This is a genomic window from Ruminococcus intestinalis, assembly GCF_014288065.1.
Taxonomy (GTDB): Bacteria; Bacillota; Clostridia; order Oscillospirales; family Acutalibacteraceae; genus Ruminococcoides; species Ruminococcoides intestinale_A.
Genome location: NZ_JACOPS010000002.1, coordinates 461,371 through 517,482, shown reverse-complemented (window position 1 = coordinate 517,482; position 56,112 = coordinate 461,371). Strand labels below are relative to the sequence as shown.

Here is a 56,112-nt window from a genome sequence, read left to right as displayed (position 1 = left end):
AATATTTTAAGGTAAGTTTTGAACATTTTGTTCAAGGCTTGCTTTTCTGTGCACTTGTGTTTGCTTTTTATCCCATATGCTATATATTTCGTTTTAAACTCCTGCGTTTTGCTCATCACTAAAATTTTAACAAAAAATAATCATTTTTTCAATACAATAACATATTTATCTATGCAGAATTAAGAAATTATTAAAATTTCTTCTGTAAACTATAACTGGCTGAATATTAAATTCAAATAATTTTTATCTCAAAAAACAAAATATCTAATTGAGCTAATACACTAGGTAAGTATCAGAAACGCCATATCTATTAAAAGTATGTATTTGAATTGATATTATAATTTCTTGACTAATTACGCAATTTTGAGTACAATAAATTTAAGAGAAGGAGGTATTTCAATGCTTGATAAAGATAAAGAAAAACGCCTTAGAGCCGTTAAAATAGCAAAGGCTATTAACAGCATTGAAAGCGTTCCTATTCCTGAACAAACTGAAGATGTTTTTTAATGTGCATTGAAGGCAAAATCACTGATGAGCAGTTGACTTCTGCTATGCTTTCTATATGCGCAAATGTTTGATATGAGTAACTACGATATTTATCTTCAAGATAGCAGCAAGGTTTTGAAAAACAAACTTCGAATTACTGACGAAAGTGCTCTTGATAAGGCTAAATCAGTTATGGCAAGCACAAAAATGGCCCTGCTCTACAACAGCGAATTTTCAGATTTCTCGCCTGAAGGAGTTTGTAAGTTACACAAAGCACTATTCGGTGATGTGTATGATTGGGCAGGACAGTACAGAATTATTAATATTCAAAAAAAGGAAGAAATTCTTGCCGGTAAAAGTGTTTGGTACTCCTACCGGGAAAAAATAGATAAAGATTTGCGTACAGTCTGGAAGAAAATAGCCGCAGTTAATTGGAGTAATCTGACACGGGAAGAGTTTGCACATAGTGTAGCACATCTTTTTTCTGCTATATGGCAGACTCACCCATTCAGAGAAGGCAACACAAGAATAACCGTATTCCCTATTGCAATGTTTGTTGAAAGCTATGGCTATTACTTTGATTATGAGCTTATGGCTAAAAGTGCTGGATATGTACGCAACGCCTTTGTCCTCTGCTGTTTTGGCGAGCATTCAGAATTTGAACATCTCGAAAAAATACTGCTCGATGCAATTTGTGCTGAGCTGATTAAAGAATCCAATGATGCAAATATCATTACAGAAGAAAAATCATCAAAATACGAAAAATATTATACCGGAGATTACAAACCTACACCGCATGAATATATTGAGGATAATAAAATCGTTTTTCTTTGTTTAATGGCAGAAAATTTTTAATAGCATCAAAAAAGCATCAAAACCACAAAAATGTAATTTTGATGTTATGAATTTGGCTTAAAAAGTGGCTTATCTATGCGGTTTTGAGCTTTCAACAGTCGCTCCAAAACCGCGTGCCGAGGGTTCAAGTCCTTCTGCCCCTGCCATCAAAAAACGGCTTAAACACTGCATTTAAGCCGTTTTTTGATATGTTTTTATGTACGGAGCACGGTCTGAATTTCCGCTTTTGACACTCATTTCAGGCATCAAAATGTTCAACCGGCGCTAATAATTCCAACGTTTCCGTCTGCTACATCATCAAAATAGCATCAATAATCTTTTATATTGTATTTTCAAATTTATCAATATTAACACTTTAATGGAGGCTTTTTATTTGAATAGATATGTATATTTAAGCGATTTGGATTCTGTTTGCAATAGTCAAGAAGAAATTAAATATGCTTTAGATAAAACATTATATGAAAACATAGTTTTAAATGGAGATATTGTTGTACTATCCTTTAACCAACTGGCTGACTCAAATTTCATTATATCATTTTTGAATGATAATGTAATGAAAGAGGTTTTGATAAATCTTTTTGAATGTGGAAGAATTGTAGTATCAAAATATAAATCTAAAGACATAATTATTTCATCTGCTGTCAGATATATAATGCAACAAATAGACAAACAAATCAAATCCTTAGAATTATCTGAAAATAACGATTTTATTTTTTCTGCTATTAACTGCCTAAACATAGAAAATAATAAACAAAAGATAATCATATTAACGATATTAAAAGAAACACTTATCTATAACGACTTAAATTATCTTTGTAAAGAACTGGGTTCTAAAAGTTTATCGAATGAAATAGATATTTCCGAAAACGATATCCTACTGCTAAAAAACTATGCTGAATTTTTAGTTAGGATAAGTTTAGGTAATATTAGTTACATAGATGAAAAAACTGAAAAAATTACTAAATTTACTGAATGTGTTGATATAGCTTGTTCGGCTTTGAAAAGTACAGATTTAGATGTATATAAAGAATTATCTGCGTTAAAGGAAAAAATCTCATACCAAGAACAATCACGCTCTAAATGGATAAAAGAACACAATAAGAATATTAAGGGGCTACAAGAGGTTGAAGCAGTAATAAATACTTGTTATAACTTGGCTGTTGAAAGCAGTATTTCTACTATTATTTCAATTGATGATACAGAAGATAAAGAGAAGTATTTTTTAAAAAGATATAACCAAATACTAAATAACTATCAGTTAAACAATCATCAATATTTTTTATCTAAACAAAAAGATGAATTGTATGAATTTACTGATACTCAGAGAGAATACTGGGAAAGTGCAATTCGTATTATCAAAAATGAGAATTTCAATAACAACAGTAATAGTTCTTGGCAAGAAAACATTAAAGAATATAGAACAGCACGGAAAACCCGTTACTTTGTTGTATGGCTGCTGACATTGTCAATACTTTATTTTTCAGGACAAGTAATTGATGCAACACTTGATACATTTAATGGTTATGTGAGTATTTCGGGAATCATACTTGATATTATTGCGATAATTTTTAGCGATGCTGTTGGATATTTCTTGAAGGTTTCAAACTTAATTGAGTTATTTTTTGATAAAAAACAAAGGTTTGACATGAGAAATTGCAACAATATTGTAAAACACAAATACTATGATAAGGAGGTCCCAAAAGTATATGTCGCTAACAACAATAGATAAATATCTTAATTTAGTACATACTCGACCACAGTCTTTTACTCAAGGAAAATTGAAAATAATCACAAACAAAAGCATTCTTATTAAATATGAAAATCAGAACAAATGTGACCTTGGATTATTATATGAGAGTACATATCATTTATTGGTTAAAGATTTAGTAAGTGATGGCAATAGTTATTTTGCTTACGAAAGAATAATTAAACAAAATTCTGACAATGCTGTTGTAACAATTCCTATATATCAGGGTAAATTTGTATTACTAAACCAATTTAGACATTCTATGAGAGATTATCAGCTTTGTTTCCCGCGAGGTTTTGGAGAACCCAATCTCTCTATTAACGAAAATGCCATTAAGGAGTTGCGTGAGGAATTGGGAGTTAATGTATTATCATGCTCCGTGATAGGTAAGGTAATTGCAGATAGCGGATTGTGCGGTGAAAAAGTAAATATTTGTCTTTGCAAAATCACAAAACCAAAATTAATGTATAACTATGAGGGTATCAACAATATTAAAATTACAAATACTGAAGAATTAGTTTCATTAATTAATTCTGAAAAAATTAATGATGGCTATACTCTTTCTGCCTTTAGCTTATATATTGCACAAAAGAATTTTAAATATAATCATTTATAATTCAAACCCATCCGTTATGCCATTCAGCTTTGTTAAATCTCTTTTTACATAATACATTTCTGTAATCTCTGATGTGGTGTGACCGAGCAAATCTGCAACCTGTCTTGGAGTCAGAGATTTAATTGAACCGTCAGGTTGCTTTATGCCGTTTACAAGGTTTGTAGCAAAGGTGTGGCGGAGTGAGTGCAAGCCTTTGGTTTCTATGCCTGCGGCTTTAAGGATTCTGTAATAGCGTTTGCGGAAATTTACAGGCCGGGTGAAATTGCCGTTTTCATCGGGTATCAGGGGTGAGTTATCTCCTAAATAGAATTCTTTTCTAAGGTCGAGTATCATTTCGATTGCCGTATCGTTCAGCGGAACATCTCGCTTGCTCGTGGCACTTTTCAGCTTGCCGACTTTTACTTCTCGCCCTTTTTCTGCTGTAACTCCATCACGTTTTGATATTTCCTTGACACCTCTGTTAAGGTGCATAACCCTGTTTTCAAGGTCAATGTCGCTGTTAAGGAGTCCGAGCACCTCTCCTGTTATCAAGCCGGTATTTAGCATAAGTATATATGCGGCGGCTTGCTGATATTTTCTCTTGCCGTTTGAAAATGTGCTGAACGCTTCATCTTTGAATATTTTAATTTCTTCCGGCGTGAATACCGTTATGGTTTCGCTCGTCGGAAGATTTTCTTTGTCCTGCGCCGCCATAAAGTTGCTCTTTTTTATCATCGGAGCACTTATCATTGGATTTCTGTCAATATATTCCTGTTGGGTAAGATAGCGGAAATATTCATTCAGGACATTATGAACTTTCTTAACCGTAGTGTAGGCATATCCCTCGTTCATCTTATCGTTGAGTAGCTTTTTGATATTTGCCGATTTAATGTCCCCAACTACTTTATCGCCGATATACGGATAGATTTGATTTTTCGCCGTACATTCGTATCTGTCGTAGGTGGTGCGTTCAACAGACGGAAACTTAAACACCTCAAGCCAGTTCTGCATACTGTCTTTCAGCCTTTTCTTTGTTTCCTGCGACTCAATTATTGAGTCGTTGAACACCGCAATATATTCCGTCATTTTCTTGTTGACTTCGGCTTTTGTCGTACCTGAAAAGCTCTTCCTTTTCCGTTCGCCTTGCTCATCCATATACCAAACAACACCGCCCCAACGGTTATCCGTCCTTTTGAAAGCATTGCCGTTAGTAAGTAATTTCCTTGTTGACATAATATCAGCTCCTTTTCAAGTACAATAACATACCATAAATGAGTCTGAATAGGATGATGTGTTGTATTATGAAATGCTCCGTACCATTGCAAGTCGCTTGGCTCTATTTTATGAGCTTTGGCAATCTCAAGAGCATTTCTTCTGATTAAACTTTTCCAAGCATTTGCGTTATTGTAGCCAAGTCTTTCGGCATCTTCTCTTTTAAGACTTATCACATGAGTCCACACAATTCCGTTGTGACTTGAAACTTCATCCGCTACCTCATCAAGATTTATTTTCTCATCAGTTTGAGAAAACAATCCGTGTTTACCTAACTTCTCAACACCCGGTCTTTCGGCATAATATGAAACTAACTTTTTAACACCGCCTATCCTGTCTGCGTTGCGTTCAAGAAATTCGTTGAGGAATTCTGTTGCGTTAGACTTTGTCTTATTTTCAAGATAAGACTTCATCTCGGGATAATCCCAAGCTTCAGGAACGGTTTTAAGTGCAGTACATATTAAATCATTTTGTCTCTTGGTAGCAGGAGAGTTATTAATACCATTCGGTAGTTTCTCGACACTCTCACGAGTGCCCATATATTTTATCAGCTTACCTGCATTTGATGATGCAGGATTTTTAATGTACCGACTTGTAAAAATTATTTTAGGCATTTATTAACCTCGTTGGAATTTGTACGCATCTTCAAAAGTTATAATGCCATTGTTCCTTGCGACTTCTTCTGCACAGAGATTATTCAGTGCCGACAATGAAACTTTATCAATCTGATTTGTTGCTGATATAACATTACTTAGTTTTGCTTGTTCTACAGCCACCTTGAACAGCATCTCAGAAATATTTTTCTCAACACTTTCAATTTCACTTTTAATGGTCTGAGCAAGGATTGGCGAAAGATAATCAATACATTTTTTCTGATGAAGATAACCGATGTAAAACTGAACAGCCTGACAGACAAAATCACTTTTTGAAGTTGCATTTGCTGTATCAAGCATTTCTGTAATCTCTTCAACCATTGAAGGTTTCATCCAATAGGCATATTTTTTCTTGTTTTCGCTCATTTTTGATAGACTCCTCAATTTCTGATTTTTGACATACTGTAAAACCCCATAACAGTCGGCTCTGCCGTCTAATGTGACGCCGTGGGGAGACGCCCCACTTTAACCTGCTTTTCATAGTTTTTTCTAAAAGGAGGTTGTTTGATTGTTGGGTAAGCATAAGAAAATGACCATTTCCGAATTTGAGAAATGGTCACGGTTTGCGTCAAGTTTGAGGGATAAGGCGGTTGCAGGCGAGGTCGAATTTGCACAGTATTATGCCAATATACGGAAGTAACTTTTCTTTGTTTACTGCTATGCAGATTTTGGATATGTATAATCAGGTATTATATAATTATAAAAATATTACAAACGTTTGAAACAAGAATTTGATAACACAAAAACAAATATACTACTTATCAATATAAAAATATATGGACATATTATGTCCATGGTGCTGCTTGGAATATCAGATGAAAGCATATTAATAAACTTAAGAAAGTCAATATTGGCAGTCATGCAAAATATTTCGTAACACACACTGATAATAAAAGGAATTGCTATATTTTTTAAAATTATAGATATTGAAAAACTAATACTAAAAAAAGCAAATGCCTGAACAAAAAATATAAAAATATAATTGAAATAATTAAAATTTAGTATTATACAATATAAGCCAAGCAATACACATATATGCAGGAAATAAAAAACAAACACAAGAAAAAGTTCAACTATAAGACTTTTTTTATAAACAAGCAATAGTTCTCTGATCCTGCCCTCTACATACTCTCTGAAACCAAATAAAGTCCACCATACAGCAAAAAATGGGCAAAAAATTTGTAACATTATGTATGTTGAAAAATAACATTGTTCGGGTGAATATCCTTTAGCAAAATCCAAATATGTTAAAAAAGGAAGTACAAGAAATAAAAAAACAACAGGTACAATATAGAGAATTCCCATTCCTTTAAGTGTTAATTGTATTAATGAAAGGCGGTTTATATATCTTTTAAGGCACATAAATATCCATCCTCTATATCAGCGTTAATACTCACTCCCTGCTCAATAAAATTACTTGAGAGAACGATTATATAATTTTTATTATCCTTACTGATTCTGTCTTTAACATAATAATTTCCCTCTAAATTATTTTCATATTCTTCGTCTAAAAGAAAAACTTTTTCATTTCCGATAGAAGTAATATCGCTGCAAGTTCCCTGAACAACATTTCTTCCCTCATTAATTATAACAATCTCATCACATATTGATTTTACGTCCGAAACAATGTGAGTAGAAATAATAATAGTTTTATCATTTTTTATTTTCCTTAAAAGAGATTTAAATCTTACTCTCTCCTCAGGATCAAGACCTGCAGTCGGTTCATCAAACAAAACAATTTCAGGATTTCCCATTATAGCTTGGGCTATTCCCAATCGTCGAACCATACCTCCTGACAGCGAACCCACTTTGTTTTTAATTTTATCACTTAGGTTGACCAAATCAATGCAATATCTGATTTCATTGTCTTGATTTGACTTAGGTATTTTCTTTAATGTGGCAAAATATCTCATAGTTTCATATACAGTCAATGACTTCATAGCACCAAACTGCTGAGGCAAATATCCTATATTTTCACAATCGCACTCAATGCTTCCCTTTTCGGGAGAAAGCAAACCGCATATACATCTCATCATAGTAGTTTTGCCGGAACCGTTTGGCCCAAGCAAGCCATAAATACCGTGCTTAAATTCGCAGGAAAAATCATTTAAAGCTTTTGTTTTCTTAAAAGACTTGGTGCAGTTCTTCAAAATCAGCACAATTATACCTTCTTCCTTGTTAATTATCATTTATACTTTCGGAGTCAACCACGGCTTTTTCTACATATTTAGAATAGCCCATATCTCTTTGAGCAAGAAGTATTTCAGCAACTTGCTTCTTTGTTTCCTCATCAGTTGCTTTATTAATAAAAACTGTATCATCTCCTAAAAATATTCCATCATAAATACAATTAGAAGAAAGCATTTCATTTATCTGAATAATAGTATATTCTTTGAGATTTAATTTATTGCTGCTATTGTTATCCAACTCATTAATGTATTTCTGAATTTCGTCTATATATTCTTCATCTATTTCGCTCAATCCCCACCCCTTTACAGTAATTGCATAAATCTTATAAATATCAGACGAATTTGATTTATAAAATCCACTAAAAAGCGTAGGATAGCTTGTAACCCCGACAAAACAATTTTTCTCATTCTTTACCTCATCAAGATTTGAATAAAACTGCCTTGCTGAATCAACTCGAATATTAAATTCTGTTCCGGATTTTATCTCAATCGGATTATATGTGGTATAATCACCCGTAATTTTGTGAAATCCGGGAATAGGGTAATATGCAAAAAAGCCGGGCAGAGAACACGCCTGATAATTACTGTATAATATAGGTGAATAACCGCTGTACTTTATGCTTATAAGTTGCAGGTTTCCGTTCCCTATTACAGTAACATAATCTCCTTCACGATTATATTTTAAAGCATTTCCTTCAATATCAGTTATCTTTAAAACATTGTATCCATGGTACAATGTAAAATTGTAATACTCTAAACCTGTATCAGATAAAGTCATTGATACTTCGGCATCTAATTGTCTGTAAATGCTTAAATCCATATCGTATGATGTAACTTCAAAATCCGGATCTTGGTTCTTTTGCTCATTTTCAGTATAAAACAAATAATCTGACATTGAAATACTGTCAAGCTGAGCTCCCTTTTCAATATGGCTTCCGCCATAAAAGTAGCCAACCAGATTAAATGTTGAAATTAATAGTGTTAATGACAGTAAAACAGCTTTTAATGCGGTTTTCTTTATTTGACAAAGTTTGAAAAACAAAAATGACAGTAGAGAAATCCAGAAAATAATTAAATTCCATCTATAAATTTCAGCATACATACCGTAATCATGGTTTATGTACCACTCTAAATCATTTGGCAGAATATATGCAAGAAAATATTTTGCTTCCCAAAAATTAATTTTGGTAACCTGGCTTAAACCCCCCGGAATAAAGTCAGATGTACTTGACACAAGGAAAATTATAAGCGCCATAAGAGCATATGAAACAATCCTTTTCGTCTTTTGAGCAAAAAAAACGCCAAGTAAAATCGGGATTATTCCACCCAGAAAAACATATAAAAATAAAACTGAAAATATATGATACAAATAACTGTAGTCATTCATTCCGGATGACAAAAATATAACAAAATTAAATACAAATGCGCTAAAGAACTCTAAAGCCGGAATAAACAACAAAACTGTTACAGTACTTGTTAAAATCCTAGTCTTACCATTTTTGTGTGAATACAATGCTTCATCTATATAACAACGCTTATATAGGTAAAAGAATTCATATGATGTAAAACATAATATTACAAATGATAGTAAGCATAATTTTATAGAATTCTTTAAATATATTAATACATCATTATTGAGTGAAAAGCTATAACAACTATATACAAGATTCCCCAAAAAACATACTAACAGTATGATAACCGGAATAAATATTATTTTAGTTTTAAAAAACAATTTTAAATTTTGTTTTATCATTTTTACTCACCCTATTTCTTGTAAGTACGGGTCTTACAAGGAAATAATAAATCCTTTAGTATATTTTTTTAGTAGTCCATCAACAATTATTTCTTCACGCATGCGAGTGCGTTCTCCTGCTGTTATTATACCATCTCTGTATTTTTTATTCAAGCTGTTAATTTCATCAGGGAATAACTTATCCCAAAAAGAAACATTTTTTAGTGTTTCAGTTTTTTCGGTAACATAACATACTCCATCAATTCTTATAGCCACAAACATAGTAATATTATCGGTGGTTAATGAATAATATTTATATTTGAAGTCAAAACCGCCAAATCAATTCAATTACCGATCCTTTATCAGACACATCAATATCAACAGCATATTCTTGATTTTCAGACCCTTTTGAAGCTTCTAACAAATGCTTTCCTTCTATAGGTTTCCAAGCTACTGTGCCATTTTTGTCAGACGTTCCAACAACTTCTGCAATATCTGTATGTGCGCTGCCTTCATTGGCATGCGGTTGAATAACCACATCAATCCCTTCTATAACATTCCCGGAATTATCCTTAAAGATAAAAGTGACTTTATCTTTTGAATAAGTGGCATTCTGTTTTGATGATTCACTTCCGCTTGTATTTTCCGATGATTGAGTTTTTTCTTCGTTTGAAGTTTTAGATTTGGTAGTACTCTCCGGTTTCGTAGTTTCTGCAGTAGATGAATCAGGTTGTGTTGTACTTTCCTGACTTGCTGTTGTTTCATTAGTAACTTTTTCAGAAGCAGTAATTTTAATATTATCTTCTGTTTCTGTCAAATTCGCATTTCCGGAGCAAGCTGTACTTATTAAACAAGCACAAATTAAAACACAACTGAATACAATTGTTTTTATAATTTTTCGCATATGTGCAACCATAAATCATCATCCTTTTTACTTTGTTGAAATTAATTATGCAAAATTAAGCGATTGATTAATACAAATTAGTTCCCATTGGCTTCATCTCCTTATTATGATAGTGATAGTATTCAATAAATATATAAGGCAACCGATATTAACTTATATATTATAAGCACACACTTTTTCATCAAAAAACACTAAGCCTATTAATTATTGCTTAATTGTGCATTTGCTTAAATGTTACAAATTAATCTCATTTTTTATTTTACCCAACAATGTTGTAATTTTAACACGTATTTAAAATAAAAACATAATTTTTGCAAAAATGATGTCAAATTCGTTAAATGTGATGTATTTTTCATATTGACTGATAAAATAATAAAAAACAAAAGATTTATAATGACTATTTTTTCATTGTATGTTATACTTATGATGTGATTTATGGGAGGTTTTTCGGTTGAAAATTATGATTTGTGACGACGACAAATATATTGCCGATGAAATACAAAGCAAGCTGACTGAATTTACGGATAAGCATAAAATATATTTTGATATTGATGTGTTTTACAACGGCGTCGCTCCTATGAAAAGCGATGCCAGTTATGATATGGCGTTTATCGACATTGAAATGCCGCAGGTAAACGGGCTTACTTTGGCGGCTCATTTAAAAGCTTTTAATCCCAATATAATTATTTTCATAATTACTTCCCACGAGTCTTATCTTGACGACGCAATGGATTTGGATGTGTTTCGCTATCTGTCAAAGCCTATTGACAATGACCGTTTTTTCAGAGCATTAAATACGGCTATTAACTATTATCATTCCAATACTCAAATAATAACTCTTGAATACTATGACGAGTATTATTCTGTTTTCACAAGCGATATAGTATATATAACTATTGAAGAAAGAAAGGCTGTTATTATAACACGGCAGAAGAAGTATTATACAAATAAAAAATTAAGTTATTGGAAAGAAAAACTAAAGGATTACGATTATTTTGCACAACCGCATTACAGCTATCTTGTTAATCTGAGGTATGTCTCGGATTTTAATAAGACTCAGCTTAATATTAAAGTAGATTTAAAAACTGAAACTCTACCTATATCTCGAAGGAACTATTCAAACTTTAAAAAGGCATATTTTGCATACATAGGGGTATAAAAATGGTATATACAATTTGCTATGCATTTATTTTTCTTGCAGAAATTCTGATATCACTATTTTATTTTGAAAATAAATTTGAAAGAAAGGCAAGTAAAAAGTTTCTGATAATCTCATTACTGGCAACTTATGCAATTCTGTACTTTGCAAGGCTGTTTAATATAACCGTTATAAATATGCTCACATTTTTTGTCTGCAATTTCTTTTTGCTTCGTCTTTGCTACAAGACAAAAATAAAGTCCGCAATATTCCATTGCAGTATACTTTTAGTATTTAATGTTACTACAGAATCTGTTGTTATGTTATTCTCAGCTGCCATACTCGGGACTGAACTACTCGCCTGTCTTGATAATTCGGTAAACCTTATTTTTCAATCAACCATCAGCAAACTGCTTTATTTTTCTTCAATGTATATACTGTCTAAGGTATCATCAAATGAGCGTCGTAAGGAAAGTCCTGCTACATCGCTTATACTGTTTCTTCTGCCAATATCAAGTACTCTGATTATATATGCAATATTATATTCACTTGCAGAATATGAATTAGGACAAGTCTTTTTAACCTTGCTTTTAATCGGCATAGTGGTGTTGCTTTTTTCAAACATAGCGGTGTTCTGGGTTTATGAATTCACTCTAAAAACTCAGAGCCGCAATATGGAATTGGAATATGAAAGGCAAAAGGAAAAATCTACGGCTGAGTATTATGATTTACTTAATGAGCAAAATGAAAACTCAAAAATTGTTATGCACGACATAAAACGGCATTTAAACGCAATTAAAAGTATATCCGGGGACGATGCTGTTACCGAGTACATAGATAATTTTATCGAAGACTTCAGCGTAAACAAATCCGTTGATTACTGCAACAATCCTATGGTCAATTCAATCGTCAACAGGTACAAATCCTTCTGTGACAAGTTCGGGGTGAAGATGAATATTGACATCAGAAACGCCGATTTTGGTTTCATGAGCCAACCCGACATAACTGCTCTGCTTGACAATCTGCTTGAAAACGCAGTTGAAGCGGCACAAAATACAGAGAACGGATTTATAGATTTTTCGGCTTTCGTCCGCAAAAATAAGTATCTGTCAATACAGCTTACAAACTCGGTCAAGAATATTGTAGCCGTCAAGAACAACCGAATAGCATCGTCCAAAAAATCAGGCTCAATACACGGAACAGGACTGAAAAGCATTAAAAGAGTAGTTAAAAAATATGACGGTGAAATAAATATGAACTTCAATGAGGATGATATGACCTTCACATCAAATGTTGTGTTTGAAATTCCTCGACTAAACTATGAATATTGATTACAAAAACATTAATAAGAGGAGTTTCAACGCCTGATAAAGACAAAGAAAACACTTTAGAAATGACTTCGCTCTACAATAGCGGATTTTCCGATTTCTCTCCTAATGGGGTATTCAAGGTTAACTGAATTATATTTGGTGATGTATATGAATGGGTGGGTAAACACAGAAGTAATAATATTAAGAAGCGTTAACCGTTGCTTTTAGTAAAGAGTGTATGGTATTCTAATTGGGATTGTATTGATAAAGATTTGAATACTGTGCGGTAATATCTGCAATGCTTTTGTTATCTGTTGTTTTGGCGAGCGTTCTGAATATGAATACTTCTTACCGCTATTTATTCTAAGCCGATTTAAGAGTCTGCTACTACAAATATCATCACAGAGATTACAATCCTTCACCTCATGAGTATATTGAGGATAAACAAAAATCTCTATTCTTTGTTTATTGCGGTGCAAATTTTGAATGCTATATTTGCTTTACAATGAATTTTTATTATGTTATTATATGAATAATAATGAGAGAGTTAAGTTGGCAAGAATTTTCTAATAGCATCAATAAAGCATCAAAATTACAAAAATGCAATTCTGATGCTCTAACTTTGGCTTAAAAAGTGGCTTGTCTATGCGGTTTTGAACTTTCAACAGCCGCTCCAAAACCGCGTGCCGAGGGTTCAAGTCCTTCTGCCACTGCCAAAGGAAACGGTCTAAGTAAAGGCCGTTTTTTATTTAAAAGAATTTTCAAAAATCCCTTGCAATCTCATATTAATGGTGTTATAATTAAATACAATAAGTATTGTAAAGTAAGGAGTGGGAAGTAAGCCCACTCCTTTCTGTTTGCAACTGCGGTGTTATTGAGTGGTGTATGTTTATTGTATTGTATCGGCTTATACACTTGTAATCGGTCGGTTATAGCTTGCAACATTAAATTAACCTGCGCTTGATTGCTTTACGGTTGCTTACGGCGAAAATAATTTGCAACTGCGTTATGCTTTGTTGCAAACGCTCATAAGGAGGTATTTATGGCAAAGAAAAAAGGCGGTCTTACCGTGACTAAGGTTTGGGAGCTTTGCGAGCCTATTGTTAAGGATTTCGGACTTTCACTTTGGGATGTGCGCTATGTTAAAGAGGGCGCCGACTGGTTTTTAAGAGTTTATATCGACAAGCCTGACGGCATTGATATTACCGATTGCGAGAATGTATCCCGTGCTATTGACAAGCCGCTTGACGAGCTTGACCCTATTGAGAGTGCATATTGCCTTGAGGTATGCTCTCCGGGGCTTGAGCGTGAGCTTGTGCGTGACGAGCATTTTATGCAGTTTATCGGCGCTGACATCAAAGTCAAAATGCTCCGTCCTATCGAGGGCATAGGCAGAGAATTCGGCGGTGTGCTTGACGCTTATGATAACGGCGAGGTAACAATCTCCGACCACGACGGAGAGAACCATATAACTATCAATAAAAAAGATGCGTCTTGGATTAAACTTGACGACTTTGATATGTAACTTCAGTTTATTAAAACAATTTTAAGATAAGAGAAAAGGATGATCAGAAAAATGAATACTAAGGAACTTTTTGCTGCTCTTGAAATGCTTGAAAAAGAAAAAGGCATTCCAATGGACTATATGATTGAAAACATCGAAAAAGGTATTGAAGTTGCCTGCAAAAATTACTACGGCGGTAATGACGAAGTGGTTTTCAAAATTCTTCCGGACAGAAATGTCTTTGATGTAAGACTTATGAAAACTGTTGTTGAAGAAGTTTTTGACCCTGATTATGAGATTTCGCTTGAGGACGCACAGAAGGTCCTTAAGAGAAAAGCAATCAATATTGACGATAAGGTTGCTATTCCGCTCGACCCTAAGGACTTAGGCAGAATTGCAATCGGCGCAGCGAGAAATACTATTCGTCAGGGTATCCGTACAGGCGAAAAGGGTCAGACGCTTTCAGAGTTCAAGAGCAAGCTCGGCGAACTCGTTACAGCTACTGTTGAAAGAATTGACCCTAAGAGCGGTGCGGCAGTTATCAGAATAGGCAAGAGCGAGGCTATGCTCCCTAAGAGCGAGCAAATCGGTCACGATAACCTCAAGGAGGGCGACCACATCAAGGTTTATATCGCTGATGTAAAGACAAGCGAAAAAGGTCCTCGTGCTATAATTTCAAGATCACATCAAGACCTTGTTAAAAGACTTTTTGAGCAGGAAGTACCTGAAATTTTCGACGGTGTTGTTGAAATCAAATCGGTTTCCCGTGAGGCAGGTTCAAGAACCAAAATGGCTGTTGTCAGCAAAAATCCCGACATTGACGCCGTAGGTGCTTGTATCGGTACAAAGGGCGCTCGTGTAAACAGCATTGTTGACGAGCTTGGCGGTGAGAAGATTGATATTATCGAATACAGCGATGACCCGCAGAAATACATTTCAGCCGCACTTTCTCCTGCAAAGGTATTGAGCGTTGAAATTACAGACCTTGAGAACAAGAACTGCAGAGTAACTGTTCCGGACGGTCAGCTTTCTCTTGCTATCGGCAACAAGGGTCAGAATGCCCGCCTTGCCGCAAGACTTACAGGCTGGAAGATTGACATTCGTCCCGAAAGCGGTTTCTTCGGAGAAGATGAAGAGGACGAAAAACTCGAAGTTGCCGAAGATACAACAGCAGAAGATACACTTGAGCTTGACGATACGGCAGAAGAGAATACAGAGGCACTCGACCTTGACGGCGAGAAAACTGCCGAGGCTGATGTTGAGGCTGACGAGAATACAGACGAAGAATAATTTTATATAAAATATAAATATATAAATGCAGGGAGGGATTTTATGACACAGAAAAAACAGCCGCTTAGAAAATGCACAGGTTGTGGCGAAATGAAAGAAAAGCGTGAGCTTATCAGAGTAGTAAAAGCTCCCGATACCAAGGACGAGAACGGCAATTTAACCGCAAAGGGCGAGATAAGTCTTGACCTTACGGGTAAAAAGTCGGGAAGAGGAGCGTATATTTGCCACGACATAAAATGTTTTGAAAAAGCGAGAAAGGCAAGACGGTTTGAAAGAGCGTTTTCCTGCAAAATCCCTGACGAAGTTTATGAACAGCTTGAAAACAGCTTGAAAGCGGACAGCTAAGGGAGGCAGTCGGATATGAATGACAGAATATTGTCGTTGCTCGGATTGTGCCGCCGTGCAGGAAAGCTTGTAATCGGAGCTGACCCCTGCATTGACTCAATGGCAAAGAGCAAGGCAAAACTGATTTTGTATGCAAATGATTTTTCACAAAACAGCTTAAAGCCTGTTTTATTGCAGGCGCATAAGCAAAATGTTCGTGTACTTGAAGTAAACAGAACCAAAGATGAAATAAGTTTTTCACTCGGCAAACTTTGCGGAGTTTTATCGGTGGAGGACAAAGGTTTTGCAGATAAGCTTGCTATGCTTATTGAAGGTGAACAGAGAGGAGAATAATATGATAAAATACAAAGTAAGAGATGTTGCCAAGGATTTGGGCGTTAGTGTAAAAGAAATTTCAGATATTCTTGAGAAAAATTGCGGTGTTACAAAAAAGGCTATGGCTACTCTCGAGGAGAGCGAACTTAATATCGTTTTTGACGCCGTAACACAGAAAAACAATGTAGCAAATTTTGATAAATTTTTTGCGTCAAGAAATAAAACCGCAGAACCTGCAAAGGCAGAGGGTAAAGCCGAGAAAAAGGCTAATAATAAAGACAGCAAAGACAACAAGCCGAACGGCAGAAAGAATGACCGCAAGTCTGACAATAAGGACAACAAGGCAGAGGGCAAAAAGCAGAATAAAGTTCAGGATAAGCCTGCAAAGCAGACAAAGGCTGAACCAAAGGCAGAGTCAAAGCCTGTTGAAATTACAAGCGAGGAAGAAACTTCAACCCGTAAGCGCAGAGTAATTGATACCCGTGCCGTAAATGTTGATGTTGAGCGTTACAATCAGAAGTACGATGACCTTGCAAACGCATCTTCAAAGATGAGAAGTACAGACAACACTGTTAAAAAGCAGAAGTTTACCAACCGTTCTCAAAAGCAGAAGGGCAGAAGACAGGGCAAGAGAGAAACAGAGCAGGAGCGTTTGAAGCGTATTGCGCTTGAGCGTAAGCAAAAGCAGATGACAATTCAAATTCCTGATGAAATCGTTGTTCAGGAGCTTGCTTTAAGACTTAAGGCTACAGTTGCCGAGGTTGTTAAAAAGGCATTCCTTATGGGCACAATGGTAACCGCTACCGATACAATCGACTTTGATACAGCGTCACTCATTGCAATGGAGTTCCATGCAAAGGTTGAAAAAGAAGTTGTGGTTACAATCGAAGAAAGAATTATTGACGACAGTGAAGATGACGATACAAATCTCGTAGAGAGAGCGCCGGTTGTAGTTGTAATGGGTCATGTTGACCACGGTAAAACTTCAATCCTTGACGCTATCCGTCATGCAAATGTTACAGCAGGCGAGGCAGGCGGTATCACTCAGCACATTGGTGCTTACAGAGTAGAAATTAATGGCAAGCCCATCACCTTCCTTGACACACCGGGTCACGAGGCTTTCACAACTATGAGAGCAAGAGGCGCACAGGTTACTGATATTGCTATCCTCGTTGTAGCTGCCGATGACGGTATTATGCCGCAGACAGTAGAGGCTATCAACCATGCTAAAGCCGCAGGCGTATCTGTAATTGTTGCTATCAACAAAATGGATAAGGTCGGCGCAAATCCGGAGAATGTTAAGCAGCAGCTTACAGAGTATGAGCTTGTTCCGGAGGAATGGGGCGGCGACACACCTTGTATTCCTGTATCTGCAAAAACCAAAGAGGGTCTTGACGACCTCCTCGAAATGGTAACACTTATTGCAGAAATGAAAGAGCTTAAGGCTAACCCTGACAGAGCCGCAAAAGGTACTGTTATTGAGGCTCGTCTTGATAAGGGCAGAGGCCCTATTGCCACTGTACTTGTACAGAACGGTACACTTCATCAGGGTGACATCGTAATTGCAGGTACTTGCGTAGGCAGAGTAAGAGTAATGGTAAACGATAAGGGCGAGAGAGTAAAAGAGGCAGGCCCTTCGGTTCCTGTTGAAATTACAGGTCTTGCAGAAGTTCCGCAGGGCGGCGATATATTTAACGCTGTTTCTGATGAAAAACTTGCAAGAGAGCTTGTTGAGCAGAGAAAGGCATCTCAGAAAGAGGAGCAGTTCAAGGCACAGACAAAGGTTACACTTGACAACCTTTTTGACCAGATGAAGTTGGGCGAAGTTAAGGAATTACAGATTATCGTAAAAGCCGATGTTCAGGGTTCTGTTGAGGCTGTAAAGCAGTCGCTCGAAAAACTCTCTAATGACGAGGTAAGAGTAAATGTAATTCACGGCGGTGTAGGTGCTATCAATGAATCCGATGTAATGCTTGCCGAGGCTTCAAATGCAATTATAGTAGGCTTTAATGTTCGTCCTGACAGCGTTGCTGCCGCAAATGCGGAAAGTGCAGGCGTTGATATGCGTCTTTACAGAATTATCTACGATTGTATTGAGGAGATTGAGGCTGCTATGAAGGGTATGCTCGCTCCTAAGACAAGAGAGGTAGTTCTCGGAACTGCAGAGTGCAGAAATGTAATTAAGATTAAGTCCGTAGGTACAATTTCGGGTTCTTATGTAAAGAGCGGTAAGATTGTAAGAAACGCAGGCGTAAGAGTTATTCGTGACGGTATCGTAATTGCCGAGGATACAATCGCATCATTACAGCGTTTTAAAGATGCGGTTAAGGAAGTAAACGAGGGCTACGAGTGCGGTATCGGTCTTGAGCGTTTTAACGATATTAAAGAGGGTGACCTTTTCGAGGCTTACACAATCGAGGAGTATCGTGATTAATCAGTGATTAGCGGTTAGCGGACAAAGTGATGAAAATTGCTTTGCCGCTAATCGTATTATTACGACATAGCTGATTAAGAATATTAAATTATGGTTTAGCGGAGTGTCGGTCGGGCATTGAAATTTAGCTAACGCCGTTGTGTTCAAGCCGCCAAACAGCGAGCTGTTTGGCTATCGTTAGATTGCATAAACGGAAAGTATTTGTGGGCTTTGCCCACACCCACGACCTTTGAAAAGGTCGACCAAACTTTTATAATTAATTGGCAAATCAATTTGCTAAACAATAATTTATTTTATTATTTTACTTTGAGTTACAGTGCTCCGAATTACGAATCACAACTATGGAGGATATTATGGCAGGACATAGATTAGAACGCACTACCGAGGATATAAAGCGTGAACTTACGGCTATTTTTCGTGAGCTTAAAGACCCTCGTGTGCAGCAGGCTTTTTTATCAATCATTCGTGTTGATGTTACTAATGACCTTTCTTATTGTACGGTTTATGTAAGCGCTATGGAGGGACTTGACCGTGCCAACGAGGCAGTTAAGGGACTTAAGTCCGCAGCAGGCTTTATTCGCCGTGAGCTTTTTCACCGTCTTACACTCAGATATGTTCCACAGCTTATTTTTAAGGCTACCGACAGCATTGAGTACAGTGCAAACATCAGCAGAATTTTAAATGACTTGGACATTCCCGAGGACGAGGTGGACGAAGATGAATCTTTATGATATTTCCGTTTTCCTCAGAGAACACAATAATTATGAAATATTAACTCATAACTACCCCGACGGCGATACTCTCGGCAGCGGATATGCGCTTTGCATTGCTCTTCAGCAGCTTGGCAAAAACGCAAGAGTAATTACCGCAAAGTTACCGCCAAAATTCGAGTATCTTACAGAGGGTGTGGAGGAGCAGAATTTTACCGCCGATTACATCATAAGTACAGATGTTGCGGCAGACAGTCTTTTAGCCCCCAATATGGAAAAATATCTCGGTAAAATTGACATTTGTATTGACCACCACGGTTCAAACTCCGTTACCGCAAAAGAAAAGTTTGTCGATAAGTATGCGGCGGCAAACTGTGAGATTATCTACAAACTTCTTATGCGTATGGGCGTAAACTTTACAAAGCAAATCGTAGACTGCCTTTATACGGGTATTTCTACCGATACGGGTTGTTTCCGTTATACAAACACCACCGCCGATACATTCAGAATTGCCGCAAGCCTTGTTGAGCTCGGCTGTAATTCGGCGTACATCAATAAGGTGATGTTTGAAACCAAATCAAAAGAGAAAATTATGCTTGAGCGTGAAGTTTATGATACCATTACCTATTGCGCAAATGAAAAGTGCGCCATTGTGTGGGTTACTCTCGATATGCTCAAAAGCCTTAACATCGGCGAGGATGAAATAGAGGGACTTGCCTCTATTCCTCGTCAAATTGAGGGTGTATTGATAGGCATTACTATGAAAGAAAAAGAGGGCGGATTTTTCAAAATTTCCGTTCGTACCAACGGCGATATTGACGCCGCAAAGTTCTGCTCAAAGTTTGGCGGCGGCGGACATAAGGCGGCGGCAGGATGTTCTATAAACGGCAGTCTTGAAGATGTGCGCAGTCAGCTTATAAAAGCAGCGGAAGAAACTTTATGAACGGTGTAATAATTATAAACAAGCCGCAGAAATTTACTTCGTTTGATGTGGTGGCTGTGATACGAAAGCTGACAGGTCAGCGTAAAATCGGTCATACAGGCACACTTGACCCAAACGCAACGGGTGTGTTGCCCATACTCCTCGGCAACGCCACAAAAGCTCAGGATATAGTGCCGAATCACGATAAATCATATACCGCAAAATTCCGCCTCGGAATGACAACCGATACCCTCGATATATGGGGTGCCGTAACATCACAAAGCGATAAAACCGCAACCGAGGCAGATGTTTTATCGGCACTTGAAAATTTCAGAGGTGAAATCGAGCAGCTGCCGCCGATGTACTCGGCAATCAAGGTAAACGGTCAAAGACTTTACGACCTTGCAAGACAGGGAAAAGAAGTTGAACGAAAGCCGAGAAAAGTTACGGTTTACAGACTTGAACTTAAAGATTTTGACGAAGAAAGCCAGAGCGGAACATTGAATATAAGCTGTTCAAAGGGAACATATATCCGAACAATAATTGACGATTTAGGTAAAATTCTCAAAACGGGTGCAGTAATGACTGCTTTGTGCAGGACGGCTGCGTGCGGCTATAACCTTGCTGACAGCATTACGCTTGAAACTGCAAGAGAATTAGCCGAAAAGGGAGAGATTTCAGAGCATATTATGCGCACGGAAACTCTTTTTGCAGGTTATCGCAAAATATATGTGTCTGACGCACAGGCAAAACGCTTTTCAAACGGCGGTGAACTTGATATGTTAAGAACCGCACTTGCAAAAGCAAAAGCGCAAGATAAGGAAATAATCAGAGTAAGCGACAGACAGGGAAAATTTTTAGGTCTTGGCATTGCCGATAACGAAAGCGGTCAGTTGAAAATTCTTAAATTGTTTTTGAACTGATTTTTTTAACATTCTGTTATAATAATGTTGAAGAATTTAGGTCAAGCCTTTTTAAAGGCTAACGCCGTTGTGTTCAAGCCGCCAAACAGCGAGCTGTTTGGCTATCGTTAGATTGCGTAAGCGGAAAGTATTTGTGGGCTTTGCCACACCCACGACCTTTGAAAAGGTCGACCAAACTTTTATAATTGCTTTAAAAAGTATTTTGCTAAACCATAATTGCCAAACTTTTGACAAATAACCGATTATTAATACATTAAAAATTAATCCGAACGGAGAATAACTATGGAAGATATTAAACTTTGTCCATTTTGCGAAAGTCCTATGCTCATCGTAGATGACGGAAAAAACAACGGCAAACCGTACTACGAATGTTCAACCTGCGGACTTCGTTTTCAAATAAAAGGCTTTGACGAAAAACCTGTGGAGATTAAGGAATGAAAATTACAGTAGTCAACGGTCAGAGCCATAAAGGCTCTACATATCACATCGGCAAAATGCTTGCCGATAAACTTGGCGGCAAAGTTACAGAGTTCTTTTTGCCAAAGGATTTCAGTGATATGTGCATTGGCTGTACAAGCTGTTTTATAAAAAATGAACATCTTTGCCCTCATCACGCAAGGCTCGAAAAGCTGACAAATGCAATTGATGATGCAGATGTGCTTATTTTTACAAGCCCTGTTTATGTTTACCACACCACAGGCGCTATGAAAAGTTTTCTTGACCATTACGGCTACCGTTGGATGGTACACCGTCCGGAAAAGAAGATGTTTTCAAAGCAGGCAGTTTGTATTTCTACCGCAGCCGGAGCGGGTACAAAGTCAACCAATAAAGATATTGCCGACAGCTTTTTCTTTTGGGGAATACCAAAAATTTATAAATACGGTGTGAATGTCCGTACCACATCATACAACGGAATCAGCGAAAACACTTTGAAAGCAATCGACAAAAAGACCACCGCTCTTGCAAAGAAAATCAAAGCAAAAGACGGCAAGGTGAAGGTCGGAATCAAGACCAAAGCCTTTTTTGAACTTATGCGTATAATTCAAAGGAAAAGCGGTTGGAACGAGGCTGATACGGACTATTGGCATAACAAAGGCTGGGACGGTAAAAAGCGCCCGTGGAAGTAAGGAGTTTACTATGAGAAAATGCTTGATTACAGTTGATTATCAGGTGGATTTTGTAAACGGTTCACTTGGATTTGACGGTGCGGAAAAACTTGAAAATGCAATTGCCGAAAAAATCGAAAAATACAGGGCAGAGGGTGCAGACATTATATTCACTCTCGATACCCATCAATGCGATTACTTAACTACTTTTGAGGGTAGAATATTGCCGATTGAACATTGCATTGAGTACACAAAAGGTCACGAACTTTACGGAAAAATCAAGTCTATGGTTCAGCCAAACGACAAAGTGTTCAAGAAATGCACCTATGGCAGTGAGGCTCTGTTTGATTATCTAAGAAAGTGTGATTACAAAGAAATCGAGCTCTGCGGACTTGTATCAAATATTTGTGTTATTTCAAACGCCGTGCTTGCCCGAACCGCTTTGCCGAACGCACAATTAATAGTTGACAGCAATGCAACCGCCTCAAACGATGAGTCGCTCAATACTTCTGCACTCAATGTTATGCGTGGACTCGGAATTACCGTAATTTAACTTGACAATAATTATAACTTGTTGTAAAATACTGAATATAATGTCATTTCGACATTTCAGGGTAATAGGTAGTTTGTCAGAAGTCCTTGTGGGCGTATTATAGGACTTCTGACACCGCCTATTTTGGTTTTATGATTTGTGCAATACAAATTTCGTATTATACGGAACATTTCAAATTTTTATCAAGAAATTTGAAAAAAATTAAAAAAACATTTGAAATTGTAAAACATATGTGATATAATACCAATGTTGCTTAACGCTGATTAAAAATTTAATATGCTGATATAGCTCAGGAGGTAGAGTGCGTCCTTGGTAAGGACGAGGTCACGGGTTCAAATCCCGTTATCAGCTCCAAGGAAAAGATATTATCCGAATTTGTGGGTAATATCTTTTTTGATTAAAGATGAAATTGTAAAACGGGATTTGAAAGCCCGTAAAGAAAACAGTCCGGTGGACTGTTTTTAGGGCGTAGAGTTGAAGAAAATATGACTGTGAACAAGCCGCAGTAGGCGAGGCAAAGAGTTTGAATAATTACAATCACCCGTTATCAGCTCCAAGAAAAAGATATTATCCGATTTTGTGGGTAATATCTTTTTTGATTAAAGATGAAATTGTAAAACGGGATTTGAAAGCCCGTAAAGAAAACAGTCCGGTGGACTGTTTTTAGGGCGTAGAGTTGAAGAAAATATGACTGTGAACAAGCCGCAACAGGCGAGGCAAAGAGTTTGAATAATTACAATCGCCCGTTATCAGCTCCAAGGAAAAGATATTATCCAAATTTGTGGGTAATATCTTTTTTGATTAAAGATGAAATTGTAAAACGGGATTTGAAAGCCCGTAAAGAAAACAGTCCGGTGGACTGTTTTTAGGGCGTAGAGTTGATGAAAATATGACTGTGAACAAGCCGCAGTAGACGAGGCAAAGAGTTTGAATAATTACAATCACCCGTTATCAGCTCCAAGGAAAAGATATTATCCGAATTTGTGGGTAATATCTTTTTTGATTAAAGATGAAATTGTAAAACGGGATTTGAAAGCCCGTAAAGAAAACAGTACGGTGTACTGTTTTTATGGCGTAGAGTTGATGAAAATATGACTATGAACAAGCCGCAGCAAGCGAGGCAAAGAGTTTGAATAATTACAATCACCCGTTATCAGCTCCAAGGAAAGACATTATTCGTTTATGGATAAGGTCTTTTTGTTTACGCAGTTTTATATATTCACTGTTTTTACAAACAGACATTAATTTGGTATTATAAAATTAAAAAATTTTAAAATTATGCACGAAAATGTGTGTTTGCAGTTGTATTAACAGTGGAAGGAGGTTACAAATGAGTGATTCATTCGGTACCGAAAAACAAAATCGAACAAGTAATTGTAAAATATGCGGATATGATATTTCGCATTGCATATCAAAATTTAAAATCAAAAGCTGACGCCGAGGATATTTTTCAAGAGGTTTGCGTTACATTACTTACAAAGAACCCGCCTCTTGACGATGAAAAACATTTAAAATATTGGCTTATACGGGTTACCATAAACAAATGCAATAATTTTCATAAGTCGTTTTGGCATAATAAGATTGAGTCAATCGACAAATATACAGAACTTGAACAGCCGCAAACAAAGGCTGTAATGGAAGAAATTTGGCAGCTTCCAAAGCAGTACAGAAATGTTATTTATCTGTATTATTATGAGGATTATTCAATTGCAGAAATAGCCCGTATAATGGACAAAAGTCAAAATACAATCAGTTCGCAGTTGCAGAGGGCAAGAAAAAGACTCGGCAAAATTCTATCCGAAGGAGGACTTTAGTATGCGTAAAAATTTATATACGAAAATAATCAATGATATTAAAATCTGTGAGAATGCAGTTAATTCTGCGATAGAAAATATTTATAGCAAGCAAAGCAATGACAACATTATTGACATTAAGAAAAGTAAAAATAAAAAAGTAAATAAAGTTATTGCAGCTTCTCTTGTTGCGGCAATGCTTGTTTCGGGAGGTGAGTTCAATGTATTACTTTAGTGACAAAGGTATAAAAATTTTGGAGGATAATTTTATGAAAATTAAAAAATATTAGTATCAGCAATAAGCGCAGCATTAATATCAACATCAGATAAATAATTAAATTGTGAGAGGTATTCCAATGAAGAAAACAACTGCAATGATGGCATTATTTTTAACAATTTGTGCTGCTGTATTTTTTTATGGCTGTACGAATAAATCTTCATACTCAAATTCCGATGATGCATATATAAATTATGCAACAGATATGCAGCTAATGTACCATATCGGCGGAAATGCACCTATGACAAAATCAGATAAAGGTTATTATTATATCGGTGATGACGGAATCGTGATTTTTATTGATAAAGAAACAAAAAAGGCTACTCCTCTTTGTTCAAAACCAAATTGTACTCACGATGACCCTGAAGCTTGCGATGCCTATTTAAACTTAACGGAGAAGCCCCAAATACAATATAATGACGGATATTTGTATGCTTTATGCGGAGAGTATGACAAGAGCTATATAAATTACAATACATATCTTATGCGTATGAAGCCTGATGGAAGCCAAAGGGAAAATCTCACGGGAAGCTTTAATTTTTATGATTTTGAATGGTTCATACACAGGGGATATTTTTATTGCTCTACTGATTCATCAGTAATCAGAATACCTCTTGATTCACCTAAATCAGAACCGCAGATTCTATACAAAACGGATTACTATATTGAGTCCGGCTTGAGAGCTGTTTCTCAAATATGTGCGTATAAGAATTATTTTTACTTTACTGCCGACGAGAGAAATGAAAAAGAGGAAGGACCCGGTTTAAGTATCAAATGTATCAATTTGGATACATTAGAGATTAATGACATTCCTAAAGCTAAAGGCTATCAGGTGTCTTATAATTTCTTTTTAGACAACACAATGATTGCGTCCTATTACGATAAAAATTCGGATGAAAATGTTTATCTTAAATGCGATTTGGATGGAAATGTAAAGGAAAGCTTTTTCACAATAGCTCATAAAGATAATTTGCGATATTCAACCGATGGAAAATACATATATGGTGATAATTGTGTGCAGGTCACCAGAAAAGATGCAGAAAAACAGATTATTACGGTTTACGATTTAAATATGAATGAGATAGATTCGTATGCTCCGCCTGAATTTGAAAATATAGTATGCAATAATATTAATCCACAGGATAATGAATATTTTATTTTTGAATCTGTAGATGATAACGGAGAACGAATTTTAGCTATGGCGGATAAAAGTCAACTCGGCTCAATCGGCGGCGAAACTATAAAATTCACAGAGCTTTGCAAGCTGAAATGGGCTGAAAAGAAGAACAGTAATTACTATGTAGAGGGACAGGCGGGAGTTGTATGAGAATTGCAGGTAGCGAATATTTAAAGCTGTTTTCAAACAAAATATTTCTTATTTGCATCATCGCCTTTTTCTGCGCCGATTCTCTGTTTTTCGTAATGCTTCAATCCTCTGATTATGAAAATTCGGCAATTTCAAGTGATGTCGGGGCATATGAACAGCTTATTCGGGAATGTAACGACGCAGAGGATAAAAATGCGTTCTTTGAAAGCAAGAACACGGAGATACAGATTGCACAAATTCTTTTGCACAACGGAAATGCAGATGAATACAAGGAAAAATATCCAAAGCTGTATGACAATGCGGCAGGCTTGGACTTGAACGATGATGAGCTGTTCAACCGCTCGGTTATGCTAAGCAACATACAGGCTCAGCTCTCTCACATAGACAGCTATGAAGAGTTTATTTCCAATATGAAGTCGAGAGCCGAGCAACAGAGCAGCTTTTCCATTTTTGCAGAGCCGGACAGTTTTTCGTTCAGAAATATTGAAAAAACTCCCGTGGATTTTGCCGAGGTTAAAGGTGTTAAGCCCATCCTCGGCAACAACAAGGCGGTTGAAGCCGCAACCTCATATGAGGTTTCAAGCTATATTTTGCTAATTATCGTATTGCTCGTCAATATTTTGATGTTCTCCGTTGAAAGAGAAAAGGAGCTTTATATTCTTGTGCGGTCAACGGCAAAGGGCAGACTGCAAACAATAGCCTGCAAGCTCTTGGTTGTTTTGAGCGTTACGGCGGTTGTTAGTCTGCTGTTCTATGCGAGCAACATTATGATGGCAGGCACAGTCTACGGCTTTGGAGATTTGAGCCGCCCCGTGCAGTCGAGCAAGCTGTTTTTAAACTGCGCATTAAATGTTACAATGCTTGAATACCTGATTTTGTGGGTACTCGGCAAAACGCTTTTGCTCTGCTCTCTGTCAATGCTCACGGCATTTTTATTCGTGGTTATCAAGTCCTCCGCAAAGACCTATTTAATCTTGGCGTCGGCACTGATTTTTGAATTTTCCTGCTTCATTTTCATTGACGGCAGCTCTGTGTTGGCTTCGCTAAAATTTATAAATATTTTCTACCTTATCAGCGGCAACAATATTTTCGGCTGTTATCAGAATGTCAATATTTTTTCACAGCCGATTAACATAATCACCGTTTTCATCGGCTTAGCTATAGCTCTCTCCGTTGTCGGAGTTTTGGGAGCGGCATTGGCGTTTTCAAGGCTGTCACAGCATAACGGCAAGCTCGTTTTGCTCGACAGGCTTATGTCACGGCTCGGACGGTTTAAGAAAATCAACGGAAGTGTGAGAATATACAGCGGCGAGGCTTACAAGCACTACAAAACCTCCTTCGCCCTTGTCGCAGTAATTATCCTCGTGGCTCTCGGCTTTGTCAGCTACAATGATGATTTGAGTATTATATTCATAAGTCCTCAGGAAAGCGCCTATGACACCTATATGCAAACACTTGAGGGTGAGCTTGACGAGGAAAAGTATGATTTTATCGAGAGTGAAAGGGCTTATTTTGACGAGCTTACAAGAGAAGCCGAGGAGCTTTCAGCCGACACCACGATTTCGGCTGAGGAAAAAACGAACAGGCTCAATACCATTGATGGTATTTTAAGCATAAGAGGAATGGCATTTGAGGACATTTGCGCTCAGCTTGAATATGTTAATGGAAAGGCTGAGCTGACGGGCGAAAAGCCTGCACTTGTCAATGAAGTGGTGAACAAGCGGCTGACTATGGACACCTTTAGGGAGTGGGAGTATTTTGCTCTGCTCTTAGCCGTGGTTATCTTCTGTACCTCTAACATTTTGGCAATTGAATACAAGACCTCTATGGTTAACTTGATTTCGGCAAATAAGCACGGCAAAGCGAGGCTGTTGATTATAAAGCTCTTGACCGTCCTGATTACCACGGTGATTTCCTATATCTTAATCTATCTGCCGTATATGCTCAACTTTATCAAGACCTTCGGCACGGCATCATTTGATTTACCGCTTGCATATTCAAGAAATTTTTCGGCTCTGACAAGCGGCATAACCGTGGGCGGATATATTCTTGCTCTCGGCTTTGTTCATCTGCTTGCGGCAGTCGGCACAACGACTTTGGTCTATCTGCTCTCCTACATATTTAAAAATCAGTTTGTGACAATGATAATTTCAAGCGGCTTGCTCCTTATACCCTGCGTGGTGTTCATTGATAACAACAAAATCCGTATGGTATCGGCATTTTCAAATAATGCTCAGACAGCCGTTATCGGTATAATCACCGCCGTTTGTCTGCTGATAATCGCAGTATCGGCTCTGATTATCTTTGTTCCCAAGCGCAAAAGTACGAAATTTATAATTTAAGTTTCAAAACAAAAGAGGTTGTAAATATGGAATTAGCTTTAAATCGTATCAGCAAAACCTATAAAAAGGGCTCGGTAAAGGCGCTTGATAATTTCAGCGTTATCTTAACTCCGGGAGTATACGGCTTGCTCGGACCGAACGGAGCAGGCAAGTCCACGCTGATGAACATTATCACCGACAACCTCAATGCCGACGGCGGAGAGGTGGTTTACGGCGGTGAAAATATCAAAAAGCTCGGCAAGGATTACCGAGCCGTACTCGGCTATATGCCCCAACAGCAGGGCTTGTATGATGATTTCACCCTCAACCGCTTTTTGTGGTATATGGCGGCTTTAAAGGGCTTAAAAAAGAAAGAAGCCAAGGAAAAGATCACTCAGCTTCTTGAAACGGTTAATCTGACAGATGCCGCACATAAAAAGTTAGGCTCGTTTTCGGGCGGTATGAAGCAGAGAGCCTTGATTGCTCAAGCGCTTCTGAACAATCCCGAAATTCTCATACTTGACGAGCCAACGGCAGGACTTGACCCGAAGGAGAGAATACGCATACGCAACTTCATCAGCGAGATTGCCGAGGATAAAATTGTCCTAATCTCCACCCATGTTGTGTCGGATATTGAGTTTATCGCAAAGGAGATTATTTTGCTTAAAAAAGGTCAGCTCATCTCCCACGATTCCCCGAATAAGCTGACAAAGGAGCTTGAAAATAAAGTCTTTGAGGTCGAAATTCAAAGGGAAGATTTAAAATATTTTCAAGACAATTACCGTGTTTCAAATCTCTGTCACAACGACAACAGCATAATAGTCCGCATCGTGACCGATAACCCGCCGACAGACTTCCAATACACAACCGCAAAACCAACCCTTGAGGACTTGTACCTCTACATTTTTGAACAGGGAATTTAAAAATATTTTAATTCGGAGCATTAAACATAAATAATATGTTACCGGTAGATGAGTCTTTACTTACTCCAATAGATATGAAAGTACGCCCTGATGATACACCGAGGGATATAGCTTATAAGGAGCTTTTAAAGGATCAGCTTGCTTTTTGTCAAAGTAATAGTGAGTTGATTTTAAAGAGAGCTAATAAGCTTTATGACATTGTAGTAAATTATCCTGATAAAAACATTAATCTCGTAAAAAGATGCTGCAGGTTTGATAAACTTGAAAAGGTGTTACAAAAATACTTAAACAATTAAATAATAAATTCATTGTTAAGCTGTTACAGAAATGTAGCAGCTTCAGCCTGTAGAAAAAGTCCAGTAAAAGCTGGGCTTTTTCGACAAGCTGAACAGTCCGCTGGACTGTTTTTATGGCGTAGAGTTGAAGAAAATATGACTGTGAACAAGCCGCAGCAGGTGAGGCAAAGAGTTTGAATAATTACAATCACCCGTTATCAGCTCCAAGGAAAGACATTATTCGTTTATGGATAAGGTCTTTTTGTTTACGCAGTTTTATATATTCACTGTTTTTACAAACAGACATTAATTTGGTATTATAAAATTAAAAAATTTTAAAATTATGCACGAAAATGTGTGTTTGCAGTTGTATTAACAGTGGAAGGAGGTTACAAATGAGTGATTCATTCGGTACCGAAAAACAAAATCGAACAAGTAATTGTAAAATATGCGGATATGATATTTCGCATTGCATATCAAAATTTAAAATCAAAAGCTGACGCCGAGGATATTTTTCAAGAGGTTTGCGTTACATTACTTACAAAGAACCCGCCTCTTGACGATGAAAAACATTTAAAATATTGGCTTATACGGGTTACCATAAACAAATGCAATAATTTTCATAAGTCGTTTTGGCATAATAAGATTGAGTCAATCGACAAATATACAGAACTTGAGCAACCGCAAACAAAGGCTGTAATGGAAGAAATTTGGCAGCTTCCAAAGCAGTACAGAAATGTTATTTATCTGTATTATTATGAGGATTATTCAATTGCAGAAATAGCCCGTATAATGGACAAAAGTCAAAATACAATCAGTTCGCAGTTGCAGAGGGCAAGAAAAAGACTCGGCAAAATTCTATCCGAAGGAGGACTTTAGTATGCGTAAAAATTTATATACGAAAACAATCAATGATATTAAAATCAGTGAGAATGCAGTTAATTCTGCGATAGAAAATATTTATAGCAAGCAAAGCAATGACAACATTATTGACATTAAGAAAAGTAAAAATAAAAAAGTAAATAAAGTTATTGCAGCTTCTCTTGTTGCGGCAATGCTTGTTTCGGGTGGTGTGTTTGCCCTTTTTTCTCAACCTGCTCAAAATCAAAACGGATTTGTTATTACGGCCGCAGCTGCTGAATTAACTAAAGATAAACCGGTACAGGTTGCCGCTATAGATAGGGCTGATAGATATTCTTACGGCTACGAGAGCTATGAGGAAACTTTTAATTTGTTGCTTTCTTGCAAGGGTGATAACATAAGTACAATTACATATAATGCAAAAGGCAATTCATATTTTACTTTTAATACAGATGACAATGAAAAAGTATATTGCGGTAAAGTATTATCGGATTTTGAAAACAAAAATGCCGATGAAACTATGAAAATATATATGAATTCGGGTGCCGATTATTTTTACTCGGGTTTTACCGTTGATTATGATAAGCAGGATGAAAGCGTTAAAGTGGATTCTGACGGAGTTGCTCCTGTTAGTATGAATGTTTATCTTATGGCAAATGACAGTGAAAAAGCGGCTAAAATTTTAAGTAAATATAATGCGTATAGTCTTTACTGCGGTGAAGCCGTGAGCGATAGTGTGAAAGCTGAATACATCGAAAAAAACGGTGAGAATTTCGATAAAGATTTTAATCCCGAATATGATGAATCGGATATCATTGATATGTATAACGAGCTTTATTCACAGCTTTTTGAAGGAGTATCGGTTGATGTAACCGTTAAGTACAATGACGGCACAGAGGAAACCCAGACCGTTGATTTTAATGTTGAACCGATTACCGAAGAAACGGCAGACGAACATCTCAAAGAAAACGGATATAACGGTGAGAGAAACAGCTTGTATAATTTACTCGGTTCATGTGCTACTATCACGGCAACTCTAAGATGATTGCAAAATTATAATAAAAATTAATAATCAACATACTCCATTGTTATAACATAAAACTCTCGGGTCAAATCTGTCCGAGAGTTTTTGTTGTTTATGCGTGTGAAAGAGTGGGGAAGAACATTTGAAATTATTTCATCTTTAATTTTGCAAGTGTATTGATTTATGGTTTTGAATCCGAGCTTTTTATAAAAATCAACGGCACCGAGGTCGCCAAAAAGATAAAATCCGTCACAGCTGTTTTTATATTCGTTTATAATTGCGTTTATAAGCGTGAATTCCCAAAGTAAATTCCACTCCTTTCCTACTGTGGAATTTACTTTGGGAATTCACTAGGAAAAGATATTATCCGTTTTTGAAAATTATTACTTGACTTTAGTTCGTGATACATTTATCATTATAATTTATCATTATATATGTACACGAGTAATAGAATATAAGGAAGACTGATGGGATGATTGTAGTTGTTTTTTAGATACATAGTTGTTCTCATAGGATTATTTGTAAAGTTTTTATGATTTTTAAAAAACTTACACACTTTTCTTGACAAAGCCAACTTTTAATTGCATTATAAAAGCGCTCAAGGTACAGTACCCGAGCGCTTTTATCCATATGAAAAAGTCTGTTATTATTGAATTTCTGCCAAAGCATTAAATATTACAGCATACACATACGATGAACCGATTGCCGCATTCTTTGCAAATGACGGATTTTGCAACATTTTTACCGCACCTTCAAGCTCTGATTTTGTAATTTTCCAATTCGCTTTCGGAATAAAAATACTGTTTTCATTTACAACATATGTAAATTTTGTATTCTCTTTTGTGGTAATTACATTGCCTGTGCATCTTACGATTTCTTCCCAGATTTCATTAAAAGTCATTTTTATTATTCGGCAACTTCTGCAAGTTTTTTAGTAACTCTTGCTGTCACATCAATATAATAATCGTAATCTGCTTTTGAAAGAGAATCCTCGTCAATATCGTCTATCTTCTTGCCCCAATCAGCATACTTCGACACAAACTCCGTGTAATCTTTCATAAGTCCTGCAGGATTGTCACTGCTTGAGTACTTCTTCATAAAGTCAACATAATCATTCATAAAGTCCTCGTAATCGTCCATTACTTCCTTAAAATCAGGATTAACGGTGTCGGAATCGTTATTCTCTTCTTTAGAACTTTCTTCATCTTTTTGACTTTCTTCTGCCTTTGAACTTTCCTCCTCAGAAGATTCATCATTCTTTGAGCTTTCTTCTGCCTGCGAACTTTCCTCTTCCTTAGAACTTTCAGAAAAAGTATAGTCAGGAATACTTACGTCGCTTGTGGCTTTTTTTGAGCCACAACCTGTAAAAACCAATGTAGAAGTGACCGCCGCAACCACTGCAATAAATGTACATAAAACTTTTTTAACGGTATTTTTCATAATAAATTCCTCCTTTTATTAAATTCGTTGACATTATTATATAAAAAGTCAAATAAAAAAGTGTATGCTGACAGCATACACTAAGAAAAAAATTTATGTTATAATATTGTTGTACTATGGAAAATAATACCATAAATAAGATACCGTTGTAACGGCACGGAAAATCGACATACCGACAAACATACTCACAACGGCTAATGAGTAAAAAATAAGCTTCCTTAAAGTTTTAGGCATATCCCTTATTTTGGGAATACAACTCTGAAAGCCGAAAAGGTCAGAGAAAAATGAAATGGGAATAAAGAAAAGCAGTATTACCATAAGCGTGACGGGAAAAAAGTTCAGTATATTTATTACGCAATACTTGCTGTACATACCTATAATCCATAAAAACATCCAGCCGTACATTACGCATGCAAAAACACGCACACCTTTCTTTTCCGAACGGAGTCCGGGGAAATTTTCCATAAAATTGTCGGCAAAGTTAAAGCCGTAAACTCTCTTCCTTTTCAAAGCGGCGTCTAAATCTTCTATCCGTTCAAAACGCTTTTCAACATTGTATTCTGTACATTTTTTAATAATATCCGCAACATCACCGTCACGGTACATAACTTCTGACGGAATATGACCTGTTAGCATATAATTAAGCAAAACTCCCAGAGCATAAATATCTGTTTTGCAGTCGCTCTGCTTAAAGCCGAATTGTTCGGGTGCGGCATAACCCTCTGTACCGAGAACCTGCGTATCGTGTTTGGCGTTTTCTTTATGCAGTCTTGAAATTCCAAAATCAATTATCTTAACAACACCGTCAAAACCTATGATAATATTGGACGGAGTAATGTCACGATGGGTAATTGAATATTTGTGCAAAACACTGAGTCCGTTGCAAATCTGACGGGCAATATTTATGGCATAATCTTCCGCAAAAGTACCTTTTGACAAATACTGCTCAATGGTATGACCTTGTACATATTCTTCAAGAATAATGCAGGCATTGCGGTCAGTTATAACATCAAAAACTTTTGCAATATGGCAATTATTAATTTTACTGACAGCGTTATGTACCTCAAATTCGTAAGCGGGCATAATCTTTTTCACCATAAGCCGACCCGTGCTGCGATTGCGCACAAGCTGTGTCGTTCTGTTAAAATCTGTAACAACATCAAATTGCCAAAGTGAAAATTTATATTCAAACTCGTTCATTTTTGCACCTCCCCTCTTGTAAATATTAGCATAAATTTGTATAAAAAGGAAGATATAAATTGAAAAAATCAACTGATGAACTTCTCAATAGCTTAAAATCAAAAAGTAATCTTGACGATTATTTTAAAGAAAACTCGGATCAGCTGAATTTTGCGACATTACCTCAAATGCTTGAAAGTATTATACAAAGCAAAAAGATAAGCAAATCAGAAGCTATAAATAATTCTATGATAGAAAAGCACTACGGCTATCAGATATTCCAAGGAATAAAGACACCGTCAAGAGATAAGCTGATAATGCTCTGCATTGGAATAGGTGCGGATCTGACCCAGACAGAAAAACTGCTGAACCGTATAAAAGCGTCACCTCTGTATGCCAAAGACGGCAGAGATGCGGTAATAATGTTTGGACTGCTTCACAAACTAAGTGTAATTGATATTAATTTAATGCTGTATGACAGAGGCTTTGATGTACTTGAATGATAAACGAAAAATCCGACTTCATATGAAAGAAGCCGGATTTTTGCTTAATCACTTAAATTTAACAATAAAAACAATAAAAAATGCCCACCCTATTGGATGGACACTTTGATGTTGGCATCTCCCTATCTTTCCGGGCCGTCACCAGCCAAGTATTTTCGGCACCACTGAGCTTAACTTCTGTGTTCGGTATGGGAACAGGTGGACCCTCAGCGTCATCAACACCAACTGTTTAATTGTATTCTCTCTTGAGAACAGTATTGATTATATCACTGTGCGTTCACTTTGTCAACACTTTTTTACAATTTTTTCACAAACACAAAACATATCAATTAAAGACGATTATTGACAATTAAATAATTCAGTTTAAGTTATTTTTACTGTCAGAAAGCTTTTATTATAAAAACAAATTTTGTCTAATCTATCTTAAATTTGAGAAGTGACAACTTATTTACAACAATATTACTCCGAAAAGATTGTTTATTGTCAAAGCTTGTGGTATAATTTGTACATATGTTTACTTGAAACGGAGAATTGCGATGAAGAGAAATATTGCAATAAAAATCACCGCTTTTTTGCTTTCCGCAATGAGCGCTATAACTTTGATTTCAGGCTGTGGCAAAAAAAATGACATTGCCGATGATTTCCGGGAAAACAGCACTGCAACAGTATCAAGAGCGTCAAGGGACAGTTGCGTTATTCAAAATTTCGATATAATATATCAGGAGCCTGAACTTCCTACGGGCTGCGAAGTAACCGCCCTTACAATGGCTATGAACTACAGCGGCTGCAATGTTGACAAATACACTATGGCTACCGAATACCTCCCCTGCACTCCTTACGACATTGAGTACGGCGAGGACGGAAACCTTTACGGCTCAAGTCCCGAACAATACTTTATCGGCGACCCTACAAGCGTTTACGGCTATGTCTGCGGCACAACTCCTATTGTAACGGCGGCAAATAACTATTTTAAATACACGGGCAGCAAACTGAAAGCCATAGACATTACAGGTTCTACCCCGCAGGAACTGTACGAACTTGTCGATAAAGGCTACCCGATTGTGGTATGGGTTACTATAGGTATGGTTGAACGCAGTGACATTGAATCCTGGACAGGAACAGACGGCAAACAATACGATTGGTGTATGGACGACCATGCAGCTGATTTGATTGGCTACAGTGCCGACACGGTAACCATAGCAGACCCTATTAACGGACTTGTTGAATATCCGAAAGAAAATTTTGAATCTGTCTTTACATCAAGAAATAATAAATGCGTTGTACTGAAAAACGGATGAGATTATTTTAATACTACGAAGTATTAAGTACTGTGTTATAATAAATATTTGTAAAGGAACGGCGGCTGTTTTACCGACGATTTTAAAAAGCTGAATTCTGCCGACAAAGCTATGAGAAATAAATATTTATCATATGTAAAAAGCAGTGCGGTAAACTCCGAACTTGAGCAAACCAATAAATTCAGTTTGCAAATGCTTTACACCGCCGAACTTGAAAATGTATATTACAGTGAAAAATCGGATTGCTTTATCGTTGCAGACATTGAAAACAACAATGTATATTTGCACAGTGTGCTTTGCAAAAATTACATTCCGCTATTTTTAAAAAACTTACACACTTTTCTTGACAAAGGCAAATAGTTTGGCAAGTTTCAAATTTGATTTTTAAAATAGTAATTTGCTAAACAATATTTACATTATTATTTTTCCCCGCAAATTTTTTCAAGACCTGCTTTGTCGAGTATTTTTATTCCTCTGTAATGTGTGGCAAGTATGCCTTGTGCGGATAATCTGCTCAATGCTTTTGTAACGGTGATTCGTGACACGCCTACCGTCAATGCAATTTCCTCGTGTGTGAGCGATACTTTGCCGTCAACCATATCGTCAAGCAAAAGTTTTGCTATTCGTGCGTCTGCCTGCATAAATGTCATTGAGTCAAGCTGGGTGGTAAGCAGTCTTATTCTTGTGGCGAGAATTTCAAGCAGTTCAAATGCAATCGGAGGATTTTTTTGAATAAGGTCGAGGAGAATTTTTTTATCAATAATGGTCAGCTCGCTTGCGGTTACGGCTTTTGCGGAGCTTACCCTCGGTTTGTGGTCAAAAAATGCACCTTCGCCTATAAGTTCGCCTTTTGAGGCAGTGTTCAGAGTTTTTTCCATTCCGTCGGGAGAAATCATAAATACGGTTGCTTTGCCTTTCTTTATATAGTAAAAGCTGTCTGCAATGTCGCCTTGGTGATAGATTATTTCGCCTTTTGCAAAAGATTTGGTGTACGGCAAACTGTCAAACAGAGTTTTCATATCGTAGTGTATGTTGTAAAGTTGCGTGGGAGGAGTGTTAAGATTTTTTTCCATAGTTTCACCTCGGTTGTCGATTGGTAAATGCGGTTTATAAAACTTTTGCCGAGCAATTATAAAAGTTTGGTCAACCTTTTTAACGGCTTGACCTAAATTTTAAAATTATTTGGCTAAAATTGAGCGATAAACCATATTTTAGCGACAAAGTTCTTATTTTATTTTAATTGTAGCATACTTTACAATCTTTTTGCAAGCGGTATGTAATAATGATATTAGAAAAAATATAAGGAGTGATATTTATGGGTATGACTATGTCACAGAAAATTCTTGCGGCTCACGCAGGTCTTTCAGAGGTTAAGGCAGGTCAGCTTATTGAGGCTAAACTCGATATGGTACTCGGTAACGATGTAACATCACCTGTTGCAATCAATGTTTTTGAACAGAACGGTGCAACAGCAGTATTTGATAACACTAAAATTGCTATGATTATGGACCACTTTACTCCTAATAAGGATATTAAAGCGGCTACACAGGTTAAGCAGGTAAGAACTTTTGCAGATAAATACGACATCAAAAACTACAGAGATGTAGGACAGATGGGCATTGAACACGCACTTTTGCCTGAGCAGGGACTCGTTGGTCCGGGCTGCTTGTGCATTGGCGCAGACTCGCACACCTGTACATACGGTGCACTCGGTGCATTTTCGACAGGTGTCGGCTCAACAGATATGGCCGCAGGTATGATTAGCGGTAAGGCATGGTTCAAAGTCCCTGCCGCTATTAAATTTAATCTTGTCGGCAAGCCACAGGGATTTGTAAGCGGTAAAGATGTTATCCTCCACATTATCGGTATGATAGGTGTTGACGGTGCGCTTTACAAATCAATGGAATTTACAGGCGAGGGCGTTCAGTACCTCAACATTGATGACAGACTTTGCATTGCAAATATGGCTATTGAGGCAGGCGCTAAAAACGGTATTTTCCCTGTTGACGATGTAACCCGTGAATACTGCAACGGCAGATATCAGGGTACACCTGTTGAATATACAGCAGATGAGGACGCTGTGTACGATGAGGAATACACAATTGACCTTAGTGAAATTCGTCCTACCGTTGCTTTCCCGCATCTTCCGGAAAACACAAGAACAGTTGATGAAATCGGCGAAACAGAGGTTAAGATTGACCAGTGCGTTATCGGTTCCTGCACAAACGGCAGAATTACCGACCTTAGAGCTGCCGCAGAGGTATTCAAGGGCAGAAAGATAGCAAAGAATGTAAGATGCATTATCTTCCCGGGTACACAGGCAATCTGGTTACAGGCTATGCACGAGGGACTTTTTGATATATTTATTGAGGCAGGCGCAGTAGTTTCTACTCCGACTTGCGGTCCTTGTCTTGGCGGACATATGGGTATTCTTGCCGCAGGCGAAAAAGCTATTTCAACAACAAACCGTAACTTTGTAGGCAGAATGGGTCATGTTGACAGTGAGGTTTACCTCGCAAGCCCGGCTGTAGCTGCCGCAAGTGCTGTTAAGGGTTACATTACAGACCCTGCAAAGCTTTGATTTTTTGAAAGGTAGGTACTGATTATGAACGCTAAGGGTACAGTCCACAAGTTTGGCGACAATGTAGATACAGATGTAATTATTCCTGCTCGTTACCTCAACACAGCATCTCACAAAGAGCTTGCCGCTCACTGTATGGAGGATATTGACGCAGAATTTGTAAATAAGGTTCACGAGGGCGACATTATGGTTGCCGAAAAGAACTTCGGCTGCGGTTCTTCAAGAGAACACGCACCGATTGCAATTAAAGCAAGCGGTATTTCCTGCGTAATTGCTTCGACTTTTGCAAGAATTTTCTACCGCAACTCAATTAATATCGGTCTTCCGATTCTTGAGTGTGACGAGGCAGCAAAGGAAATCAAAGAGGGCGATGTTGTTTCCGTAAACTTTGATACAGGTGTTATCACAGACGAAACAACAGGCAAGACTTATCAGGCAGAGCCTTTCCCGGAGTTTATTCAGAACATTATTAAAAAAGGCGGACTTATTAAGTCTATTATGTAATTTATGGGCAACGAAGGCAAAACTTTGCCGCTTTTTTGCAAAATTAAAGGTTCTGTCCTAAATGTTGGAGTAGTATTAATAAATTATTTAGCTAAAGCTATGCGCTAAACCATAATTTCCAAAACTTTTGACAAAGAACCTTTTTATCGGAAATTAAAAAAGCTATACATTAACAAGATTGGTGAATTATGGTAAACGAAATTTTTGAAAAACTTTCCGCATTGCCGCAGGTAGAGGCTATTGCTCTCGGCGGTTCCCGTGCAAACGGTATTTTTGACGAAAAATCAGATTATGATGTTTATGTGTATGTTACAGATAACATCGACAACGGTGTAAGAGAAAATATCCTTGCGCCTTACTGTTCACAAATGGAAATCGGCAATCATTATTGGGAGTTTGAAGACAATATTATACTCAAAGTCGGTGTTCCTATGGACATTATATACCGTCCTATGGATAAATTCGATAAATTTATCAGCTATACTGTTTTTGAACATCACGCAAACCATGGTTATACAACTTGTTTTTGGCATAACATTATTACATCGCAGATCGTGTATGACCCAAGCGGTAAATATGCGGAGATTAAAAAGAAGTTTACCGTTCCGTATCCCGAAGAACTCCGTCAAAATATTATAGATTTAAATATGAAGATGCTTTCGGGTATTTTGCCGTCATTTGACAAGCAGATAAAAAAAGCGATTGACAGAAACGATTTTGTAAGTGTAAATCACAGAACAGCCGCTTTTGTTGCAAGCTATTTTGATGTTATTTTTGCATTGAACAGACTTACCCACCCGGGAGAAAAAAGACTTGTTCAAATTTGCAAGGAGCGCTGTGAAATTTTACCAAAGGATTTTGAAGAAAATCTTGACAAATTGCTTAAGGAAAAACCGACTGAAAAAATTATGGAAGTTATTGCCGATATGGTGAAAAACCTTAAAGAGATAATTTAGATTTAAATTTATTTTTATTTAGTTATAGTTGCCGCAACATTTAAACAAACAGCTTTGTTTTCGCTTATGCCGATTCAAAGCTGTTTTTATTTATTTCAAACCGTTGCCAAATAACCTAATCTTGTAAATGTAATTTATAGATGCTATAATTATCATATAAATAAAACGGAGATGAAACGGAGATGAAGATTTGAAAACAGCGGTAATCACAGGAGCGTCGGGCGGTATCGGCTCGGCAACGGCACTTGCTTTTGCAAAGGACGGATACAATGTTGTTTTACAGTATAACAATTCACAAGACAAGGCGCTTGCGCTTGCAAAAAAGATAGAGAACGAAACTAACTCGACTGCATTACCTGTTAAAGCGGATGTTTCATCTTCGCAAGAAGTTACTTTCCTTTTTGACGAAGTTGAAAATCGGTTCGGCAATGTTGATGTGCTTGTGAATAACGCAGGAATAGCACAGCAAAAACTTTTTACGGATATAACGGATGAGGATTGGAGAAGAATGACAGGCACTAACCTTGACGGTGTTTTTTATTGTTCAAGAGAGGTACTGAAACGCTTTATGATAAAAAATCACAGCGGGGTTATACTAAATGTCAGTTCAATGTGGGGGCAGGTAGGTGCGTCCTGCGAGGTGCATTACAGCGCCGCAAAGGCAGGCGTAATCGGACTTACAAAGGCGCTTGCAAAGGAAGTCGGACTTTCGGGTATTCGTGTCAATTGTATTGCACCCGGAGTTGTGATGACCGATATGATGAAATCGTTTGACGAGCAGACTGTGAATGAATTAAAAGATGAAACTCCGCTCAATATGCTCGGCGAACCTGATGATATAGCGCAGACCGCATTGTTTTTGTGCTCGGATAAGGCAAAGTTTATTACAGGACAAGTCCTCGGTGTAAACGGCGGATTTGTGATATAAATTCAGATTAACAAAGAAAATATAAAAATCGGTTTTTTATACTCTGTTTTATGATTAAGGTTTGTTTATTACGAAATTTTTAATCAATCTTTTAACACTATTATATAAAATGTTGAAAACTTCGTTCAAAGGAGAATATCAATGAATCCCAAAATGGCAATACTCCGCAAAAGAGCTATGGCACTGCCTCTTTTGCCCGGGGTATATATTATGCATTCCGCTGACGGTGAAATTATTTACATTGGAAAGGCAAAGGCTTTGAGAAACCGTGTCAGCCAATACTTTGGTTCTCAAAACAACCACGCAGAAAAAGTGCGCCGTATGGTTGACAATGTTGACCACTTTGAATACATTATCACAGACAGCGAGTTTGAGGCGCTCATTCTTGAGTGCAGTCTGATTAAACAGCACACCCCCAAATATAATATTCTCCTTAAAGACGATAAGGGCTACAGTTACATCAAGGTCAGCGGCGACAAATGGCGCAAAATTTCTTATGTTCTCCAGAAAAATGACGATAATGCCGAATACATCGGACCGTACAAAAGCAGTTACTATGTAAAGAGCGCAGTTGAGGAGGCTAACAAAATTTTTATGCTCCCAACCTGCAATCGCAAGTTCCCGCAGGATTTTGGCAAGGGCAGACCGTGTCTTAACTATCATATCAAACTTTGTTCCGCTCCGTGCACGGGAAAGGTGAAATTTGCCGATTATAACGAAAGCGTAGAACAGGCGCTTGCGTTTTTAAAGGGAGGTTCGTCAAATTCGGTTAAAGACCTCACTAAGAAAATGGAGGAGGCGGCAGAAAATCTTGAATTCGAAAGAGCCGCAAGAATCCGTGATAAAATCAGCTCAATTAAAAAAATGGGGGACAAGCAAAAGGTTGTTGCAAACAAGGTTCTCGACGAAGATGTTATCGGCAGTTTTTCGGACGGAAAAAAGACCTGCTATCAGGTATTTCGCTTTGAGGGCGGCAGGCTTTTTGACAGAGAAAGTTTTGTTTTTGATTCGGGCGACAGTGACAGTGAAACCGAGGAATTTATCTTGCGCTACTATACTATTCGTGACGATATACCGAAAAATATTGCCATTGACAAAGATTTTGACGGTTTGACCGCAATGCAGGATTGGCTGAGCGAAAAGCGTGGCAGTAAGGTGTATGTTACAGTTCCGCAAAGGGGTGAGCAGGCACAGCTTATGGCAATGTGCCGTTCAAACGCCGCCGAAGAACTTGCACAGCGCAAGGGTGCAACAGTCAAGGAATACAGTGTACTTGAAGAGCTTAAGGAATTGCTCGGACTTGAAAAAATACCGCAATACATTGAAAGCTACGATATTTCAAACCTTGCCGGTACGGAAAATGTTGCGGGTATGATTGTTTATAAAAACGGCAAGCCGTACAAGTGCGCCTATAAAAAATTTAAGATAAAGGGTTTTGAGGGACAGGACGACTACGCATCTATGGCGGAGGTTATCGGCAGACGATTTGACGAATACTATAAAGCCGAAAAGGCAGACGAGGGCTTCGGAAAACTGCCCGACCTGATTTTGCTTGACGGCGGTAAAGGTCAGGTTGCGGTAGTAAAAAAAGTTTTGCGGGAAATGAATATTGATGTGCCGCTTTTCGGCTTGGTTAAAGATGACAAACACCGTACAAGGGCGGTTACGGGTGACGGCGGAGAAATTTCTGTCAGCTCACGCAGGGCACTGTTTACTTTCCTTAGCAAAATGCAGGACGAAGTGCACCGCTTTGCAATCGGCTATCACCACAGCAGGCGAAGTAAAAATACTTTTAAAAGCTCGCTTACCGATATTGACGGCATAGGGGAGAAGAGAGCAAGGGCAATGCTCAAGTATTTCAGGACGATTGACAATATTTCAAAGGCAGACCTTGAAGAACTTGAGGGATGTCCGCAAATGACAAAAAATGCGGCAATAGCAGTGTACAGATACTTTCATTCAAATGAAAAAACGACAGAAAATTGAATTAATAAAAATGTTGTAATTTTTGTAATAATATGTTATAATTATGTAATATTGAAGAAAATACATTCGTAATAAGTGCTTTTATGCTTTATACGAAAAAAAGGAAGATATTATGAGGGTAATAACAGGAACGGCAAAAGGCAGGCGACTTGAAACCCTTGAGGGAGAAGATGTAAGACCTACCACCGAAAGAATAAAAGAGGCCGTATTTTCAATTATACAGTTTGAAATTATGGGACATACATTTCTCGACCTTTTTGCAGGCTCGGGACAGATGGGTATTGAGGCAATAAGCAGAGGCGCAAGCTCGGCGTATTTTGTTGACGCATCAAAAAAATCGCTTGATGTAGTGCGAAAAAATGTTTCTGCGGTTAAATTTGACAAAGAGGCAAAGCTGTTTGCAATGGATTACCGCAGCTTTCTTTCTATGAACTCAACCGAGTTTGACATAGCGTTTTTAGACCCGCCGTACAAAAAAGGAATTTTGCAGGACGCACTTCCTATTGTGGCAGAAAATATGCGTGAAACAGGCATAATTATTGCAGAAAATCCCTTTGACGAACAAATTTCTGCAAATTACGGCGATTTTGTACTTGACAGAGAATATCGCTATGGTAAAATAAAAATAAGCACATTCAGACATAAGGATTTTTTGTAATGGAAAAAACAGTTATTTGTCCGGGCAGTTTTGATCCGGTTACGCTGGGACATATCGACATTATCAAGCGTGCCGCAAATATGTTTGACAAGGTTATAGTCGGTGTGTTTACCAACGAAAAAAAGACTCCGAGCTTTTCTGCGGAGGAGAGAATACAGTTTTTAAAGGAATCAACCGCAGGTATCGAGAATGTTGAAATAGTAAGCTACAGCGGCTTGCTTGCTCAATATTGCAAAGAGCGCAAGGTTGACGCAATAGTAAAAGGATTAAGAGCTGTGTCTGACTTTGAATATGAATTTCAGCAGGCACTCACCAATAAAAGGCTTAATCCGCAGCTTGAAACAATATTTCTGACAGCGGAGTCGGAGTCAATGTATTTAAGTTCAAGTATGGTGCGTACGGTAGCTTCTCTCGGCGGTGATATAAGCAATTTTGTTCCCGAGATGATTCATGACAGAATTGTTGAAAGACTTTATAAAAAAGAAAAGTAAACAAAGAAAAGTAAACAAAGAAAAGTAAACAAAGAAAAGTAAACCTTAAATAAAGGAGATAATAAATTATGAAAATTGATGATTTAATTTTAGAGCTTCAGGATATACTCGGCTCGGCTAAGTCTGTACCTTTTTCAGGCGGCAAGGTAATGGTTGACAGCGATGAGATGTACAACATTATTGAGCAGATTCAGGACGCAATGCCGTCTGAAATCAGCCAGGCTAAGAATGTAGTTGCCGACAGAAAGGCAATTCTTACAGAGGCTAAGAAAGAGGCAGAAAACATTATTCGCAATGCCGAAGAGCGCAAAAAGACAATCCTCAATCAGAACGAGCTTGTTCGTGAGGCAAAGGTTAAGGCTAAGGAAATTGTTGACGATGCAAAGGCAAAATCAAAGGAAATCCGCACAGCTACAAATGTTTACTCTGACAGCATTTTAAAGACAACAGAAGAAACACTTTCTTCACAGCTTGATATTGTAAAGAAAACAAGAGAAAAGTTTTCAGAACAGCAGAGAACGCAGAAGAAAGCATAATTCAAAATTGAATTACAGTTAAGTAAAGCCCTGTCATAATTTAAACTATGACAGGGCTGTTTTTGTTTTTAAAATTAAAAATCGCAAAAGAAAAAATCCATCTGAATCAGATGGATTTCATTATGTTGGCATTTCCCTATCTTTCCGGGCCGTCACCAGCCAAGTATTTTCGGCACCACTGAGCTTAACTTCTGTGTTCGGTATGGGAACAGGTGGACCCTCAGCGTCATCAACACCAACTGTTTAATTGTGTTCTCACAAGAGAACAGTAGATATTATACAGCATTAAATTGTATTTGTCAATACCTTTTTTAAAATTTTTATAAATTTAAAAAGTTTTAAAATAAGTGCGAAAGGTTTTTAAGACCTAACGCACTTATTTTTTATGGCTTTTGCTTATAGCGAGGATAGAGCAACGCAGAGGTGCGACTCGAGCGCGTTATAAGATTTTAGCATAAGGGAATAAGAAAGCGGAGGGCTCGCCCTCCGCTTTCTTGCTCTCACCTACAGAGAAAGAAAGGAGTATAGCGCGTATGACTTGCCGATACCTCACCTATGAGGACAGAAAGAGTATTGAGGCTCTTTATACAGCAGGCGTAAGCCTCGCAGACATTGCCTCCGAGCTCGGAGTACACCTTGCCACTATTTACAGAGAATTAACGCGAGGCGGGACGGGTGAGCTCGACGGTAACGGGCGCGGCGGCTATAGTGCCGAGCTTGCACAAAAGACCGTACAAGACAATATCAAACGCCGAGGGCACCGAAAGCCCGTAACGGCGCAGTAAAAAAGAAAAATAAAACGGAGTGATTTTATTATGTTTAGTATGGATAAAAGCGATTTTATCGAGTTTAGTTTACAGCCGTTTATACAACGGCTCGACGAGGGCGTGGAGTCCCTCTCTTACGAATACGACGACGGTATCGCCGAGGAGTATTGCAATATCAAATATAAGAACGGGTATAAGCACAGAGTTTGTATTACTGCCGACAGCGAGAAAGCTATTATAAATGATGTGCTCAAAGCACTATGAGCTCCGAAAGAAAGCTAAATATTATATGTTGGAGCGGTGGGAAAGACTCGACGGCAACTATAGTATTAGCTCACGAGCTCGGAATACCTATTGACCTTATCGTTATTTCGCTTTTATGGTTTGACAAAAAACGGCGGATATATGCCGAATATCCCGAGGTTATAGAGTGGATATTTAGCTATGCAATACCGCTCTTTGAGTCTTGGGGCTACAAAGTAAAGGTAATCGAGTCCGACAAAGATTATATGCATTGGTTTTACCACACTATCGAAAGAACAGAGCACGAGGACAGAAAAAGCAAGCTCTCGGGTTGGTTAATAGGCGGTATGTGCGCTATGAACAGAGAAAAAATTAACCCAATAAAGCGGTACCTAAAGTCCCTCGGCAGAAACTATCAAGAATATATAGGAATAGCCGCCGACGAGCCCAAGCGACTCGAAAGAGTACACCGCAAAGGGCAAATATCACTCCTCGAGCAAAAAGGAATTATCGAGGAGCAGACCTACGACATATTAAGGCCTTATAGCCTTATATCCCCTACATACAAATTTTCAAAGCGTGGCGGTTGTTGGTTTTGCCCTAATCAAAAAGTAAAAGAATTTGCATACTTAAAGACTAACCACCCCGAATTATGGGCGGAGCTCGTTACTTTTGATAGCGTACCTAACAAGGTATCGGAGGGCTTTAAGTACGGAAAAACATTTAAGGAAATATCCGACAAGGTAGACGCTTATATAGCTAACCCGCCACCCGTACAGTTATCTCTATTTGACTTTATATATGAGGAGATGTAGCAGATGTGCAAACCCGTAAAGTGCCCGCAATGCAGACACGAATTTACGCCCGAGCGCGAAGTGGTTAAGACGGGAGCCTGGACTCCCGAGGAGGACGAGCTGTTATTGAGCGGGTACCAAAAGGAGCGTAAGACAATCGCACAGCTTGTGGAGGAGCTTAACCGCGCCGAGCTGCAAGAGCTTATAAACAATTACGAAAATTATTAAGGAGGCTGCATTATGAATAGCAGTATTTTAACGGCTATCGAGTCGCTTTGCGACGATATAGCTACCAACACCAACCCCGACGAAAACAAGAAAAGAGCCGAGGCGGTTGTGAGCCTCGCTTTTGCAGGCGTTTTTACTCCGTCCGAATATGAGGACGAATACGAGGACGACGAAAACGAGCAGGCTACCGCTCCCGCTATCAGCGGAAAGGTACCGCAGGCGGGTACCCGTTTTGGTTACAACGGTATCGAGTTTGTAGTGCTCGGAGAGGAGCAAGGCGGCGTACTCGCTGTCGTGGCGGAACGCCTTAAAAAGGAAATGCCTTTTGACGAGAATAATTGCAACGATTGGCGCGGCTCTACCCTGCGAGAGTACCTCAACGGCGAATACCTCAAGAAATTCAACAAAGGCGACCTCCTCCCGTTTGTTTCCGACCTCACAAGTGACAACGGTATGACCGATTACGGCACCTCCGAGGACTATATCGCTTTGCTTTCGGACAACCTCTACCGCAAGTACCATAAGTTTGTACCTAAATATGATACCAGGGTATGGACTATTACGCCTTGGAGCTGCGTCCCTGGGTACGCGTACACCGAGCGCTCTGTGACTACCTCGGGGGCGTTAATCAACAGCTGTGCGTACGCCGCTTACGGAGTCGCCCCCGCTTGTATTTTCAATCCTAAAATCTTTGAATAATCTGCGCTGTTAAGCGCGTGAGGAGGCGACTTTATGGAAAGTATCAAAATCGAAAAAGACTGCTCTATGACTATTCCTGCCCCTGGCAATATGAAAATAACGGTTGAAATGACCGAGGGACTCTTTGAGGAGTTTATGCAATTCCGAAAGAGTAAAGACGAATACGAAAACCGAGCCTCGAAAGAAATTGCTTGCCTGCGCGGGCGTATAACGCATTTAGCCCAGGCGGTAATTGAGTCAGTAGAGGGCAAAACACCTAAAGCAAAAAAAGAGGCTAAAGAGTACGCCCTCGAGCTTGCTAACGATTGGTTTTGTTAGGAGTTTGTTATGGGATATAGGAAAGTATCGGCGGCAGAACAGATTTATTACATTATTAAATATAAGGCAGCGGAGGCTACAGCGAGCCTCCGACTCCGCCTTAAACTTTGGCTCACAAAGAAAGCAGATTGTAAAAGTTGCTGCCTCCGCTGCGAATTTTACGAGGAGTGCGCTTGTGAGGACCTCTCTACCGAGGTTGAACACAGAGGTTACATAGTAGTACAAAGCGGGCTCAATAATCATATTAGCATATATGACGCAGAGGGACACGCCGTATATCACGTACAGCAATCAAAGAAAAAGACCGAGGAGCAGCTACGCGAAACGGTAGACTTTTACCTATATATAAGAGAGGAGGGCACGAAATGAAATTAAAACAAATTGAGGCGATATTAAAAGCCGAAAAAACTATTATTGTTTCCGAAACGCCCGCCTGCCAATGGCTCGGAAACGGAGCAGCTTTTTACCCCGTTTACAATTTACCGAAACTCACGCAAGACAACATATTTACTATGTTTGATATTGCAGAGGACAAGCGGGACAAATTCTATTTTAAGGAGCGGGAGTTACCGTCTTTTATAAATTTCGAGGACGGCGACGAGTCCGAGGAAATGCTCGACAGAGGAACTATTGCATTTTACGCACAAGGTAGAACGCTCGAGCCTCTTAAAACCTCGCAAGGCATAGCTTTTATAAATACAAGATACTTAAAACCGTTTGCAGACTCGCAAGCGGGTTACGAACTGTACGAGCGTACCGACAAACTCGGCAGACTGTATATTGTGGTTAAAAGCGGCTTTGTACTCCTCGGCGTTTTTTCTCCTTATGACCTGGTAAATGAGAACTTTATACAGACTCTTGAGGAAATATTAAACCTCTCAAAAGTAACGCTCTTTAATAAACAAGAAAAGAGCCGCTCTGCGGACGGTTACAAGCAAATTGAACTTGACGAGGAGGTGGACTAAATGAACGACAGCGTTATTATTACGGCTATTATTTGCTTAGCCCTGGCTATTATTAGCATTTTCGGCAACAAAAAGAAATAAGGAGGCGGCCTTATGACAAACGAAGAGTTAAAAGCGGCTCTCTTTAGCTGTTGCCCCGTTGAGCATAACGGCATTGTATATAAATATGTGTCGGGCATTATCTACCGCAACAAAGGCGGCAAGCTCGATATTTCGGCAGAACTATTAGACAAGAATAACAACAGCGTTTCTATTGTCAACCCCGCGAAAGTAAAGGAGGTTACTTTATGACAGCCACCCAAAAGAAAAACGCCCGCAAAAAAGTGGAGCGTAACTTACTACTATTTATTATATGTATATTCCTTATCGGTGCAATTATCGGGAGCGGCGTTGTGGTAGTCGCTCACGCTTTCAGCAGAAAAGACACTGCAGCGGCAACAGGCAGCACCCAGGCGGCGGAGCTATACGGTACCAAGGACGGCAGATACATAACCGAAAACGGCGGCGTTACTTTTAATTATGAGCTCGGCGAGAGCTTTACCCCTATTGATTGCGATTTACCCGTAGAATTGCAGGAGTTTACATATTATCTCTGCGAGGCGTACTATATCGACTTTTATTTTGCTATGGGGCTTATGTATACAGAGTCCTCTTTTATAGCTGATGTAGTCAGCGGGACGAATGATTACGGCTTAATGCAGATAAACGAATGTAACCACGCGGAGCTCTCCTCCGCTCTCGGCATTACCGATTTTACGGAGCCGCACCAAAATATCCAAGCGGGGCTATATATCCTCCGCCGCCTTTTTGAAAAGTACGACGAGCCCGCCCTGGTTTATATGGGCGAGTATGGAGCCTCTACCCTATGGGAAAAAGGCGTATACGAAACGACCTACTCAAACAAGGTACTCGCTAAAGCAGACGAGTACGCAGCCCTTGCAGATGTAAACGAATAAGAAAAAGCGGCTACCACTCCGCCCGAGTGATAGCCGCCGTAGCCGCTCTTGTGCTACTCAATTACCTTTAATAATTGTAGCATAAGGGCAACGAAAAGTCAATAGAAACGGGAGCTATAGGCTCTATTTCGGGCTCGTAATGGATAATAACTTAATGACCAAATAGAGAATAAACCCGAGCGGGTTATATATACCCTCTCTTTGTTGGCTTTCGTAGACAACCCGAGTAAATAAGGCTTTTGCTTATAACGAGGATAGAGCAACACAGAGGTGCGACTCGAGCGCGTTATAAGATTTTAGCATAAGGGATAAAGGGCGGAGTGAGTGCGTGCTGCCCTCTCCGCTCTTTTCTCAATTCCCTTATGGAAAACAAAAGCGTTAAACCTCGGGGTTTGGGGCAGAGCCCCAAGAGTAAAACACGGAGGTTAAAACTATGCGTTGCCTATACAGAGAGAAAAAACACTATTGCGGTGAATATCTCGAGGTAGATATATTCCCCGTATTTGAGTATCAGCGAGGACGGAGCCGAAAGCGCAAGCCGACCACCGAAACGCAAAAGAAACTCAACCAAAGAAACGCCGAGCGTAAGTTAATACGCCTGCTTAATACGAACTTTACCAAACACGACATACGGTTTGATTTGACATACAGCCCCGAGAATGAGCCGCCGACACCCGAGGACGCACAAAGGCAGCTACAAAATTTCCTCCGCAGAGTCAAGCGGTACCGCAAAAAACACGAACTGCCCGACCTCAAGTATGTAGCGGTTACAGAGCAAGGCTCTAAGAGCGGGCGTTTACACCACCATATCGTTATGAGCGGCGGTATAGATATTAACACTCTTGCGGAAATATGGGGAAAAGGCTACACAACCGCAAAGCCGTTACAGTTTGACGAAAACGGTATAGCAGGTATTGCTGTTTATCTCGTTAAGGAGCCTATACTCGGTAAGCGTTGGTGCGCGAGCCGCAATTTAGAGCAGCCGAAAACCTCCGAGAGGGACGGCAGATTACCGCAATACAAGGTTAAGCAATTTCACGACAGCGGCTACGATAACCGCGAGGAATTAGAAAAGCTCTACGAGGGCTACGCTCTCTCGGATATAAGCCCATACTACAATGAGATTAACGGCGGCTATTATTTGACCGTCCGTATGTATAAAAAACCCGCTCCGAAACGGAGCCGAAAGCGAGGCAAATTATGAAACGGCTACAAATTCCCTTGTGGAAAACTAAAGCGTTAAACCTCGGGGGCTTGGGGGCAGAGCCCCCGAATACAAACGAAGGAAAACCTAAAACAACGGAAAAGGAGAAAAAGTCAATGTATATGCTTATTTTCCCATTTATCCTTATCGCGCTTGACGTAGGAGCGGCGGTTATGTGCCTTATCGGCAAAGATTATAAAAAATGCGTCTATTGGCTCGCCGCGGCGGTGCTCAATTTGTGCGTTACACTTTAGGAGGTTTTAAAAATGAAAATTGTACTTGATAACGGAGCAATTATGCCTACCAGGGCTCACTCCACCGACGCAGGCTATGACCTTTACGCCAGGGAGCGGCAAATAGTGCCAGCTCAAGAGTCCGCTCGCTTTGATATTGGCGTACATATCGAAATCCCCGCAGGCTATGTCGGATTTTTGAAAAGCAAAAGCGGGCTTAATGTCAAACACGGTATTACAAGCGAGGGCGTTATCGACGCGGGCTATACGGGCTCTATCGTCGTTAAGCTATATAACAACAGCGGGTTTGATTACACGGTAAACGCAGGCGACAAAATAAGCCAAATTGTGCTTTTACCGATTTTCACGCCCGAACTTGAGCAAGTAGACAAGCTCGAGGAAACCGAGCGCGGAGCGGGAGGCTTTGGCAGCTCGGGAAAATAACTAACTTTTCGGAGGTGATTTTATGAATTACTTTAAGGCGGCGGAGCAAGTGCTCGCCTCCGTACCTACACTCAAAAGGGCGTTAGAAAATTTGCAAAAAAGAGAGCAACGCCTAATTGAGCAGGGCAAGTCGCGAGAGCCTGGAGCTATCGACTATAGCAAGCCGTTTACGGACTCGCATTTTGTGAGCGATACTCTTAACGAACTTTTGGAACTTTCGGAGTGCTCCCGAAATATCAAAGAAACCGAGCGAACACTTGCGGAAATAGAGGGCGTATTAGAGCAGCTCTCCGACGAATACAAAAAATGCGTGATTTTGTGGTATGTCGAGAAACGCCCAAAAGAGGCTATAGCGGAGGCTCTATATATCGAGTCGCCGACGACAGTATATAACCTCCGAAATAAAGCCGTCGCAGAGTTTGCCTTACTCTACTACGGAGCGGCTGCTTTATCCTCAATTTAGAGCATTTGAAAAAACGCTGTATAGAAACTTGCTTTTTGCGGTGGTAAACTGATACCGTAGAAATTAACGGTTAAGCGGGCTGCTGCAAAGTGGCTCGCTTTGTCGTTGTATTGGGAGCAGATATAGCACTACAACGGCGGAGAGGGCGGGACGCTGCTATATGAAAGAATTTGCACGCAAATTTTATTTGAGCACAGCCTGGCGCGAAACCAGGGAATATATATACAAGCGAGATATGGGGCTATGTGTACGGTGTGGTAGACCTGGCGAAATAGTCCACCACAAAATACACCTCACGCCGCAGAACATAGACAACCCGAGTATTACGCTATCCGAGGACAACCTCGAGCTTGTGTGCCGTGAGTGCCACGCTGTAGAGCACGAGGGACAGCCTGCAACAGCAGCGGGGCTGATGTTCGACGACGAGGGAAACCTCGTAGAAAGAGAGAGCTACTTATGAGCAGAGTATGCGAGGTAATTATATACACGAGTAACGCGGCATTGTCTTTCAATGTCGAGGCAACTACTACAGACTTTCAAGAGCGGCTCGCGTCGGCTCTTGAGGAGGGCACAGTTATTCTCGACACTGTCGAGGGTACAAAGCTAATACTTAACGCTATCAATGTTGTAGCGATTGAGGTACACGCAGCGACCGACGCGACAGCCGAGAACACGCAAACACTCCCCCCCGTTAAAAAAGTTTGATGTTGTTTTCTATGAACCGAGGTTAAGCCCCTTTTATGACCGCCCCTTGCGTATATTACCCCCCTACCCTTAACGACCAAAGAAAGGAGTTTTAGCTTGGACGATACATTATATACGCGACAGAAAAAAGAGCAAAACAGAATTAAGAAAATTTACAAAAACCTACCCAAAGAACAGCTCGAAATCGCTAAAAAATTGATTGAAAGAGCGGCTTATATGCTCGTTTCTTTGGAGGATATGGAGGCAAAAATTAACGAGGACGGGCTCGTCGTTAAAATGCCGCAGGGTGCCTATACAATCGAGCGAGCGCACCCTCTTTTACAGCCTTATAACGCAATGGTAAAGAATTATAACGCCACCATTAAACAGCTTTCCGAGCTTTCGCCGACAACCGAGGCGGACAAAGCGGGGCAGGCTCTTATGATGTTTGCCACGAAACCCACAAAGGCAGCTAAAAAGGCTTGAATTGGGTTAAAGAATACTACCGCCGCATAGAGTGCGGCGACATTATCACGAGTAGGCGCGTTAAAGTTGTCTACTCTCGGCTTATTGCTGAAATGGAGGCACCGCCTGTCGGTTTTCCGTACTATTTCGACGAGGAAACGGGCGAGCGACCTATACTCTTTATCGAAACATTTTGCAAGCAATCGCAAGGGACTATCGGAGCTCCTCTCGAGCTCGAATTATTCCAAAAAGCATTTATACAACTGCTTTTCGGTTGGCTTGAAAAAGAAACAGGCTACCGCCGTTTCCGCGAAACAATGTTTTTATGCGGGCGAAAAAACGGCAAGTCTACTTTGCTTTCGGGCATTGCGTTATATATGCTGATTGCCGACTATGAGGGCGCAGCGGAGATATACTCCGTAGCGACTAAAAAAGACCAGGCAAAAAAGGTACTTACCGAGGCTGTCAATATGATTAAACAATCGCCCGAGCTGCGAGCGGTTGTTAAAAAGCGGCGAAATGATGTATATTTCCCTGCTACCTCCTCAATATTTGAGGCTCTCGCCTCGGACTCAAACACGCTCGACGGCTTGAACTCTCACGCCGTTATTATTGACGAGCTCCACGCTATCCGCGATAGAAACCTATACGAGGTTATGAAACAATCCACCTCGAGCCGCCGTCAACCTCTTGTCGTTATGATTACGACAGCAGGTACGATACGCGAGTGCATTTTTGACAATATGTACGAGCTTGCCTGCGACCTCGCAGACGGAAAGAAAAAGGACGACACCTTTTTACCTATCCTCTACGAAATCGACAGCCGCGACGAGTGGACTAACCCGCAAATGTGGATTAAAGCTAACCCAGGGCTCGGAGCTATCAAGCAATATAAAACCCTTGCCGCCTTTGTCGAGAGGGCTAAAAACAACCCCGCCGACCTACCAGGCGTACTATGCAAGGACTTTAACTACCGCGAGAACGATAACAGCGTATGGCTCTCTTACGACCAAATTAAAAATGACGCTGTTTTCGATATGTCGGAGGTATACAACACCTACGCAATAGGCGGTTGCGACCTCTCGGCTACTACCGACTTAACGGCGGCAACGCTGCTTATACGCAAGCCTGCCGACGATACGGTATATGTTTTACAGCATTATTTCCTCCCGCAGGCGCGTATAGAACATCTCGAGGAAAAGAATACAAACGAGGCTCCCTACCGCCTATGGGCGGAGCGGGGCTTGCTCACTATATGCAGCGGCAACCGCGTAAACTTTTCCGAGGTTACGGGGTGGTTTTGCCAAATGCGGGACGAGCACAAAATAGACGCTTTCAAGGTAGGCTATGACCGAGCGTTAGCGGGCTATTGGGTGGAGGAAATGAAAAGCAACGGTTTTACTATGGAGCCCGTGGCGCAGGGTCCTTTTACCTGGAGCCAACCTATGCGAGAAATGGGAGCGGCTTTCGCGGACAAGATAGTAAACTACAACAAAAACCCCGTTTTAGTTTGGTGCCTATCCAATACGGCAGTAAAGAAAAGCGGAGTTAATAATATTCAACCCGTTAAGATAACCGACAAACGCCGCATTGACGGGGCGGTATCGCTATTAAATGCCTGGGTTATCTATGTAAAATATTACGACGACTTTATGTATAATGTGGGGTGAGAAAATGAAAGAAAGACGAGGACTATTTGAGGCTATCTTTGGCAGAAAGCCGCAGACTCTCGACGGCTATACCGAGTATAAGCTCCTCAATTCCTACCAATCGAATTTTGTACCGTTTTCGGGCAATGCCTGGGAGGTAAACACCGTCCGCGCTGCTATTCACTCTTTCGCCCGCAGAGCCGCACGAGTGCAGCCGCGACATATCCGAAAAGGCGACGGAAAATTGCTTGATGTTGAGAGCAGCTCGCTTAATTATATATTGCAGTATCAGCCTAACCCGCTGACTACGGCGTATAAATTCTATTACCGCGTGGCGGCTCAATACAAGCTCTATAATAACGCTTTTATTTTCCCCGTGTGGAACGAATATACGGGGAAACTCGAGGCTTTGTATAATATCAACGCCCAAGAAATAAAGCTGCTTGAGTACAAGGGCGAGCTGTTTTTGAAATTCCGTTTTTACAACGGGAAAACCTATACTTTCCCGTATGCGGATATTATACATATCGGCTCTATGTTTGCGGATAACGAGCTTTTCGGCAGCAATAACGAGGCGTTAATGCCCGTTTTGAAAACAGCAAACACCTTTAACCAATCTATGAGCAAGTTTGCCGAGCTTGTGGCTGTTGTGCGCGGCATTTTGAAAATAGCTGCCTCCACCAAAAACGAGGACTTAAACGCCCGCCGCGACGACTTTATACGGGATAACCTCAAAATGGAGAACAACGGCGCGGGCGTTATCGTTACGGACAACAAGTACGAGTATACCCCTATCCAGGACAAGCAAACTCCGCTACCGCAGGGGCAACTCTTGTATATAAAAGCCGAGATTTACGACTATATCGGCACTAACGAGGCTATCGTGCAGAACAAAGCGACACCCGAGCAAGAGGACGACTTTTACGAGGGCGAAATTAGACCGTTTTTTATGCAGCTTGAGCAGGCTTTTACAAATTGTTTCTTTACCCGCAAGGAGCGCGGCTATGGTAATTTGATTGTTGCAGAGGGTAACAAGCTCCAATATGCGAAACTCTCCGACAAATTAGCAGCAGTTAAATATCTATCCGAAATCGGCGGCTTAATGCTCGACCAGGCATTAGTAACGCTCGGCTTTCCGCCTATCGGCGGCGAGGAG

At 39.2% G+C, this 56,112-nt stretch carries 67 protein-coding genes, 1 tRNA gene and 2 rRNA genes (1 of these 70 only partly in view); 56 read left to right on the top strand and 14 right to left on the bottom strand.

Annotated elements, in window-relative coordinates:
- The first annotated feature begins 621 nt into the window (after positions 1-621).
- From H8R91_RS06750 to H8R91_RS06740, 3 genes are all read left to right on the top strand, one after another.
- Positions 622-1,341 (top strand): Fic/DOC family protein, encoded by a 720-nt coding sequence (locus H8R91_RS06750; RefSeq protein WP_243237756.1) that lies wholly within the window; start codon positions 622-624, stop codon positions 1,339-1,341.
- Between the two features lie 373 nt (positions 1,342-1,714).
- Positions 1,715-3,070 (top strand): hypothetical protein, encoded by a 1,356-nt coding sequence (locus H8R91_RS06745; RefSeq protein ID WP_186935369.1) that lies wholly within the window; start codon positions 1,715-1,717, stop codon positions 3,068-3,070.
- Complete coding sequence (locus H8R91_RS06740) at positions 3,048-3,704, top strand: NUDIX hydrolase (RefSeq protein ID WP_186935368.1); 657 nt, start codon at positions 3,048-3,050, stop codon at positions 3,702-3,704. The genes H8R91_RS06745 and H8R91_RS06740 overlap by 23 nt, the downstream gene beginning before the upstream one ends.
- Here the strand turns inward: H8R91_RS06740 and H8R91_RS06735 are convergent.
- The 3 genes from H8R91_RS06735 to H8R91_RS06730 all read right to left on the bottom strand — a co-directional run bounded on the left by H8R91_RS06735 (position 3,699) and on the right by H8R91_RS06730 (position 5,974).
- The gene (locus H8R91_RS06735; RefSeq protein WP_243237778.1) at positions 3,699-4,694 is read right to left on the bottom strand and encodes a tyrosine-type recombinase/integrase; all 996 of its coding nucleotides are present in this window, start codon (positions 4,692-4,694) and stop codon (positions 3,699-3,701) included. The genes H8R91_RS06740 and H8R91_RS06735 overlap by 6 nt on opposite strands.
- A gap of 71 nt (positions 4,695-4,765) precedes the next feature.
- Complete coding sequence (gene mobP3, locus H8R91_RS12100; protein WP_243237754.1) at positions 4,766-5,569, bottom strand: MobP3 family relaxase; 804 nt, start codon at positions 5,567-5,569, stop codon at positions 4,766-4,768.
- 3 nt (positions 5,570-5,572) lie between these two features.
- On the bottom strand, positions 5,573-5,974 hold the full coding sequence (locus H8R91_RS06730; protein ID WP_186935366.1) for a hypothetical protein: 402 nt from the start codon (positions 5,972-5,974) through the stop codon (positions 5,573-5,575).
- Positions 5,975-6,116: 142 nt separating this feature from the next.
- Here H8R91_RS06730 and H8R91_RS12285 point away from each other — a divergent pair, with 142 nt between their 5' ends.
- On the top strand, positions 6,117-6,248 hold the full coding sequence (locus H8R91_RS12285) for a hypothetical protein (protein ID WP_279287572.1): 132 nt from the start codon (positions 6,117-6,119) through the stop codon (positions 6,246-6,248).
- Positions 6,249-6,948: 700 nt separating this feature from the next.
- Here the strand turns inward: H8R91_RS12285 and H8R91_RS06725 are convergent.
- From H8R91_RS06725 to H8R91_RS06710, 4 genes are read right to left on the bottom strand one after another with little or no spacing between them, the layout of a single operon-like run.
- Entirely contained in the window at positions 6,949-7,797 is an 849-nt protein-coding gene (locus H8R91_RS06725; protein WP_207722738.1) for an ATP-binding cassette domain-containing protein, read from the bottom strand.
- Complete coding sequence (locus H8R91_RS06720; RefSeq protein ID WP_186935365.1) at positions 7,787-9,550, bottom strand: hypothetical protein; 1,764 nt, start codon at positions 9,548-9,550, stop codon at positions 7,787-7,789. Before H8R91_RS06720 ends, H8R91_RS06725 begins: the two co-directional genes overlap by 11 nt.
- A gap of 33 nt (positions 9,551-9,583) precedes the next feature.
- Entirely contained in the window at positions 9,584-9,805 is a 222-nt protein-coding gene (locus H8R91_RS06715) for a hypothetical protein (protein WP_186935364.1), read from the bottom strand.
- Between the two features lie 49 nt (positions 9,806-9,854).
- Positions 9,855-10,445: a hypothetical protein gene (locus tag H8R91_RS06710; RefSeq protein ID WP_186935363.1), complete on the bottom strand. Its 591-nt coding sequence runs from the start codon at positions 10,443-10,445 to the stop codon at positions 9,855-9,857.
- Between the two features lie 448 nt (positions 10,446-10,893).
- On the opposite strand from H8R91_RS06710, the gene H8R91_RS06705 reads away from it, so the two are divergent.
- Positions 10,894-11,592, top strand: a complete 699-nt coding sequence (locus H8R91_RS06705; RefSeq protein WP_243237776.1) for a LytR/AlgR family response regulator transcription factor — start codon at positions 10,894-10,896, stop codon at positions 11,590-11,592.
- 394 nt (positions 11,593-11,986) lie between these two features.
- On the opposite strand, the gene H8R91_RS06700 is transcribed toward H8R91_RS06705, so the two are convergent.
- The gene (locus H8R91_RS06700; RefSeq protein ID WP_186935361.1) at positions 11,987-12,196 is read right to left on the bottom strand and encodes a hypothetical protein; all 210 of its coding nucleotides are present in this window, start codon (positions 12,194-12,196) and stop codon (positions 11,987-11,989) included.
- Between the two features lie 49 nt (positions 12,197-12,245).
- Between H8R91_RS06700 and H8R91_RS06695 the strand changes: the two genes are divergently transcribed.
- The 21 genes from H8R91_RS06695 (at position 12,246) to H8R91_RS06595 (ending at position 31,805) form a co-directional block, all read left to right on the top strand.
- Positions 12,246-12,902, top strand: coding sequence for a sensor histidine kinase (locus tag H8R91_RS06695; RefSeq protein ID WP_186935360.1), 657 nt, complete (start codon positions 12,246-12,248; stop codon positions 12,900-12,902).
- 1,021 nt (positions 12,903-13,923) lie between these two features.
- Positions 13,924-14,406: a ribosome maturation factor RimP gene (rimP, locus tag H8R91_RS06690; RefSeq protein ID WP_021970654.1), complete on the top strand. Its 483-nt coding sequence runs from the start codon at positions 13,924-13,926 to the stop codon at positions 14,404-14,406.
- 51 nt (positions 14,407-14,457) lie between these two features.
- Complete coding sequence (gene nusA / locus H8R91_RS06685; protein WP_186935359.1) at positions 14,458-15,675, top strand: transcription termination factor NusA; 1,218 nt, start codon at positions 14,458-14,460, stop codon at positions 15,673-15,675.
- 42 nt (positions 15,676-15,717) lie between these two features.
- Entirely contained in the window at positions 15,718-16,020 is a 303-nt protein-coding gene (gene rnpM, locus H8R91_RS06680; protein WP_021970656.1) for an RNase P modulator RnpM, read from the top strand.
- Between the two features lie 15 nt (positions 16,021-16,035).
- Positions 16,036-16,353 (top strand): L7Ae/L30e/S12e/Gadd45 family ribosomal protein, encoded by a 318-nt coding sequence (locus H8R91_RS06675; RefSeq protein WP_021970657.1) that lies wholly within the window; start codon positions 16,036-16,038, stop codon positions 16,351-16,353.
- 1 nt (position 16,354) lies between these two features.
- Entirely contained in the window at positions 16,355-18,769 is a 2,415-nt protein-coding gene (infB, locus tag H8R91_RS06670; protein WP_186935358.1) for a translation initiation factor IF-2, read from the top strand.
- A 353-nt stretch (positions 18,770-19,122) separates the two neighbouring features.
- Positions 19,123-19,500: a 30S ribosome-binding factor RbfA gene (gene rbfA, locus H8R91_RS06665; RefSeq protein WP_186935357.1), complete on the top strand. Its 378-nt coding sequence runs from the start codon at positions 19,123-19,125 to the stop codon at positions 19,498-19,500.
- Positions 19,487-20,422 (top strand): DHH family phosphoesterase, encoded by a 936-nt coding sequence (locus tag H8R91_RS06660; protein WP_186935356.1) that lies wholly within the window; start codon positions 19,487-19,489, stop codon positions 20,420-20,422. The genes rbfA and H8R91_RS06660 overlap by 14 nt, the downstream gene beginning before the upstream one ends.
- Positions 20,419-21,324: a tRNA pseudouridine(55) synthase TruB gene (truB, locus tag H8R91_RS06655; RefSeq protein WP_186935355.1), complete on the top strand. Its 906-nt coding sequence runs from the start codon at positions 20,419-20,421 to the stop codon at positions 21,322-21,324. Before H8R91_RS06660 ends, truB begins: the two co-directional genes overlap by 4 nt.
- Positions 21,325-21,606: 282 nt before the next feature.
- Positions 21,607-21,762: a hypothetical protein gene (locus H8R91_RS06650; protein WP_176781861.1), complete on the top strand. Its 156-nt coding sequence runs from the start codon at positions 21,607-21,609 to the stop codon at positions 21,760-21,762.
- Positions 21,759-22,451, top strand: coding sequence for a flavodoxin family protein (locus tag H8R91_RS06645; protein ID WP_186935354.1), 693 nt, complete (start codon positions 21,759-21,761; stop codon positions 22,449-22,451). Before H8R91_RS06650 ends, H8R91_RS06645 begins: the two co-directional genes overlap by 4 nt.
- Before the next feature lie 10 nt (positions 22,452-22,461).
- The gene (locus H8R91_RS06640) at positions 22,462-22,983 is read left to right on the top strand and encodes a cysteine hydrolase family protein (RefSeq protein ID WP_186935353.1); all 522 of its coding nucleotides are present in this window, start codon (positions 22,462-22,464) and stop codon (positions 22,981-22,983) included.
- A gap of 278 nt (positions 22,984-23,261) precedes the next feature.
- A tRNA-Thr gene (locus tag H8R91_RS06635) sits at positions 23,262-23,337 on the top strand.
- 980 nt (positions 23,338-24,317) lie between these two features.
- Positions 24,318-24,797 (top strand): RNA polymerase sigma factor, encoded by a 480-nt coding sequence (locus H8R91_RS06630; RefSeq protein ID WP_022234305.1) that lies wholly within the window; start codon positions 24,318-24,320, stop codon positions 24,795-24,797.
- A gap of 1 nt (position 24,798) precedes the next feature.
- A complete protein-coding gene (locus H8R91_RS06625; RefSeq protein WP_186935352.1) occupies positions 24,799-25,011 on the top strand; it encodes a hypothetical protein in 213 nt (70 codons plus the stop codon).
- Between the two features lie 121 nt (positions 25,012-25,132).
- Positions 25,133-26,380 (top strand): hypothetical protein, encoded by a 1,248-nt coding sequence (locus H8R91_RS06620; RefSeq protein WP_186935351.1) that lies wholly within the window; start codon positions 25,133-25,135, stop codon positions 26,378-26,380.
- The gene (locus tag H8R91_RS06615; protein WP_186935350.1) at positions 26,377-28,722 is read left to right on the top strand and encodes a hypothetical protein; all 2,346 of its coding nucleotides are present in this window, start codon (positions 26,377-26,379) and stop codon (positions 28,720-28,722) included. Before H8R91_RS06620 ends, H8R91_RS06615 begins: the two co-directional genes overlap by 4 nt.
- A gap of 26 nt (positions 28,723-28,748) precedes the next feature.
- Positions 28,749-29,624, top strand: coding sequence for an ABC transporter ATP-binding protein (locus H8R91_RS06610; RefSeq protein WP_186935349.1), 876 nt, complete (start codon positions 28,749-28,751; stop codon positions 29,622-29,624).
- 26 nt (positions 29,625-29,650) lie between these two features.
- The gene (locus tag H8R91_RS06605; RefSeq protein WP_289780783.1) at positions 29,651-29,920 is read left to right on the top strand and encodes a type III toxin-antitoxin system ToxN/AbiQ family toxin; all 270 of its coding nucleotides are present in this window, start codon (positions 29,651-29,653) and stop codon (positions 29,918-29,920) included.
- Between the two features lie 378 nt (positions 29,921-30,298).
- Entirely contained in the window at positions 30,299-30,778 is a 480-nt protein-coding gene (locus H8R91_RS06600) for an RNA polymerase sigma factor (protein WP_022234305.1), read from the top strand.
- 1 nt (position 30,779) lies between these two features.
- Entirely contained in the window at positions 30,780-31,805 is a 1,026-nt protein-coding gene (locus tag H8R91_RS06595) for a hypothetical protein (RefSeq protein ID WP_186935347.1), read from the top strand.
- Positions 31,806-32,430: 625 nt separating this feature from the next.
- On the opposite strand, the gene H8R91_RS06590 is transcribed toward H8R91_RS06595, so the two are convergent.
- From H8R91_RS06590 to H8R91_RS06580, 3 genes are all read right to left on the bottom strand, one after another.
- Positions 32,431-32,685: a hypothetical protein gene (locus H8R91_RS06590; protein ID WP_186935346.1), complete on the bottom strand. Its 255-nt coding sequence runs from the start codon at positions 32,683-32,685 to the stop codon at positions 32,431-32,433.
- A 5-nt stretch (positions 32,686-32,690) separates the two neighbouring features.
- Positions 32,691-33,224: a DUF6591 domain-containing protein gene (locus H8R91_RS06585; RefSeq protein ID WP_186935345.1), complete on the bottom strand. Its 534-nt coding sequence runs from the start codon at positions 33,222-33,224 to the stop codon at positions 32,691-32,693.
- Positions 33,225-33,338: 114 nt separating this feature from the next.
- On the bottom strand, positions 33,339-34,424 hold the full coding sequence (locus H8R91_RS06580; RefSeq protein ID WP_186935344.1) for a serine/threonine-protein kinase: 1,086 nt from the start codon (positions 34,422-34,424) through the stop codon (positions 33,339-33,341).
- A gap of 59 nt (positions 34,425-34,483) precedes the next feature.
- On the opposite strand from H8R91_RS06580, the gene H8R91_RS06575 reads away from it, so the two are divergent.
- Positions 34,484-34,906, top strand: a complete 423-nt coding sequence (locus H8R91_RS06575) for a hypothetical protein (protein WP_186935343.1) — start codon at positions 34,484-34,486, stop codon at positions 34,904-34,906.
- 109 nt (positions 34,907-35,015) lie between these two features.
- Here the strand turns inward: H8R91_RS06575 and rrf (H8R91_RS06570) are convergent.
- Positions 35,016-35,132, bottom strand: a 5S ribosomal RNA gene (gene rrf, locus H8R91_RS06570).
- A gap of 310 nt (positions 35,133-35,442) precedes the next feature.
- On the opposite strand from rrf (H8R91_RS06570), the gene H8R91_RS06565 reads away from it, so the two are divergent.
- Together H8R91_RS06565 and H8R91_RS06560 are read left to right on the top strand one after the other, a co-directional pair.
- Positions 35,443-36,204 (top strand): C39 family peptidase, encoded by a 762-nt coding sequence (locus tag H8R91_RS06565; RefSeq protein ID WP_022234311.1) that lies wholly within the window; start codon positions 35,443-35,445, stop codon positions 36,202-36,204.
- A gap of 111 nt (positions 36,205-36,315) precedes the next feature.
- Positions 36,316-36,564 carry a hypothetical protein gene (locus H8R91_RS06560; RefSeq protein WP_186935342.1) on the top strand — a complete coding sequence of 83 codons (249 nt, stop codon included), beginning with the start codon at positions 36,316-36,318 and terminating at the stop codon, positions 36,562-36,564.
- Between the two features lie 59 nt (positions 36,565-36,623).
- Here H8R91_RS06560 and H8R91_RS06555 read toward each other — a convergent pair whose 3' ends face one another.
- Entirely contained in the window at positions 36,624-37,277 is a 654-nt protein-coding gene (locus H8R91_RS06555) for a Crp/Fnr family transcriptional regulator (protein ID WP_186935341.1), read from the bottom strand.
- A gap of 242 nt (positions 37,278-37,519) precedes the next feature.
- Here H8R91_RS06555 and leuC point away from each other — a divergent pair, with 242 nt between their 5' ends.
- From leuC to H8R91_RS06515, 8 genes are all read left to right on the top strand, one after another.
- Positions 37,520-38,785, top strand: a complete 1,266-nt coding sequence (leuC, locus tag H8R91_RS06550) for a 3-isopropylmalate dehydratase large subunit (protein WP_022234313.1) — start codon at positions 37,520-37,522, stop codon at positions 38,783-38,785.
- Between the two features lie 24 nt (positions 38,786-38,809).
- Positions 38,810-39,289 carry a 3-isopropylmalate dehydratase small subunit gene (gene leuD, locus H8R91_RS06545; RefSeq protein ID WP_022234314.1) on the top strand — a complete coding sequence of 160 codons (480 nt, stop codon included), beginning with the start codon at positions 38,810-38,812 and terminating at the stop codon, positions 39,287-39,289.
- A gap of 188 nt (positions 39,290-39,477) precedes the next feature.
- Entirely contained in the window at positions 39,478-40,245 is a 768-nt protein-coding gene (locus tag H8R91_RS06540; RefSeq protein ID WP_186935340.1) for a nucleotidyltransferase domain-containing protein, read from the top strand.
- Positions 40,246-40,435: 190 nt separating this feature from the next.
- The gene (gene ymfI, locus H8R91_RS06535) at positions 40,436-41,173 is read left to right on the top strand and encodes an elongation factor P 5-aminopentanone reductase (RefSeq protein ID WP_186935339.1); all 738 of its coding nucleotides are present in this window, start codon (positions 40,436-40,438) and stop codon (positions 41,171-41,173) included.
- Between the two features lie 141 nt (positions 41,174-41,314).
- Complete coding sequence (gene uvrC, locus H8R91_RS06530; RefSeq protein ID WP_186935338.1) at positions 41,315-43,159, top strand: excinuclease ABC subunit UvrC; 1,845 nt, start codon at positions 41,315-41,317, stop codon at positions 43,157-43,159.
- Positions 43,160-43,271: 112 nt separating this feature from the next.
- Positions 43,272-43,817, top strand: coding sequence for a 16S rRNA (guanine(966)-N(2))-methyltransferase RsmD (rsmD, locus tag H8R91_RS06525; RefSeq protein ID WP_022234318.1), 546 nt, complete (start codon positions 43,272-43,274; stop codon positions 43,815-43,817).
- Complete coding sequence (gene coaD / locus H8R91_RS06520) at positions 43,817-44,308, top strand: pantetheine-phosphate adenylyltransferase (RefSeq protein WP_022234319.1); 492 nt, start codon at positions 43,817-43,819, stop codon at positions 44,306-44,308. Before rsmD ends, coaD begins: the two co-directional genes overlap by 1 nt.
- 68 nt (positions 44,309-44,376) lie before the next feature.
- Positions 44,377-44,844, top strand: coding sequence for an ATP synthase subunit B family protein (locus tag H8R91_RS06515; RefSeq protein ID WP_022234320.1), 468 nt, complete (start codon positions 44,377-44,379; stop codon positions 44,842-44,844).
- Positions 44,845-44,967: 123 nt separating this feature from the next.
- On the opposite strand, the gene rrf (H8R91_RS06510) is transcribed toward H8R91_RS06515, so the two are convergent.
- Positions 44,968-45,084, bottom strand: a 5S ribosomal RNA gene (gene rrf / locus H8R91_RS06510).
- Between the two features lie 293 nt (positions 45,085-45,377).
- Between rrf (H8R91_RS06510) and H8R91_RS06505 the strand changes: the two genes are divergently transcribed.
- From H8R91_RS06505 to H8R91_RS06415, 19 genes are all read left to right on the top strand, one after another.
- Positions 45,378-45,629, top strand: a complete 252-nt coding sequence (locus H8R91_RS06505) for a helix-turn-helix domain-containing protein (protein ID WP_186935337.1) — start codon at positions 45,378-45,380, stop codon at positions 45,627-45,629.
- Between the two features lie 30 nt (positions 45,630-45,659).
- Positions 45,660-45,875 carry a hypothetical protein gene (locus H8R91_RS06500; protein WP_186935336.1) on the top strand — a complete coding sequence of 72 codons (216 nt, stop codon included), beginning with the start codon at positions 45,660-45,662 and terminating at the stop codon, positions 45,873-45,875.
- Positions 45,872-46,669, top strand: coding sequence for an adenine nucleotide alpha hydrolase family protein (locus H8R91_RS06495; RefSeq protein ID WP_186935335.1), 798 nt, complete (start codon positions 45,872-45,874; stop codon positions 46,667-46,669). Before H8R91_RS06500 ends, H8R91_RS06495 begins: the two co-directional genes overlap by 4 nt.
- Positions 46,670-46,672: 3 nt before the next feature.
- On the top strand, positions 46,673-46,876 hold the full coding sequence (locus tag H8R91_RS06490) for a hypothetical protein (protein WP_186935334.1): 204 nt from the start codon (positions 46,673-46,675) through the stop codon (positions 46,874-46,876).
- Positions 46,877-46,888: 12 nt separating this feature from the next.
- Positions 46,889-47,575: a hypothetical protein gene (locus H8R91_RS06485; protein WP_186935333.1), complete on the top strand. Its 687-nt coding sequence runs from the start codon at positions 46,889-46,891 to the stop codon at positions 47,573-47,575.
- A gap of 33 nt (positions 47,576-47,608) precedes the next feature.
- Positions 47,609-47,893: a hypothetical protein gene (locus H8R91_RS06480; protein ID WP_186935332.1), complete on the top strand. Its 285-nt coding sequence runs from the start codon at positions 47,609-47,611 to the stop codon at positions 47,891-47,893.
- 9 nt (positions 47,894-47,902) lie between these two features.
- Positions 47,903-48,262 carry a hypothetical protein gene (locus H8R91_RS06475; RefSeq protein WP_186935331.1) on the top strand — a complete coding sequence of 120 codons (360 nt, stop codon included), beginning with the start codon at positions 47,903-47,905 and terminating at the stop codon, positions 48,260-48,262.
- Positions 48,259-48,858, top strand: a complete 600-nt coding sequence (locus H8R91_RS06470) for a hypothetical protein (protein WP_186935330.1) — start codon at positions 48,259-48,261, stop codon at positions 48,856-48,858. The genes H8R91_RS06475 and H8R91_RS06470 overlap by 4 nt, the downstream gene beginning before the upstream one ends.
- A 93-nt stretch (positions 48,859-48,951) precedes the next feature.
- Complete coding sequence (locus H8R91_RS06465) at positions 48,952-49,149, top strand: hypothetical protein (RefSeq protein WP_186935329.1); 198 nt, start codon at positions 48,952-48,954, stop codon at positions 49,147-49,149.
- Positions 49,146-49,814, top strand: coding sequence for a transglycosylase SLT domain-containing protein (locus tag H8R91_RS06460; RefSeq protein WP_186935328.1), 669 nt, complete (start codon positions 49,146-49,148; stop codon positions 49,812-49,814). Before H8R91_RS06465 ends, H8R91_RS06460 begins: the two co-directional genes overlap by 4 nt.
- 433 nt (positions 49,815-50,247) lie before the next feature.
- Positions 50,248-51,018, top strand: a complete 771-nt coding sequence (locus H8R91_RS06455) for a rolling circle replication-associated protein (protein WP_186935327.1) — start codon at positions 50,248-50,250, stop codon at positions 51,016-51,018.
- Positions 51,015-51,272 carry a hypothetical protein gene (locus H8R91_RS06450; RefSeq protein WP_186935326.1) on the top strand — a complete coding sequence of 86 codons (258 nt, stop codon included), beginning with the start codon at positions 51,015-51,017 and terminating at the stop codon, positions 51,270-51,272. The genes H8R91_RS06455 and H8R91_RS06450 overlap by 4 nt, the downstream gene beginning before the upstream one ends.
- 12 nt (positions 51,273-51,284) lie before the next feature.
- Positions 51,285-51,695, top strand: a complete 411-nt coding sequence (dut, locus tag H8R91_RS06445) for a dUTP diphosphatase (protein ID WP_186935325.1) — start codon at positions 51,285-51,287, stop codon at positions 51,693-51,695.
- A gap of 22 nt (positions 51,696-51,717) precedes the next feature.
- Positions 51,718-52,158, top strand: coding sequence for a sigma-70 RNA polymerase sigma factor region 4 domain-containing protein (locus H8R91_RS06440; RefSeq protein ID WP_186935324.1), 441 nt, complete (start codon positions 51,718-51,720; stop codon positions 52,156-52,158).
- Positions 52,159-52,318: 160 nt separating this feature from the next.
- The gene (locus H8R91_RS06435; RefSeq protein WP_186935323.1) at positions 52,319-52,618 is read left to right on the top strand and encodes an HNH endonuclease; all 300 of its coding nucleotides are present in this window, start codon (positions 52,319-52,321) and stop codon (positions 52,616-52,618) included.
- Positions 52,615-52,863 carry a hypothetical protein gene (locus H8R91_RS06430; RefSeq protein WP_186935322.1) on the top strand — a complete coding sequence of 83 codons (249 nt, stop codon included), beginning with the start codon at positions 52,615-52,617 and terminating at the stop codon, positions 52,861-52,863. Before H8R91_RS06435 ends, H8R91_RS06430 begins: the two co-directional genes overlap by 4 nt.
- 96 nt (positions 52,864-52,959) lie before the next feature.
- A complete protein-coding gene (locus H8R91_RS06425) occupies positions 52,960-53,328 on the top strand; it encodes a P27 family phage terminase small subunit (RefSeq protein ID WP_186935321.1) in 369 nt (122 codons plus the stop codon).
- The gene (locus H8R91_RS06420; protein WP_186935320.1) at positions 53,325-54,977 is read left to right on the top strand and encodes a terminase large subunit; all 1,653 of its coding nucleotides are present in this window, start codon (positions 53,325-53,327) and stop codon (positions 54,975-54,977) included. Before H8R91_RS06425 ends, H8R91_RS06420 begins: the two co-directional genes overlap by 4 nt.
- Positions 54,978-54,981: 4 nt before the next feature.
- Positions 54,982-56,112, top strand: the 5' portion of a protein-coding gene (locus H8R91_RS06415; protein WP_186935319.1) for a phage portal protein. 198 nt of this gene lie beyond the right edge of the window; 1,131 of the gene's 1,329 nt are visible here — the first part of the coding sequence; its start codon is at positions 54,982-54,984; its stop codon lies beyond the right edge, outside the window.

What these genes read in the sequence shown, in the direction of transcription:
- H8R91_RS06740 (WP_186935368.1), top strand. Translation starts at nt 3,048, where the DNA reads ATGTCGCTAACAACAATAGATAAATATCTTAATTTAGTACATACTCGA.
- H8R91_RS06735 (WP_243237778.1), bottom strand. Translation starts at nt 4,694, where the DNA reads ATGCAGAACTGGCTTGAGGTGTTTAAGTTTCCGTCTGTTGAACGCACC.
- mobP3 (WP_243237754.1), bottom strand. Translation starts at nt 5,569, where the DNA reads ATGCCTAAAATAATTTTTACAAGTCGGTACATTAAAAATCCTGCATCA.
- H8R91_RS06730 (WP_186935366.1), bottom strand. Translation starts at nt 5,974, where the DNA reads ATGAGCGAAAACAAGAAAAAATATGCCTATTGGATGAAACCTTCAATG.
- H8R91_RS06725 (WP_207722738.1), bottom strand. Translation starts at nt 7,797, where the DNA reads ATGATAATTAACAAGGAAGAAGGTATAATTGTGCTGATTTTGAAGAAC.
- H8R91_RS06720 (WP_186935365.1), bottom strand. Translation starts at nt 9,550, where the DNA reads ATGATAAAACAAAATTTAAAATTGTTTTTTAAAACTAAAATAATATTT.
- H8R91_RS06710 (WP_186935363.1), bottom strand. Translation starts at nt 10,445, where the DNA reads ATGGTTGCACATATGCGAAAAATTATAAAAACAATTGTATTCAGTTGT.
- H8R91_RS06705 (WP_243237776.1), top strand. Translation starts at nt 10,894, where the DNA reads ATGATTTGTGACGACGACAAATATATTGCCGATGAAATACAAAGCAAG.
- H8R91_RS06700 (WP_186935361.1), bottom strand. Translation starts at nt 12,196, where the DNA reads ATGTTTGAAAAAAGCAACACCACTATGCCGATTAAAAGCAAGGTTAAA.
- H8R91_RS06695 (WP_186935360.1), top strand. Translation starts at nt 12,246, where the DNA reads ATGGAATTGGAATATGAAAGGCAAAAGGAAAAATCTACGGCTGAGTAT.
- rimP (WP_021970654.1), top strand. Translation starts at nt 13,924, where the DNA reads ATGGCAAAGAAAAAAGGCGGTCTTACCGTGACTAAGGTTTGGGAGCTT.
- nusA (WP_186935359.1), top strand. Translation starts at nt 14,458, where the DNA reads ATGAATACTAAGGAACTTTTTGCTGCTCTTGAAATGCTTGAAAAAGAA.
- rnpM (WP_021970656.1), top strand. Translation starts at nt 15,718, where the DNA reads ATGACACAGAAAAAACAGCCGCTTAGAAAATGCACAGGTTGTGGCGAA.
- H8R91_RS06675 (WP_021970657.1), top strand. Translation starts at nt 16,036, where the DNA reads ATGAATGACAGAATATTGTCGTTGCTCGGATTGTGCCGCCGTGCAGGA.
- infB (WP_186935358.1), top strand. Translation starts at nt 16,355, where the DNA reads ATGATAAAATACAAAGTAAGAGATGTTGCCAAGGATTTGGGCGTTAGT.
- rbfA (WP_186935357.1), top strand. Translation starts at nt 19,123, where the DNA reads ATGGCAGGACATAGATTAGAACGCACTACCGAGGATATAAAGCGTGAA.
- H8R91_RS06660 (WP_186935356.1), top strand. Translation starts at nt 19,487, where the DNA reads ATGAATCTTTATGATATTTCCGTTTTCCTCAGAGAACACAATAATTAT.
- truB (WP_186935355.1), top strand. Translation starts at nt 20,419, where the DNA reads ATGAACGGTGTAATAATTATAAACAAGCCGCAGAAATTTACTTCGTTT.
- H8R91_RS06650 (WP_176781861.1), top strand. Translation starts at nt 21,607, where the DNA reads ATGGAAGATATTAAACTTTGTCCATTTTGCGAAAGTCCTATGCTCATC.
- H8R91_RS06645 (WP_186935354.1), top strand. Translation starts at nt 21,759, where the DNA reads ATGAAAATTACAGTAGTCAACGGTCAGAGCCATAAAGGCTCTACATAT.
- H8R91_RS06640 (WP_186935353.1), top strand. Translation starts at nt 22,462, where the DNA reads ATGAGAAAATGCTTGATTACAGTTGATTATCAGGTGGATTTTGTAAAC.
- H8R91_RS06625 (WP_186935352.1), top strand. Translation starts at nt 24,799, where the DNA reads ATGCGTAAAAATTTATATACGAAAATAATCAATGATATTAAAATCTGT.
- H8R91_RS06620 (WP_186935351.1), top strand. Translation starts at nt 25,133, where the DNA reads ATGAAGAAAACAACTGCAATGATGGCATTATTTTTAACAATTTGTGCT.
- H8R91_RS06615 (WP_186935350.1), top strand. Translation starts at nt 26,377, where the DNA reads ATGAGAATTGCAGGTAGCGAATATTTAAAGCTGTTTTCAAACAAAATA.
- H8R91_RS06610 (WP_186935349.1), top strand. Translation starts at nt 28,749, where the DNA reads ATGGAATTAGCTTTAAATCGTATCAGCAAAACCTATAAAAAGGGCTCG.
- H8R91_RS06595 (WP_186935347.1), top strand. Translation starts at nt 30,780, where the DNA reads ATGCGTAAAAATTTATATACGAAAACAATCAATGATATTAAAATCAGT.
- H8R91_RS06590 (WP_186935346.1), bottom strand. Translation starts at nt 32,685, where the DNA reads ATGACTTTTAATGAAATCTGGGAAGAAATCGTAAGATGCACAGGCAAT.
- H8R91_RS06585 (WP_186935345.1), bottom strand. Translation starts at nt 33,224, where the DNA reads ATGAAAAATACCGTTAAAAAAGTTTTATGTACATTTATTGCAGTGGTT.
- H8R91_RS06580 (WP_186935344.1), bottom strand. Translation starts at nt 34,424, where the DNA reads ATGAACGAGTTTGAATATAAATTTTCACTTTGGCAATTTGATGTTGTT.
- H8R91_RS06565 (WP_022234311.1), top strand. Translation starts at nt 35,443, where the DNA reads ATGAAGAGAAATATTGCAATAAAAATCACCGCTTTTTTGCTTTCCGCA.
- H8R91_RS06560 (WP_186935342.1), top strand. Translation starts at nt 36,316, where the DNA reads ATGAGAAATAAATATTTATCATATGTAAAAAGCAGTGCGGTAAACTCC.
- H8R91_RS06555 (WP_186935341.1), bottom strand. Translation starts at nt 37,277, where the DNA reads ATGGAAAAAAATCTTAACACTCCTCCCACGCAACTTTACAACATACAC.
- leuC (WP_022234313.1), top strand. Translation starts at nt 37,520, where the DNA reads ATGGGTATGACTATGTCACAGAAAATTCTTGCGGCTCACGCAGGTCTT.
- leuD (WP_022234314.1), top strand. Translation starts at nt 38,810, where the DNA reads ATGAACGCTAAGGGTACAGTCCACAAGTTTGGCGACAATGTAGATACA.
- H8R91_RS06540 (WP_186935340.1), top strand. Translation starts at nt 39,478, where the DNA reads ATGGTAAACGAAATTTTTGAAAAACTTTCCGCATTGCCGCAGGTAGAG.
- uvrC (WP_186935338.1), top strand. Translation starts at nt 41,315, where the DNA reads ATGAATCCCAAAATGGCAATACTCCGCAAAAGAGCTATGGCACTGCCT.
- rsmD (WP_022234318.1), top strand. Translation starts at nt 43,272, where the DNA reads ATGAGGGTAATAACAGGAACGGCAAAAGGCAGGCGACTTGAAACCCTT.
- coaD (WP_022234319.1), top strand. Translation starts at nt 43,817, where the DNA reads ATGGAAAAAACAGTTATTTGTCCGGGCAGTTTTGATCCGGTTACGCTG.
- H8R91_RS06515 (WP_022234320.1), top strand. Translation starts at nt 44,377, where the DNA reads ATGAAAATTGATGATTTAATTTTAGAGCTTCAGGATATACTCGGCTCG.
- H8R91_RS06505 (WP_186935337.1), top strand. Translation starts at nt 45,378, where the DNA reads ATGACTTGCCGATACCTCACCTATGAGGACAGAAAGAGTATTGAGGCT.
- H8R91_RS06500 (WP_186935336.1), top strand. Translation starts at nt 45,660, where the DNA reads ATGTTTAGTATGGATAAAAGCGATTTTATCGAGTTTAGTTTACAGCCG.
- H8R91_RS06495 (WP_186935335.1), top strand. Translation starts at nt 45,872, where the DNA reads ATGAGCTCCGAAAGAAAGCTAAATATTATATGTTGGAGCGGTGGGAAA.
- H8R91_RS06490 (WP_186935334.1), top strand. Translation starts at nt 46,673, where the DNA reads ATGTGCAAACCCGTAAAGTGCCCGCAATGCAGACACGAATTTACGCCC.
- H8R91_RS06485 (WP_186935333.1), top strand. Translation starts at nt 46,889, where the DNA reads ATGAATAGCAGTATTTTAACGGCTATCGAGTCGCTTTGCGACGATATA.
- H8R91_RS06480 (WP_186935332.1), top strand. Translation starts at nt 47,609, where the DNA reads ATGGAAAGTATCAAAATCGAAAAAGACTGCTCTATGACTATTCCTGCC.
- H8R91_RS06475 (WP_186935331.1), top strand. Translation starts at nt 47,903, where the DNA reads ATGGGATATAGGAAAGTATCGGCGGCAGAACAGATTTATTACATTATT.
- H8R91_RS06470 (WP_186935330.1), top strand. Translation starts at nt 48,259, where the DNA reads ATGAAATTAAAACAAATTGAGGCGATATTAAAAGCCGAAAAAACTATT.
- H8R91_RS06465 (WP_186935329.1), top strand. Translation starts at nt 48,952, where the DNA reads ATGACAAACGAAGAGTTAAAAGCGGCTCTCTTTAGCTGTTGCCCCGTT.
- H8R91_RS06460 (WP_186935328.1), top strand. Translation starts at nt 49,146, where the DNA reads ATGACAGCCACCCAAAAGAAAAACGCCCGCAAAAAAGTGGAGCGTAAC.
- H8R91_RS06455 (WP_186935327.1), top strand. Translation starts at nt 50,248, where the DNA reads ATGCGTTGCCTATACAGAGAGAAAAAACACTATTGCGGTGAATATCTC.
- H8R91_RS06450 (WP_186935326.1), top strand. Translation starts at nt 51,015, where the DNA reads ATGAAACGGCTACAAATTCCCTTGTGGAAAACTAAAGCGTTAAACCTC.
- dut (WP_186935325.1), top strand. Translation starts at nt 51,285, where the DNA reads ATGAAAATTGTACTTGATAACGGAGCAATTATGCCTACCAGGGCTCAC.
- H8R91_RS06440 (WP_186935324.1), top strand. Translation starts at nt 51,718, where the DNA reads ATGAATTACTTTAAGGCGGCGGAGCAAGTGCTCGCCTCCGTACCTACA.
- H8R91_RS06435 (WP_186935323.1), top strand. Translation starts at nt 52,319, where the DNA reads ATGAAAGAATTTGCACGCAAATTTTATTTGAGCACAGCCTGGCGCGAA.
- H8R91_RS06430 (WP_186935322.1), top strand. Translation starts at nt 52,615, where the DNA reads ATGAGCAGAGTATGCGAGGTAATTATATACACGAGTAACGCGGCATTG.